This window comes from Calditerricola yamamurae (assembly GCF_054654135.1).
This window is the reverse complement of sequence record NZ_BAAIFH010000006.1, coordinates 1076881-1132748: the sequence shown is the minus strand read 5'-3', so window position 1 is coordinate 1132748 and position 55868 is coordinate 1076881. Positions and strand designations below refer to the sequence as shown.

51 protein-coding genes and 3 pseudogenes (1 of these 54 running past the window's edge) are annotated in these 55868 nt (G+C 63.2%); 40 read left to right on the top strand and 14 right to left on the bottom strand.

From position 1 onward, the window contains the following. Positions 1-449 precede the first annotated feature (449 nt). Positions 450-1646: an ornithine--oxo-acid transaminase gene (locus tag ACYQ0Z_RS11870; RefSeq protein ID WP_459868500.1), complete on the bottom strand. Its 1197-nt coding sequence runs from the start codon at positions 1644-1646 to the stop codon at positions 450-452. 827 nt (positions 1647-2473) lie between these two features. After that, on the bottom strand, positions 2474-3025 hold the full coding sequence (locus ACYQ0Z_RS11865; protein ID WP_459868498.1) for a glutathione peroxidase: 552 nt from the start codon (positions 3023-3025) through the stop codon (positions 2474-2476). A gap of 436 nt (positions 3026-3461) precedes the next feature. On the opposite strand from ACYQ0Z_RS11865, the pseudogene ACYQ0Z_RS11860 reads away from it, so the two are divergent. Beyond that, positions 3462-3657 (top strand): annotated as a pseudogene (locus ACYQ0Z_RS11860) (FAD-dependent monooxygenase); the annotation flags it as partial. A 236-nt stretch (positions 3658-3893) separates the two neighbouring features. Here the strand turns inward: ACYQ0Z_RS11860 and leuD are convergent. Both leuD and leuC read right to left on the bottom strand, forming a co-directional pair. Continuing rightward, the gene (gene leuD, locus ACYQ0Z_RS11855) at positions 3894-4499 is read right to left on the bottom strand and encodes a 3-isopropylmalate dehydratase small subunit (RefSeq protein ID WP_459868496.1); all 606 of its coding nucleotides are present in this window, start codon (positions 4497-4499) and stop codon (positions 3894-3896) included. Between the two features lie 93 nt (positions 4500-4592). Then, a complete protein-coding gene (gene leuC / locus ACYQ0Z_RS11850; RefSeq protein ID WP_459868493.1) occupies positions 4593-5999 on the bottom strand; it encodes a 3-isopropylmalate dehydratase large subunit in 1407 nt (468 codons plus the stop codon). Between the two features lie 325 nt (positions 6000-6324). On the opposite strand from leuC, the gene ACYQ0Z_RS11845 reads away from it, so the two are divergent. Genes ACYQ0Z_RS11845 through ACYQ0Z_RS11830 form a run of 4 tightly spaced genes read left to right on the top strand, consistent with a single transcriptional unit; the run spans position 6325 to position 10654 of the window. Further along, positions 6325-7272: a PfkB family carbohydrate kinase gene (locus ACYQ0Z_RS11845; RefSeq protein WP_459868489.1), complete on the top strand. Its 948-nt coding sequence runs from the start codon at positions 6325-6327 to the stop codon at positions 7270-7272. A 46-nt stretch (positions 7273-7318) separates the two neighbouring features. Further along, a complete protein-coding gene (locus ACYQ0Z_RS11840) occupies positions 7319-8254 on the top strand; it encodes a LysR family transcriptional regulator (protein ID WP_459868486.1) in 936 nt (311 codons plus the stop codon). After that, positions 8208-9740, top strand: a complete 1533-nt coding sequence (locus ACYQ0Z_RS11835) for an MDR family MFS transporter (protein WP_459868483.1) — start codon at positions 8208-8210, stop codon at positions 9738-9740. Before ACYQ0Z_RS11840 ends, ACYQ0Z_RS11835 begins: the two co-directional genes overlap by 47 nt. Then, entirely contained in the window at positions 9737-10654 is a 918-nt protein-coding gene (locus ACYQ0Z_RS11830) for an aldo/keto reductase (RefSeq protein WP_459868480.1), read from the top strand. Before ACYQ0Z_RS11835 ends, ACYQ0Z_RS11830 begins: the two co-directional genes overlap by 4 nt. Before the next feature lie 161 nt (positions 10655-10815). Here the strand turns inward: ACYQ0Z_RS11830 and pckA are convergent, their stop codons facing one another. After that, positions 10816-12396 carry a phosphoenolpyruvate carboxykinase (ATP) gene (pckA, locus tag ACYQ0Z_RS11825; protein ID WP_459868477.1) on the bottom strand — a complete coding sequence of 527 codons (1581 nt, stop codon included), beginning with the start codon at positions 12394-12396 and terminating at the stop codon, positions 10816-10818. 238 nt (positions 12397-12634) lie between these two features. Further along, positions 12635-13825: an MFS transporter gene (locus ACYQ0Z_RS11820; RefSeq protein WP_459868474.1), complete on the bottom strand. Its 1191-nt coding sequence runs from the start codon at positions 13823-13825 to the stop codon at positions 12635-12637. An 809-nt stretch (positions 13826-14634) separates the two neighbouring features. On the opposite strand from ACYQ0Z_RS11820, the gene ACYQ0Z_RS11815 reads away from it, so the two are divergent. From ACYQ0Z_RS11815 to ACYQ0Z_RS11775, 9 genes are all read left to right on the top strand, one after another. Continuing rightward, entirely contained in the window at positions 14635-15426 is a 792-nt protein-coding gene (locus ACYQ0Z_RS11815; protein ID WP_459868471.1) for a hypothetical protein, read from the top strand. Continuing rightward, positions 15419-16258 carry a hypothetical protein gene (locus ACYQ0Z_RS11810; protein ID WP_459868469.1) on the top strand — a complete coding sequence of 280 codons (840 nt, stop codon included), beginning with the start codon at positions 15419-15421 and terminating at the stop codon, positions 16256-16258. Before ACYQ0Z_RS11815 ends, ACYQ0Z_RS11810 begins: the two co-directional genes overlap by 8 nt. Before the next feature lie 19 nt (positions 16259-16277). Further along, entirely contained in the window at positions 16278-17072 is a 795-nt protein-coding gene (locus tag ACYQ0Z_RS11805) for a DUF2705 family protein (protein WP_459868466.1), read from the top strand. 23 nt (positions 17073-17095) lie between these two features. Then, complete coding sequence (locus ACYQ0Z_RS11800) at positions 17096-17794, top strand: ABC transporter ATP-binding protein (protein WP_459868463.1); 699 nt, start codon at positions 17096-17098, stop codon at positions 17792-17794. A gap of 157 nt (positions 17795-17951) precedes the next feature. Next, complete coding sequence (locus ACYQ0Z_RS11795) at positions 17952-18089, top strand: hypothetical protein (RefSeq protein WP_459868460.1); 138 nt, start codon at positions 17952-17954, stop codon at positions 18087-18089. Positions 18090-18499: 410 nt separating this feature from the next. After that, positions 18500-19348, top strand: a complete 849-nt coding sequence (locus ACYQ0Z_RS11790) for a DUF2705 family protein (protein WP_459868457.1) — start codon at positions 18500-18502, stop codon at positions 19346-19348. After that, positions 19341-20003 carry an ABC transporter ATP-binding protein gene (locus tag ACYQ0Z_RS11785; RefSeq protein ID WP_459868454.1) on the top strand — a complete coding sequence of 221 codons (663 nt, stop codon included), beginning with the start codon at positions 19341-19343 and terminating at the stop codon, positions 20001-20003. The genes ACYQ0Z_RS11790 and ACYQ0Z_RS11785 overlap by 8 nt, the downstream gene beginning before the upstream one ends. A 20-nt stretch (positions 20004-20023) precedes the next feature. Further along, on the top strand, positions 20024-20839 hold the full coding sequence (locus tag ACYQ0Z_RS11780; protein ID WP_459868451.1) for a hypothetical protein: 816 nt from the start codon (positions 20024-20026) through the stop codon (positions 20837-20839). After that, positions 20836-21666 carry a hypothetical protein gene (locus tag ACYQ0Z_RS11775; protein ID WP_459868448.1) on the top strand — a complete coding sequence of 277 codons (831 nt, stop codon included), beginning with the start codon at positions 20836-20838 and terminating at the stop codon, positions 21664-21666. Before ACYQ0Z_RS11780 ends, ACYQ0Z_RS11775 begins: the two co-directional genes overlap by 4 nt. Before the next feature lie 195 nt (positions 21667-21861). Here the strand turns inward: ACYQ0Z_RS11775 and wrbA are convergent, their stop codons facing one another. Then, a complete protein-coding gene (gene wrbA, locus ACYQ0Z_RS11770) occupies positions 21862-22491 on the bottom strand; it encodes an NAD(P)H:quinone oxidoreductase (RefSeq protein WP_459868445.1) in 630 nt (209 codons plus the stop codon). Between the two features lie 305 nt (positions 22492-22796). Between wrbA and ACYQ0Z_RS11765 the strand changes: the two genes are divergently transcribed. The 6 genes from ACYQ0Z_RS11765 to ACYQ0Z_RS11740 all read left to right on the top strand — a co-directional run bounded on the left by ACYQ0Z_RS11765 (position 22797) and on the right by ACYQ0Z_RS11740 (position 28284). Beyond that, on the top strand, positions 22797-23270 hold the full coding sequence (locus tag ACYQ0Z_RS11765; RefSeq protein ID WP_459868442.1) for a MarR family winged helix-turn-helix transcriptional regulator: 474 nt from the start codon (positions 22797-22799) through the stop codon (positions 23268-23270). A 9-nt stretch (positions 23271-23279) separates the two neighbouring features. Beyond that, positions 23280-24215: an RluA family pseudouridine synthase gene (locus ACYQ0Z_RS11760; protein ID WP_459868439.1), complete on the top strand. Its 936-nt coding sequence runs from the start codon at positions 23280-23282 to the stop codon at positions 24213-24215. Next, complete coding sequence (gene folB, locus ACYQ0Z_RS11755) at positions 24212-24637, top strand: dihydroneopterin aldolase (RefSeq protein ID WP_459868436.1); 426 nt, start codon at positions 24212-24214, stop codon at positions 24635-24637. Before ACYQ0Z_RS11760 ends, folB begins: the two co-directional genes overlap by 4 nt. After that, the gene (locus tag ACYQ0Z_RS11750) at positions 24634-25476 is read left to right on the top strand and encodes a class I SAM-dependent methyltransferase (RefSeq protein WP_459868433.1); all 843 of its coding nucleotides are present in this window, start codon (positions 24634-24636) and stop codon (positions 25474-25476) included. Before folB ends, ACYQ0Z_RS11750 begins: the two co-directional genes overlap by 4 nt. Then, positions 25473-26147 (top strand): hypothetical protein, encoded by a 675-nt coding sequence (locus ACYQ0Z_RS11745; RefSeq protein WP_459868430.1) that lies wholly within the window; start codon positions 25473-25475, stop codon positions 26145-26147. Before ACYQ0Z_RS11750 ends, ACYQ0Z_RS11745 begins: the two co-directional genes overlap by 4 nt. 97 nt (positions 26148-26244) lie before the next feature. After that, complete coding sequence (locus ACYQ0Z_RS11740; protein ID WP_459868427.1) at positions 26245-28284, top strand: amylo-alpha-1,6-glucosidase; 2040 nt, start codon at positions 26245-26247, stop codon at positions 28282-28284. Here the strand turns inward: ACYQ0Z_RS11740 and ACYQ0Z_RS11735 are convergent. Beyond that, positions 28244-29659: an RsmB/NOP family class I SAM-dependent RNA methyltransferase gene (locus tag ACYQ0Z_RS11735; RefSeq protein WP_459868424.1), complete on the bottom strand. Its 1416-nt coding sequence runs from the start codon at positions 29657-29659 to the stop codon at positions 28244-28246. The two genes, ACYQ0Z_RS11740 and ACYQ0Z_RS11735, sit on opposite strands and share 41 nt — an antisense overlap. Positions 29660-29877: 218 nt before the next feature. Here ACYQ0Z_RS11735 and ACYQ0Z_RS11730 point away from each other — a divergent pair. From ACYQ0Z_RS11730 to ACYQ0Z_RS11715, 4 genes and pseudogenes are all read left to right on the top strand, one after another. Further along, positions 29878-30084: pseudogene (locus tag ACYQ0Z_RS11730) on the top strand (Rdx family protein); the annotation flags it as partial. 137 nt (positions 30085-30221) lie between these two features. Further along, positions 30222-30653: a YugN family protein gene (locus tag ACYQ0Z_RS11725; RefSeq protein WP_459868421.1), complete on the top strand. Its 432-nt coding sequence runs from the start codon at positions 30222-30224 to the stop codon at positions 30651-30653. A gap of 122 nt (positions 30654-30775) precedes the next feature. Next, a complete protein-coding gene (locus ACYQ0Z_RS11720) occupies positions 30776-31369 on the top strand; it encodes a biotin transporter BioY (protein WP_459868418.1) in 594 nt (197 codons plus the stop codon). A gap of 180 nt (positions 31370-31549) precedes the next feature. Continuing rightward, positions 31550-32368 carry an inositol monophosphatase family protein gene (locus ACYQ0Z_RS11715; RefSeq protein WP_459868415.1) on the top strand — a complete coding sequence of 273 codons (819 nt, stop codon included), beginning with the start codon at positions 31550-31552 and terminating at the stop codon, positions 32366-32368. A gap of 38 nt (positions 32369-32406) precedes the next feature. Here ACYQ0Z_RS11715 and ACYQ0Z_RS11710 read toward each other — a convergent pair whose 3' ends face one another. Next, positions 32407-32745 carry a DsrE family protein gene (locus ACYQ0Z_RS11710; RefSeq protein WP_459868412.1) on the bottom strand — a complete coding sequence of 113 codons (339 nt, stop codon included), beginning with the start codon at positions 32743-32745 and terminating at the stop codon, positions 32407-32409. A 142-nt stretch (positions 32746-32887) separates the two neighbouring features. Here ACYQ0Z_RS11710 and ACYQ0Z_RS11705 point away from each other — a divergent pair, with 142 nt between their 5' ends. From ACYQ0Z_RS11705 to ACYQ0Z_RS11690, 4 genes are all read left to right on the top strand, one after another. Then, positions 32888-33961, top strand: a complete 1074-nt coding sequence (locus ACYQ0Z_RS11705; protein ID WP_459868409.1) for a M42 family metallopeptidase — start codon at positions 32888-32890, stop codon at positions 33959-33961. A gap of 150 nt (positions 33962-34111) precedes the next feature. Further along, positions 34112-35185, top strand: coding sequence for a YheC/YheD family endospore coat-associated protein (locus tag ACYQ0Z_RS11700; protein ID WP_459868406.1), 1074 nt, complete (start codon positions 34112-34114; stop codon positions 35183-35185). A 113-nt stretch (positions 35186-35298) separates the two neighbouring features. Then, a complete protein-coding gene (locus ACYQ0Z_RS11695; RefSeq protein ID WP_459868403.1) occupies positions 35299-36411 on the top strand; it encodes an ABC transporter ATP-binding protein in 1113 nt (370 codons plus the stop codon). 15 nt (positions 36412-36426) lie between these two features. Beyond that, the gene (locus ACYQ0Z_RS11690) at positions 36427-37407 is read left to right on the top strand and encodes an ROK family glucokinase (protein WP_459868399.1); all 981 of its coding nucleotides are present in this window, start codon (positions 36427-36429) and stop codon (positions 37405-37407) included. Positions 37408-37709: 302 nt separating this feature from the next. Here ACYQ0Z_RS11690 and ACYQ0Z_RS11685 read toward each other — a convergent pair whose 3' ends face one another. Both ACYQ0Z_RS11685 and ACYQ0Z_RS11680 read right to left on the bottom strand, forming a co-directional pair. Beyond that, positions 37710-37886 carry a hypothetical protein gene (locus tag ACYQ0Z_RS11685; RefSeq protein ID WP_459868396.1) on the bottom strand — a complete coding sequence of 59 codons (177 nt, stop codon included), beginning with the start codon at positions 37884-37886 and terminating at the stop codon, positions 37710-37712. Positions 37887-37953: 67 nt separating this feature from the next. Next, the gene (locus tag ACYQ0Z_RS11680) at positions 37954-39405 is read right to left on the bottom strand and encodes a sigma-54 interaction domain-containing protein (RefSeq protein WP_459868393.1); all 1452 of its coding nucleotides are present in this window, start codon (positions 39403-39405) and stop codon (positions 37954-37956) included. Positions 39406-39735: 330 nt separating this feature from the next. On the opposite strand from ACYQ0Z_RS11680, the pseudogene ACYQ0Z_RS11675 reads away from it, so the two are divergent. From ACYQ0Z_RS11675 to ptsP, 10 genes and pseudogenes are all read left to right on the top strand, one after another. After that, positions 39736-41164 (top strand): annotated as a pseudogene (locus ACYQ0Z_RS11675) (aldehyde dehydrogenase family protein). A 48-nt stretch (positions 41165-41212) separates the two neighbouring features. Continuing rightward, on the top strand, positions 41213-42055 hold the full coding sequence (gene aiiT, locus ACYQ0Z_RS11670) for a quorum-quenching N-acyl-homoserine lactonase AiiT (protein ID WP_459868390.1): 843 nt from the start codon (positions 41213-41215) through the stop codon (positions 42053-42055). Positions 42056-42069: 14 nt separating this feature from the next. Continuing rightward, positions 42070-43206, top strand: coding sequence for a zinc-dependent alcohol dehydrogenase family protein (locus tag ACYQ0Z_RS11665; RefSeq protein ID WP_459868387.1), 1137 nt, complete (start codon positions 42070-42072; stop codon positions 43204-43206). Between the two features lie 133 nt (positions 43207-43339). Further along, entirely contained in the window at positions 43340-44053 is a 714-nt protein-coding gene (locus ACYQ0Z_RS11660) for an SDR family oxidoreductase (protein ID WP_459868384.1), read from the top strand. A 279-nt stretch (positions 44054-44332) separates the two neighbouring features. After that, positions 44333-45118: a DeoR/GlpR family DNA-binding transcription regulator gene (locus tag ACYQ0Z_RS11655; RefSeq protein WP_459868381.1), complete on the top strand. Its 786-nt coding sequence runs from the start codon at positions 44333-44335 to the stop codon at positions 45116-45118. Further along, on the top strand, positions 45115-46062 hold the full coding sequence (gene pfkB / locus ACYQ0Z_RS11650) for a 1-phosphofructokinase (protein WP_459868378.1): 948 nt from the start codon (positions 45115-45117) through the stop codon (positions 46060-46062). Before ACYQ0Z_RS11655 ends, pfkB begins: the two co-directional genes overlap by 4 nt. Before the next feature lie 54 nt (positions 46063-46116). Next, positions 46117-47535 (top strand): PTS fructose transporter subunit IIC, encoded by a 1419-nt coding sequence (locus tag ACYQ0Z_RS11645; RefSeq protein WP_459868376.1) that lies wholly within the window; start codon positions 46117-46119, stop codon positions 47533-47535. Positions 47536-47615: 80 nt separating this feature from the next. Next, entirely contained in the window at positions 47616-48065 is a 450-nt protein-coding gene (locus tag ACYQ0Z_RS11640; RefSeq protein WP_459868373.1) for a PTS sugar transporter subunit IIA, read from the top strand. 64 nt (positions 48066-48129) lie between these two features. Next, on the top strand, positions 48130-48402 hold the full coding sequence (locus ACYQ0Z_RS11635; RefSeq protein WP_459868369.1) for an HPr family phosphocarrier protein: 273 nt from the start codon (positions 48130-48132) through the stop codon (positions 48400-48402). A gap of 5 nt (positions 48403-48407) precedes the next feature. Then, on the top strand, positions 48408-50147 hold the full coding sequence (ptsP, locus tag ACYQ0Z_RS11630; protein WP_459868366.1) for a phosphoenolpyruvate--protein phosphotransferase: 1740 nt from the start codon (positions 48408-48410) through the stop codon (positions 50145-50147). A gap of 275 nt (positions 50148-50422) precedes the next feature. Here the strand turns inward: ptsP and ACYQ0Z_RS11625 are convergent, their stop codons facing one another. The 3 genes from ACYQ0Z_RS11625 to dapD all read right to left on the bottom strand — a co-directional run bounded on the left by ACYQ0Z_RS11625 (position 50423) and on the right by dapD (position 53647). Beyond that, a complete protein-coding gene (locus ACYQ0Z_RS11625) occupies positions 50423-51559 on the bottom strand; it encodes an N-acetyldiaminopimelate deacetylase (protein ID WP_459868363.1) in 1137 nt (378 codons plus the stop codon). Positions 51560-51657: 98 nt separating this feature from the next. Then, positions 51658-52887, bottom strand: a complete 1230-nt coding sequence (locus ACYQ0Z_RS11620) for an aspartate aminotransferase family protein (protein ID WP_459868360.1) — start codon at positions 52885-52887, stop codon at positions 51658-51660. Positions 52888-52936: 49 nt separating this feature from the next. Beyond that, positions 52937-53647, bottom strand: coding sequence for a 2,3,4,5-tetrahydropyridine-2,6-dicarboxylate N-acetyltransferase (dapD, locus tag ACYQ0Z_RS11615; RefSeq protein WP_459868357.1), 711 nt, complete (start codon positions 53645-53647; stop codon positions 52937-52939). 325 nt (positions 53648-53972) lie between these two features. On the opposite strand from dapD, the gene ACYQ0Z_RS11610 reads away from it, so the two are divergent. Next, complete coding sequence (locus ACYQ0Z_RS11610) at positions 53973-55055, top strand: M42 family metallopeptidase (protein ID WP_459868354.1); 1083 nt, start codon at positions 53973-53975, stop codon at positions 55053-55055. A gap of 185 nt (positions 55056-55240) precedes the next feature. Beyond that, a protein-coding gene (locus ACYQ0Z_RS11605; protein ID WP_459868351.1) for a COX15/CtaA family protein crosses the window boundary here: on the top strand, positions 55241-55868 show its 5' portion. It continues 302 nt past the right edge of the window; only the first 628 of its 930 coding nucleotides appear in the window; it begins with the start codon at positions 55241-55243; its stop codon lies beyond the right edge, outside the window.

The following is a 55868-nucleotide window of genomic DNA, read 5'->3' as shown; positions in this document are numbered from 1 at the left end:
CAGGCGCGGGCGTTTTTTTTTTTGCACGCGTGGCCTTGCTTGACGCCACGGGGCCATGCCAAACGGTGTTGCGGGTTGCGGTTCGGTACGCCGCTCCTGGAAAAAGGATCCGGTCAAACGAGGAGGAGCGGTGGGGCTTGTTCCGCGTACCTGAAACGGCCTTTGCCGACGCCTTTATGAACCCCGGGGGCATCCGTGCCGATCTCGACGCCGGTGAGGTGACGTGGGGTGAGCTGTACACACAAGACGTGCATGCTGCAGGTGTCCGGTCTGCGCTACACGTGGGATGCCACGCAGCTGTCGGGCTGTGCGAGGGCATCAACGGCGTGTATCGACCCGAGGACATCGACGCGTTGGTGGCGTACATCGAGCAGCTGCCCCACCCCTTCCAAAGAATAACCAACCCCCGGACGAGCCCGGGGGTGACGTTGCCGAAGGGTCGATCCAACTTACCCCGCAAACACCGCGCGGATGCGCTCCAGCGCCCAGTCGAGCTCGTCCTTGGTGATGACGAGCGGCGGGGCGAAGCGGATCGTGTTTTCGTGGGTCTCCTTGCACAGGAGGCCCTTTTCTTTCAGTTTTTCGCAGTACGGGCGGGCCGGGGTATGCAGTTCCATGCCGACGAGCAGCCCCTTGCCGCGCACTTCCTTGATGTCGGGGTGCTGGATCTTTTTCAGCTCATCCATGAAGTACGCACCCAGTTCGCGTGCCCGGTCGGCCAGCCGCTCCTCCTCGATGACGTCCAGGGCGGCGATGGCCACGGCGCAGGCCAGCGGGTTACCGCCGAAGGTGGAGCCGTGGGAGCCGGGGTTGAACACGCCGAGGATTTCCTCGTCGGCGACCACGGCCGAGACGGGGAAGACGCCGCCACCGAGCGCCTTGCCGAGGATGTAGACGTCGGGCTTGACGCCTTCCCAGTCGCAGGCAAAGAGCTGGCCGGTGCGGCCGAGGCCGGTCTGGATCTCGTCGGCGACGAACAGAACGTTGTGCCGCTTGCACAGCTCGTAAGCCTGGCGCAGGTACCCGTCAGGCGGCACGATGATGCCCGCTTCACCCTGGATCGGCTCAACGAGGAAGGCGACGGTGTTGGGGGTGATGGCCTCCTCCAGCGCGCGGATGTCGCCGTAGGGAATGATCTTGAAACCCGGTGTGAAGGGGCCGAACCCCTCGCGGTACGCCTCCTCCGACGAGAAGGAGATGACGGTGATCGTTCGCCCGTGGAAGTTGTTCTCGCAGACGATGATTTCCGCCTGGTTCTCGGGCACGCCCTTCTTCCAGTACCCCCACCGGCGCACGGCCTTGATGGCCGTTTCCACCGCTTCGGCGCCGGTGTTCATCGGCAATACCATGTCCTTGCCGGTCAGGCGGGAGAGCTTTTCGCAAAACGGGCCGAGCTGGTCGTTGTGGAAGGCCCGCGAGGTGAGGGTGACGCGGTCGGCCTGCTCCTTCAGCGCGCGGATGATTTTCGGATGGCGGTGCCCCTGGTTTACCGCCGAGTAGGCGCTGAGCATGTCCAGGTATCGGTTCCCCTCGACGTCTTCCACCCAGATGCCCTCGGCGCGGGCGATCACAACGGGGAGCGGATGGTAGTTGTGCGCCCCGTAGGTTTCCGTCTGGGTGATCAGTTGCTTGGTTTTGGTGGTCATGGCCATCCTCCTTCGCATGTCCACTCGTTTCTCACCATTATACCGGGAGACGCGGCGCCTTTTGTACCCTCAATCCGTTCTTCCGCGCGACGGGGCCGGGAAGAACAGGCGTGCCGCCGCAAGGCTTCCGGTCCGTTCCGCATCGAGGCGATCATTCTTGCCAGCTTTGTGCTGCTTCTTTTCGTGCAAGAGCAGGCATTGCAACGCATGCACGGCGAGCCCAGTATCAACACGTAGGGGATAAAACGAGCGTGATTCGTTGCGCGCGGGAAATCTTGCAGAGCCGGCCTGAAGGGTTTCCCGTTTTTGATGCGGGTGTTTGGGACGGTGTGGGCAGAGCGGAGACGGCGCAAGGAGGTTGCGAGACCCGGGAGGCGGGTAAAAGCGCGTGCAAATGATGTCGTTTCCGCGAAGCATCGGACCGAATTTCATAAAATGCGCGGGAAAGAGTTCAACGAACAGAATACTGACAATTCAAATTTTATTGATGAAAAATAGTAGTAGTTTCCAAACGTGTATGATAAAATAAAAAACACAGGCAACAAAGGGTGGGGGCTCGCCTACCGCGGTGAACAACCACGGGAGGTGAGACGGATGAAACGCGAAAACCCCCAGGATCTCGCGATCCTGTTGCTGATGCTGCTCTCCCTGGTTGTCGAGATCATTCGATTGGCCCTGCATCAATAAGAAACGGCGCGTTAGTGGCGGCTAACGTGCCTTGGCGACAGGCGAGCGCGCCCTTTGCTGCCTACATTATGTCATTTTACGCACGGTCCGTCAATTCATTCGCGCAACCGTGGCAGCGGGGCCGGGTGCCGGAGCGTGCTTCATTGCAGAACCAGTTGGGCGATGTCTTGTTCAAAATCCAGCGGTTCTTCGTAGGGTTCATAGCGGCGGACGACTTGGCCTTGGCGGTCGATGAGGAATTTGGTGAAATTCCATTTGATCTGATTTCCCATATAATATTCCGGGTATTTGTCCATGATCATTTGTTTCATTAGCTTCGCCACCGGGTTCTCTTCGTCAAATCCCCGGAAGGGCGCTTCGTTTTTCAAGTATTGAAAAAGCGGATGGGCGTTTTCCCCGTTCACGTCCACCTTGGCGAAGACCGGAAAGCGCACGCCGTAGTTCAGCCGGCAAAAACTGGCCACTTCTTCGTTGGTCCCCGGCGCCTGGTTGTCGAATTGGTTGCAGGGGAAACCGAGTATTTCAAAACCGTGGACATGGTATTTCTCATACAGTTTTTGCAGATCTTCCAGCTGAGGGGTAAAGCGGCACGCGCTGGCAATGTTGACAATCATCAATACTTTACCCTTGTATGTATCCAAAGGGACGATTTTTCCGTCAACTGTTTCCGCAGAGAAGGAATAGACCGTCATGATGTCCCCTCCATGATGTAGTATTATTATCATCTGATAATGATTATAAAAATCAACGTCATTTTTTTCAATCCAGTTCCATTCGAAGTCCGTGTGAAGAGGTTAGTAGGCTGTGAAGAGGTTAGTAGGCAAAGACCTCACACGAACCCTTTGCCACAGCCTCTGTTCATATAAACTTGTGTCTCCCCATCCCTCCGTGGCCATTCCCCATTTCCTCTGGCCGCCAACACTCGCGCCAAATGATCCGCGCCTTTCTCGTTCCATCTGGCCCCATGCCGTTTCATCCAGCGCGCCAAGTGGTGAAACACTTGGCCTTCTATCGTAACCAGCCGCCACGCCTCCGGCAGCTGCACGATCCCTTTCCAGATGTTCCTTCCCTTCCCGGTTGTTTTTCAAGCACCTTACGGCGGGGTGGAAGGGGTAGGCCTGGACGTTGGATGTGCATTGCCGCGTTCTCCTCGCCGGTGAAGCTGCCCATCTGTTTGCCCCGTTCGGCGCGCGGGTTGAACTCGGGCGTTCCGGACGCCATTTTGGTCGTTCGGGCGATTCAGAAAGCGCTCCTCGCCAAAGACCGCGTCACGGCAAAGGAAACCATCCGTGCAGCGGCGGAGGAGAGAAGGATGGCAGCCCAACAGCGGGGTGGATTCAGATGGTCATGGTTTCCCAACAGCGGGATGAAAAACGGTACGGACCGAATGGGAAGAACGTGAGGGCGTTGCTCCAACGCCTTGTGCAGATCGAGTGGTTTTCCGCATTGGAAAGGTCGCAGGGACAGAGGGAATCGGAATGGTTTGGCGATCACGTTTATGTAATTTAACGGTTTGGACGCCACACAAAAAGAGGGGGGTTGCCCCCTCTGTTATACATTTTATGGGATGCGGTAATACTCTGGCATTCCTTCTTCATATGCCACAATCTTGTCCGCCTTTTGCAGCGTCAGGCCAATGTCATCGAGGCCGAGAAGGAGGCGTTCACGGCGGTACGGGTCGATGGCGAAGGCCGTCTCCCAACCGTTCTCGTCGCGAACGATGCATCGCTCCAGGTCGACCGTAAGCGTGTAACCCGGCGTGGCTTCGGTGCGGCGGAACAGCTCGTCGACGACGTGTTCGTCCAGCTTCAGCGGCAGGATGCCGTTTTGGAAACAGTTATTGTAGAAGATGTCGGCGAAGGATGGGGCGATGACGACGCGAAAGCCGTAATCCAAGAGGGCCCAGGGAGCGTGCTCACGCGACGATCCGCAGCCGAAGTTGTGCCGTGCCAGGAGAATGCTTGCACCCTGGTAGCGTGGCTGGTTGAGGACAAAGTCGGGGTTGGGCGATCCGTCGTCCCGAAAGCGCCAGTCGTAAAAGAGGAACTGGCCGAAGCCCGTGCGTTCGATGCGCTTTAGAAACTGCTTGGGGATGATGGCGTCGGTGTCGACGTTGACGCGGTCTAACGGGGCAACAAGGCCGGTGTGGACACGAAACGGTTGCATGCGGGTCCCCTCCTCGTCGGCGACATTGGACGGTTCGTGCAATTTGCTGTCGCGGGCGACAAAACGGTGCGCAGCGGTGTGCCTGGGGCGCGCTTAGCCGTCGAGGTCCCATTCGCGGACGTCAACGAAATGGCCGGCGATGGCCGCCGCCGCGGCCATGACCGGGCTGACGAGATGGGTGCGGCCGCCGCGCCCCTGACGTCCCTCAAAGTTGCGGTTGGAAGTGGAGGCGCACCGCTCTCCGGGGGCGAGGATGTCCGGGTTCATTCCCAGACACATGCTGCAGCCCGGCTCGCGCCACTCGAAGCCCGCTTCGCGGAAGATGCGGTCGAGCCCCTCCGCTTCTGCCTGTCGCTTGACGTGCTGCGAACCGGGGACGACCATTGCCCGCACACGGGGATGAACCTTTTTTCCGCGCACGACGCGGGCGGCGGCGCGCAGGTCCTCAATGCGGCTGTTCGTGCAGGAACCGATGAAGACGCGGTCGATGGGGATGTCGGTGATTGGCGTGCCCGGCTCCAGGCCCATGTAGTCCAGTGCTCGCGCTGCCGCCTTGCGCTCCGTTTCGGTGGGGAAGTCGTCCGGATCGGGCACGCGGCCCGTCACCGGTACGCCCATGGCCGGGTTGGTCCCCCAGGTGACCATTGGGGCCAGTTCGGATGCGTTCAGGGTCACGCGGGCGTCGTACGTGGCGCCGGGATCGGTGGGGAGGGCCTGCCAGTCGGCCAAGGCCCGCTCCCAGGCTGCTCCCTTCGGTGTGTAGCGGCGACCTTCCAGGTAGGCGAAGGTGGTGTCGTCGGGGGCGATCATGCCCGCCCGCGCGCCGGCCTCGATCGACATGTTGCATACGGTCATGCGTTCTTCCATCGTCAGGGCGCGGATGGCCTCGCCGGTGTACTCGATCACGTGCCCGGTGGCAAAGTCGGTCCCGTAGGCCGCGATGAGGGCCAGGATCAGGTCCTTGGCCGTCACGCCGCGACTCAGGCAGCCGTCAACGCGCACTTCCATCGTTTTGGGCTTGTACTGCGGCAGGCATTGCGTGGCCAGCACGTGTTCCACTTCGCTCGTGCCGATGCCAAAGGCCAGGGCCCCGAAGGCGCCATGGGTCGAAGTGTGGCTGTCGCCGCACACGATCGTCTTGCCGGGGAGGGTGAGGCCGAGCTCCGGCCCGATTACGTGGACGATGCCCTGGTCGGGGTGGCCCAATCCGGCGAGGCGGATGCCGAACTCCCGGCAGTTCCGCTCCAGCGTCTCGATCTGTTGCTTGGCGATCGGGTCGGTGAGGGTGAACGGGTCGTCCGTGGGGACGTTGTGGTCCATGGTGGCGAAGGTAAGGTCGGGCCGGCGAACGCGGCGTCCGGCCAGGCGCAGTCCTTCAAAGGCCTGTGGCGACGTCACTTCGTGGACGAGGTGCAGGTCGATGTAGAGGAGGGCCGGTTTGCCCGGTTCTTCGTCGATCACGTGGGCGTCCCAGATCTTTTCGAACAGGGTCCGCGGCATTGTTGCTCTCCCTCCTGCGTGAGGATTTGGTTTCAACGTACCATCGCCCGAATCATAGTTCAAATATATGATGTTTATATTTATGATTTGTTTTACCTATGATAGGCGTGTCCGGAACGAACGAGGCGACCGTCGCGTCGCCTTTTCTCCGTGATCGCAGGGGGGAACCGGTACGGCTTGGCGGGCCACATGGTGAACCGGTAGAATGAAAAGGAAAGCGCATTGACGTGCGGGCGGAAGATCCCGGTGCAGGGCGCCGCGGGCCGCCCGGGAAAGCCGATGCCAAAGGACGGAAGACCGCCGATGGACGGGGGAGAGGAACGCAATGCACACCGTGGTCACCCTGGGCGAGCTTCTCATCGACTTTGTGCCCGAGGAAAACGGCCTGCCGCTGGCTGCCGTCCCCGCCTTCCGCAAGGCGCCGGGGGGTGCCCCGGCCAATGTGGCCGCGGCGGTGGCCAAGCTGGGGGGGCGGGCGCGATTTGTGGGCAAGGTGGGCGACGACCCCTTCGGCTGGTTTCTGCGCGCCGTCCTCGAGGAGACGGGTGTCGACACCCGGTCGCTCCTCCTCGCCCCAGATGCGAAGACGACCTTGGCCTTCGTCTCGCTTCGCGCCGATGGGGAGCGCGACTTCCTCTTCTACCGCGATCCGGGCGCCGACACACTGCTTTCCCCGGAGGAGCTGGACGGTTCCTGGCTGGATGACGCGGCGGTCTTTCATTTCGGGTCGGTGTCGCTGTCGGCGGAGCCGGCGCGCAGCGCCACACGGCAGATGGCCAAACGGGCGCGGGAGCAGGGGCTCCTCGTCAGTTACGATCCCAATCTGCGTCCCGCCCTGTGGCCGTCGGATGCGGCAATGCGCGAGGAAGCGGCGTCGGCTGTGGCCCTGGCCGACGTGGTGAAGGTAAGCGAATCGGAACTGGACGCCCTGGCCGGCGACAAGGGACCCGCGTTCTTCTTCGACCGCGGCGTCTCGCTCCTGGTGGTCACCAAGGGAGAAGCGGGGTGTGTGTATCACACCCCGCACGCCTCGGGAATGGTTCCGGGATTTGCGGTGCGGGCCGTGGATACCACTGGAGCTGGCGACGGGTTTGTCGGCGGGCTGCTCGTCCAGCTGGCCCAGTGGGCGAAAGATCGCCCATGGGAGGATGAGACGTGGCTTCGCCGGGCGCTGCGCTTTGCGAACGCCGTCGGGGCCCTCGTGACCACGAAGCGGGGAGCCATTCCTGCATTGCCGACACGCGAGGAGGTCTTGGCCTTCCTGGGTGCATGACCATATCGGGTGCCTTCGACGGGAAACGGGCAAAGGAGAGGGGCCCATGGAATTGCGGCAACTGCGGTACGTCGTCGCCGTGGCCGAAACGCGGCATATCTCCCGCGCGGCGGAGCAGCTGCACATCGCCCAACCTTCCTTGAGCCAACAGATCGCCAAGCTGGAACGGGAGCTGGGAGTGCCGCTCTTTTCCCGCCGCTCCAGCGGCGTGGAGCTGACCGATGCGGGGGTGCGCTTCGTGGAGCGGGCCCGGCGCATCCTTGAACTGGTGGCTGATTTGCAGCGCGAAATGGCCGATGTGGCGGAGCTGAAGAAAGGGCGGCTGGTGATCGGCAGCCTGCCCGTGACGGGCGCCCATGTGCTGCCGCGCGTGCTGCCTGCTTTCCGCGCGCGCTACCCGGGGATCGAGGTGCAGCTGGTGGAGGAGACGACGGCCCAGCTGATCGAGCGCACCGCGCGTGGCCACGTCGACCTGGCCTTGCTTACCCTGCCCCTTGACCCCGAGGTTCTGGCGTGGGAGGTGTTGGGCGAAGAAGAGATCCTTCTCGCCATTCCGCCGGACCATCCGCTGCGCCGGCAGGGCGAGGTGCCGATCGGCTCCCTGGCCGACGAGGCGTTCATCTTCCTCAAGGAAGGCCAGGGCTTTCGCCAGATTGCCCTCGAGTTGTGCCGCCGGGCGGGGTTTGAGCCGCGCATCGTCTTCGAGTCGAGCCACATCGAAACGGTGCAGTCCCTCGTTGCAGCCGGAATGGGCGTGGCCTTCGTGCCGCGCATGGTGGCGCGCAGCGGATGGGAAGCGTTTCCTCCGGCCTATGTGCACCTGGCCGAGCGCCCACACCGCACCCTGGTGCTGGCGTGGCGCAAGGCGGGGTACCGTAGCCGGGCAGCCGAAACCTTTGTCCGCCTGAGTCGAGCGTTGTGGGGGGGAGAGGGTCATGCGGCGGGGGAGCCCGGCAACGGAGCCGCAGGTGGCGGAACGTAAACGGCCGGGGCGGCGGACAACGAATCGGCGTCTGGTTTTCTCCGCCGTGCTGTTGGCCATGTTCATGGCTGCGGTCGAGGTGACCATCGTCGGAACGGCCATGCCGCGCATCGTCGCCGACTTGGGCGGTTTTGCCCTGCTCGGGTGGGTATTTTCGGCCTATTTGCTCACGCAGGCCGTCACCATGCCCCTGTGGGGGAAGCTGGCCGACCTCTACGGCCGCAAGCCGGCATTTGTGGTCGGTACCGGGCTCTTTTTGGTCGGTTCGCTCCTGTGCGGCATGGCCACCAGCATGCCGACGCTGATCGCCTTCCGGGCGCTGCAGGGCCTGGGTGCCGGCGCCGTTCAGCCGATCGCCACGACGATCGTCGGCGATCTCTACACCCTGGAGGAGCGGGCCAAGGTTCAGGGCTACCTGTCCGGCGTGTGGGGCGTGTCGGCCATCATTGGGCCGGCGTTGGGGGCGCTGTTCGTCGAGGTCCTGCATTGGTCGTGGGTGTTCTGGGTAAACGTCCCGATCGGGCTGTTGGCCATCGCGGGGGTGGCCCTCTTCCTCCACGAGGACGTGGCGAAGAAATCCCCTGCACTCGATTGGCCCGGTGCGGCGCTCCTCCTCGTCTCCATCGCCGCGCTGATGTTGGCCCTCATCCAGGGGGGCGTGGCCTGGACGTGGATCTCGCTGCCGAGCCTCTCCCTGCTGGCCGTCTTTTTCCTGGGCGTCGTCGCATTCCTGCTGTGGGAACGGCGGGCCGCGGATCCGATTATGCCCCTTGCCGTATGGCGACACCGCGTCATTGCCTTGTCCAACGCGGCGTCGCTCACCACCGGGGCGCTGCTCATCGCCGTATCGTCATACCTGCCGACCTATGTGCAGGGCGTGCTCGAGCGGTCTGCGCTGGTGGCCGGGTTTACCCTCACGGCGATGTCTGTCGGTTGGCCGCTGGCGGCGACGCTGTCGGGCAAGGCCATGGTGCGCTTCGGCTTTCGCCCCGTGGCGGTGGTTGGCGGCGTCTTTCTGCTCGTCGGTGCGGCCTTCTTTGTCACGCTCATTCCGCAGCACGGTCCGGTATGGGCCGCCCTGGGATCCTTTTTCACCGGTGTCGGCATGGGCTTTGCCACCACCACCTTCGTCGTGGCGGTACAGAGCAGTGTCGACTGGCACATGCGCGGCGTGGCCACGGCGGCCAATCTCTTCATGCGCGTGCTTGGGGGCACGTTGGGCGCGGCGCTGCTCGGGAGCGTCCTCAACACGCGGCTGCGCGTTCACCTCGAAGCGGCGGGCTTGGCCGGCGCGGACCCGCTTCGCGACGTCGACCGCTTGCTCGACCCGGTGCAGCGCCTGCATCTGGCCCCTGAGGCAGTGGCGCGCCTGCAGGAGGGGCTGGCGGCGTCCCTTAAAGCCGTTTACTGGGGGACGGCGGCACTGGCGGTGGTCAGCTTCGCCGTGATTCTCTTGCTACCGCGAAAAGGGAGGGAAAACGCATGAAGTATCGCCGGTTGGGACGGACAGGTCTGAAGGTGTCGGTCATCGGCCTGGGAACGTGGCAGTTCGGAGGTGAATGGGGGAAAACCTTCACGCAGGAGGAAGTGAACGTCATCCTCGGGCGGGCGAAGGAGCTCGGCATCAACTTCATCGACACCGCCGAGTGCTACGGCGACCACCTATCGGAAGCCCTCATTGGCCAAGCAATCCGCGGCGAACGCGACCGGTGGGTCGTGGCCACCAAGTTCGGGCACAAGTTTCACGGCTTTCGCGACCGCACCGAGCACTGGTCGGCCGCCGAAGTGCGCCAGCAGCTGGAAGAATCCTTGAAGGCGCTCCAGACGGACTACATCGACCTGTACCAGTTCCATTCCGGGACCAACGAGGTCTTTGACAACGACGAACTGTGGACGATGCTGGACAAAGAAAAACAGGCCGGCAAGATCCGCTTCCTGGGCATTTCCTTGAACAAGAAAAACAGCATGCACCAGGTGGAAGCGGCCACGCGCGTGGGTGCCGACGTGATCCAGATCGTTTACAACCGCCTCGATCGCCGGCCGGAGGAGGACGTTTTCCCGTCCTGCCAGCGCCAGGATCTCGGCGTGTTGGCCCGCGTGCCGCTGGCAAGCGGCTACCTGAGCGGCAAATACCGCCCCGATGCCGTGTTCGGTGAGCGGGATGTGCGCCGCTATGACGAGGAACGGGAGAAAAAGCTGCGCCTGGTGGAGGAGATTCGCCGCACGGAGGTCCCGGAGGGCGTCGACATGGCCCAGTGGGCCCTCGCCTGGTGCCTGCAGCACCCGGCTGTTACCTGCGTCATCCCCGGCGTCAAGAACGTCGAGCAGGTGGAGGCCAACGCCAAGGCGGCGGAGCTCGACCTTGTGCGCGACGACCATCCCCAGGCATGGCGGGAGTAAGGGAACAGGATGGCTGCCGGTACAACCGACCGGCAGCCTTTGTTGTTGCACCATCGGGGCGAAGCAGCACAAAAAGCCGCGTGCGATGGGCGCACGCGGCGTGAGTAGCCTAAAGTATGGAAAGGGGTGATGGTGAAGGGCGACGTGTTTGTGAACCTGTTTTACGCCCGCGGCCCGGCGGCGCGGATGGCGTCGTCGACATCCGTGAATTTGGTAAAGTTCTCGGCGAAGCGGCGGGCCAGTTCCCGCGCGTGCCGGTCGTAGGCGTCCTTATCGGTCCACGTGTTGCGCGGGTCGAGGACCTCGCTCGGTACGCCCGGGCAGCGGTCGGGCACGAGCACGCCGAAGACGGGGTGGGGCGTGAACGACGCCTCCTCCAGCGCGCCGGTAATGGCCGCCGTGACCATCGCCCGCGTGTAGGCGAGGTTCATCCGCTTGCCCACGCCGTAGGGGCCGCCCGACCATCCCGTGTTGACGAGGTAGACGCGCGTGTTGTGGCGTTCGATCTTCTCCCCGAGCATCCGCGCGTACACCTTTGCAGGCAGGGGCAGGAACGGCGCGCCGAAGCAGGTCGAGAAGGTCGCCTGCGGTTCGGTGACGCCCCGCTCCGTGCCGGCTAGCTTGCTGGTGTAGCCCGACAGGAAGTGGTACATGGCCTGCTCGCGCGTCAGCTTGGCGATGGGTGGCAGCACGCCAAAGGCATCGGCGGTGAGAAAGAGGATGACATTCGGATGGCCGGCACGCCCCGGAATCACCGCGCCGGGGATGTAGTCGACGGGGTAGGCGGCGCGGGTGTTCTCCGTCCGCGACGCGTTGTCGTAGTCCGGGCGGCGCGTCACCGGGTCGATCACCACGTTTTCCAGCACCGCACCGAAGCGGATTGCCTGGTAGATTTGCGGTTCCTTTTCGGCGGACAACCCGATGCACTTGGCGTAGCATCCGCCCTCAAGGTTAAAGACGCCGACGTCCGACCAGCCGTGTTCGTCGTCGCCGATCAGGAAGCGGTTCGGGTCGGCCGAAAGGGTGGTCTTGCCCGTACCGGACAGGCCGAAAAAGAGGGCCACGTCGCCGTCTTTCCCCACGTTGGCCGAGCAGTGCATGGGGAAGACGCCTTGTTCGGGCAGCAGCGCGTTCATCACGCTGAAAATGGACTTCTTGATTTCCCCGGCGTACTGCGTGCCAACGATAAGCACGAGGCGCTTTTCAAAGCTGATGCCGACAAACACTTCCGAGTTCGTGCCGTGAACGGCGGGGTCGGCCTGGAAGCTCGGCGCGGAGATGACGGTAAAGGCCGGGCGATGGGCGGCCAGCTCTTCCGGTGTGGGGCGGAGAAACAACTGGCGGGCGAACAGGTTGTGCCAGGCCGTTTCCGTCACCACCCGCAGGGGGAGCCGGTAAGCCGGGTCTGCGCCGGCGAAGCCGTCGAACACAAACAGGTCGCGCCCTTTCAGGTACGCAAGGACGTCGGCCAGGAGCCGGTCAAAGGCTTCCGGGGGGAAGGGCTGGTTGACGGGACCCCAGGCGATCCGGTCGCGCATTGACGGCTCGTCGACGATGAACTTGTCCTTGGGGGAACGCCCGGTATATTTCCCCGTGGTGACGGCGAGCGCGCCGTCCGCGGTGAGCGTGCCCTCTCCGCGCTTGACGGCCAGTTCCACGAGGGCCGCGGCAGGGAGGTTGGCGTAAACGGCGCTTTCGGCAAGCACCTCGTCGAGGGAATGCTGAACGGTCTTGGTGTCCATACGATCGTTCCTTTCCCTGAAAATGTTCGCGTTGAAGCCGAAGAACCGGAAGTCCGTTTGAAACCCTGTCAAACTGCCATCACAACGTGACGAATCCGCTAAATAGTATAACACATTGTGCAGAATCGTCTATACTCGCTCTGGTGGCATCCGTCGGGTGTGCTGGGGGGCTCCATACCAAGGGAACAAAAAATGAAAAACGCCGCCGATTTTCAATCGTCCTCCTGTTCATCGGCAATCACGTACGCAGCTTTTTGAGAGATCGTGACGGCAGATTTTTTGCTGCCGCATACCCTAGGTAGACCAGAAGGAAGACCACAAAACACAGCGCGGTGAGGCGATACATCACGGCAAAGCTGGTGAGGCCGGCGATGGGGCCCAGGAGCATCGCCCCGCTGCCAATGCCCAGGTCAAAAGCGGAAAAGAACGTAGCGGTGGCCGATCCGCGCTTTTGCGGGGGCACGCGCTGGATGAGCCACGCCTGCAGGGTGGGTTGGATGGCGCCGAACGCGATCCCGTACAGCATGGCGGCCAGCACCAGGCCGCCGAGGGTGGAGGCGTAGGAGAGCACCAGCAGGCCCGCCATTCCGAACCACGCCCCCGGCATCAGCACCCAAAATGGGCCTTTCCGGTCAAACAGGATCCCGGCCACCGGCCGGACGACGAGCAAAAACAGGGCATTCACGGTGAAAAACCATCCGATGTTGGCGATCCCGATTTCGTTCCCGAACAGGGGAAGGAAGCTGACAAGGCCCCCATAGGTGAAGGTCACGAACATTACCAGAAAAGAGGGAAACAGCGCTTTTCTTTCGAACAGGCCCGCCCAAAAGGGTTTCGTGCCCACGGTTGCGCCGTTTTCCGGCAACGCGGGGATCCGCACCAGCTGCGTCAGGGCCAGCGAGAGGAGGGTGCTCGCGGCAGCAATCGGGAACAGGAGGCCAAAGCCGAACCGGTTGAGGATCCCGATGCCCATCAACGGCGCGACGGCCATCGCCAGCGTGGAGGAAAACCCGAAGTATCCCATCCCTTCCCCCCGCCGGGAGGGCGGAATGAGGTCGGACGCGATCGTCCCGTAGGCGGTGGTCGAAATCCCCCAGCCGACGCCGTGCAGGATTCGCGTCAACAAGATGGAAAGGACGGAAGGGGCAATGCCATAGCTGACAATGGCACACAAGTTGAGGAGCAAGCCGACAACCAAGATCCGTTTGCGTCCGGTCCAATCCAGCGCAGCGCCGGTAAACGGGCGGATCAGCAGCGCAAAAATGGTGAAGATGCCGGTGATGAGGCCGACGTCAGTCTGGTTTCCGCCGTGTTGTGTGACATAAACCGGAAGAGTGGGCACGAGCATCTGAAATCCGAAAAATTGAAACAGATTGGCCAGGGAAAGCAACACAAAGTCTTTCGTCCACAGCTTTTCTTTCAATTTCACACCTCTTTCTACAGGGGATTCACATGCGCGGTCTGCGTGGGCGTGTTCTTGCCTATTGTATTCCCTTTTTCTCGGCTTCATCAACAAGATGTCCCGCCCGCAATCACCACCCGTTGCGGTTTCTGAACGGTTGACAACGAGGAAGTTGCGTCGCGCAAATGACCGAAGGCCACCTGCGCGGAAGGCAGGTGGCCTATTCGTTTTCCCGATTCTCGGGAGGTGGTGACAATGATGGCCACGTCGATGACTCGGGCACAGCAGCCAACACCTAAATATGATCAACTCGTGTGCTAGAAACATCTAATAGAGCCTTATATACCCTAACAAACATGGTAAATCAATATCAATAGCTTCGAACTTCTCCTTCTAGTAAGAATCCTACCAAAAATGCTTGACAGATCCAGTGATCCAAACTACAATGATGGTGGAAAATATTCTATCAATTATGGATGAGTTGTAAAATGAAGAAACGTTTACTTGCAACCTGCGCTGGCATTGCACTGGGGGCTGTGCTGGCTGGAAATGCGTTGGCCAGCGGTTATAGTGAATGGGCGCAATTGAAGAGTTCCGTCGTGGGCGGCAACTATGTAAATTATACGATAATACCGCCGTCTCGGATTGGTACTCGATTGGCGACGGCACATCCCTATACAAACCCATCAACGCCTATCCTGGTCAGTATGTACATGTACGATTGATGTCCGCGCGACAGGAAACTGGAGTCCTGATGCTCCAAACTATTAATAAAAATAACACTTTTCTTACGGGGGCTTCCGACAGCCCCCGTCTGTCGTGAGGAGGGACTGGTAATGTGGAAAGCCGAATTCCAACGAGCATTCCTGGGGATTCCGTTTTGGCTTGCCGTTGTAATCGGCACACTGTTATGCATGATCGGGCTTTCCAGTTATTTTGAAGGCCCGAACGTAATTCCCGGTGCACATCCGTTTCATCGAAATGCCTATGAAGCGTGGCTATTTGCGTATGCGGAAGGTCCTACAGCGCTGTTTGTTGTCCTGGCACCTTTGCTGGCTGTTTTGCCGCACGCCGATGCATATGTCATGGATCGTACGACCGGCTACCTGCGGTTTGTTCTTCTTCGGGTGCCGCGTTGGCGCTATTTCCTGATGCGGTTGGCGGTTGTGGCCTTGTCTGGTGGAATTGCCACTGCATTACCGCTAATCATCATCTTCGGTATCACGAACCTGATGTTGCCCCGTGGGCTTCCGCCTAGGAGTCCGGGTGAACTTGAGCCGATAAGCTTTTTGAATGTAGTTTACTGGAGCAATCCAGATGTATTTGTGTTCATCGCCACGGGATTAGCCTTTTTGTTTGGCGCGGTTTACGCAACCTTTGGGTTTGCTGTATCCGCTTATGTGGACAAGCGCTACCTGGCGCTGGTCACTCCTTTTGTGTTCTATCATGTGACCAATTTTGTCCTGGCCGCACTGGGACTTGAGGAATGGACGCCACTGGGGATGTGGGTACCGTTTGGGATCACCACATCAACCGCTTTTTCCGTGTTCGCCCAACTTATGCTGATGTTGACCGCCACATTGCTTGCCTTTGCCCTACGGGAAACGAGGCGATCAGTGCATGCGTGAACGGAAAGGACAACCGCAACGTTTGGTCCATTTGGTGAGAGTCGAACTGATTCAACGACTGACATCATGGCGCTGGGCGGTATGTGCCTTTCTATTCATCCTTGTGACATACCTGCAAGGGGGAAGAGTGCTGGTTAATGCCGCGAACCAAAACGAATATGTCAACATATGGGACGCCCTGTTTTCGATTTTCGCCAATCGTTACACTTTGATGTTTGTGCTCATCCCTTTGTACTTGTATGGAATCAGCGATCTCGTGGTCGAACGAGGTTGGGGAGAAATCTATGCGTTACGGTGCGGGTCGCGCAAGTGGTGGTGGTACGGAAAAGCCGCGGCATTAGCTGTGGTAACAGCGACCTATGTGGCGCTCGGAATGGCACTGGTGGGCGGGACCTCAACCTTCGCGTTTCCGGCGGAAGGGAACTGGAGCACATACGCACGGCAAACCCTGGCTGATTTGTATCTGTCCCCGATGTTGTTGGCCTTTCCACCTGGATTAAGCTTGCTGATTTTAGGTGTTTGGCTGTTTCTCAGCCTATACGGGTTCGGGATGATAACGATCGCCCTTTCATTGCAGTTGAACGCACCGGTCTATGGATTTACCGGAGGTATGGCACTCTTGTTTTTCGGTTTTCTGCTAATCGATCTCCCTATATTCTCTTGGGTACACATGGTTTCACCGACCTATCACCTACTCATCCTGAGCGCGATGGATCGTTACTCCGTGCTGGCCTTGTCATTTGGCTATTGGCTGGTCTGGATCGTCCTGATTGGGTTTTGGGGGCTTCGACTCAGCCAAACACGCCATTTTTTAACGAAAGGTCGCACGTGAACGTGGGGAGGGACGCGGCATGTCATTTCGCTTGTTTCATTGGATGTTCCTAACCACGTTTCGTGGCTGGCATCTAGGGGTCAGCGGGGTGGTGTTTGCATTTCTCGCGTGGCGCAGTGTTCAAAAGGCGGTAATCGTATCCGGGGAATCAGCCACGATGCTCGATGCCGTTTTTTTCGCCTTTTGTGGTCCAACAAAAGAAAACCTCTATTTTCTCGATGGCCTTGCCTGGATGTTGCCGCTGTTTCTCCTGTTTTACTTTTTTGGGGACTCGACTCGCCGAGAGTTAGATATAAACGGTGTGTTCATCTTGCTTCGCGTGCAATCGCGCTTGCGTTGGTGGACAGCAAAGGCGATCGCACTACTAGTAGCCGTGTTGGCGGTGTATGCGTGGGCGGTTTTAATAGTGGGGTTGGTCGCTTGGGGGATGTTGGGAAGCGGAAAGAGCGGGCTCTCCTTGACGGTGGACAACACCACAATAAGAGTATCAGATTTGATCTGGACCTTTGGTCTTCATGCGTTGACCGGATTTGCCCTAGTGTTGGCCCAAAACGTGCTGGCACTGGTGATGCGCCCCGTCTTCGCTTTTTTCGTTGTGGTGACGGTGGTGGTAAGCTCCTGGATGAGCGGCGCACTACCTGTCGAGGCGCTGCGCTGGATGCCGGGTAACCAGGGAATTGTAATGCGCCATACTTTGTTTGATCCGGAAGTCTTCGATTTTTCCTTAATCTGGTCCCTTGGGTATAACAGTTTGCTGATAGGCTTGCTTGCTTGGGTTGGCGCATGGCGCTTGCATCGGATGAACATTTCCTAGAACCGAAGAAGAGGGGGGAGACGATGACTGCGGCAGGGCGAGTGAACGAAACGGTTGTGCACGTGAAAAACGTGACCGTACGCATTAAGAACCAAGTGGTGCTAGAGCGGATCAACTTGCAGTTGGATAAAGGGAAAATTTACGGCATCATTGGACGAAACGGTTCGGGGAAGACCATGTTGCTCCGCGTATTGTGCGGGCTGGTTCGGCCCAGCGAAGGGGAGGTGTGGGTGCTCGGGCGCGAAATCGGCCGGGCCGGAGCCTTTCCTGATGAGGTGGGAGCCGTCATCGAGACACCGGGTTTCTTACCGCAATACAGCGGTTTGAAAAACCTGAAATTGCTGGCTTCCCTTCGCAACCGCATCGATGAGGACGACATCAGAGAGGCTATCCGGCTGGTAGGGCTTGATCCGGAGAACAAAAAACCGGTGCGTACCTATTCTCTCGGTATGCGCCAGCGTCTGGGCCTGGCACAGACGATCATGGAAAAACCTCGGCTCCTGCTCTTGGATGAACCGTCTAACGGCTTGGATCAGGAGGGTGTGCGCGACCTACACATCCTGTTGCGCAACCTGCGTAGCAAAGGGGTCACGATTTTGCTGACCAGCCACAGCCGGGAGGAAATTGAGACACTTTGTGATGCCGTGTATTACATGGAACGGGGACGGCTCGAAGCCTTGCCAGAAGTCCAGGGATCACTTCCAATAGAAAAACATCTGTAGAGCTTTAAAGCCCTCTTTTTTTACATCGGAGGTGATCACATGAAAACCGTCATCAGCACCAAATCTTCCGAGCAGATCTTGGCCAGCCGCGCGGCTTGTTGTGAAGACGGGCGCTTTCGTCTGCAGGCCGTCAAGGACGGACCGCCGCGGTGACCCTGTGACCAAGGGATTGCTGGCCAAGTGCGCCCGCCATCAGCAGCCCGTACAAGCGCGCACGCCGAAAAAGAAGATGGCCGGCGTAACCGCAGCCGTTGCCCTGGAACGGTCGGAATGGCCATGCCGGCCGCAGCATTGAAGGGACAGGAGCACACTGGAAAAGCGTGTCTCTCGTAAACGTACGAACATGTCTAATGGTTTTCTTTTATTACAATTCATGGTGAATAGGTAACAACCAGAATTTTCGTCGTATCTTCCCTTTCTTTTCGTCTGCGACCAGTTTTTCATGCTGCTGACCGGGGGAGATATCCCTGGTTCTGGGCAAACTGCCCGGGGATAGATTTATAGATTGATACACAGCCAGGGAATGGAATACTGAAAGGGGGCTTCGAAAAAACATTAGACGGAAAAAGTTAACGAAATCCACAGACTGCCTCTGGTAACCGGCAATCTACTACAACAGCTCGGCATCAGAAGGACAGAAAATTACGTATTTCCTCAAACGGAACACATAGAATCATGACTCTGGCATAGAAAGGATAATGCTGTATGTTCAGTATTCTCTCTGCAGAAGCTCATCGTTTGCGACATCGTTGGCAAACCGCCTTGGCTTTCTTGCTCATTATCGGGTTTATGGTTCAAGGTTACATTGCCTATCAGAATAACGGATATCTATCCAATCAGTTCAGTGCGTATATTGCATATCTCTACGCATTAGGGGCCGGCGGAAGTGCTTTTTGGATCGGCATCTTGCCCTTGGCCGCTTGCCTCATCACAGGGGATAGTTTGGCTTGGGACCGGAAAACAGGAGCCGTTCGCTTCCTGCTCGTTCGCGTTCCGCGCCGGCGTTACATTGTCCAGAAAATCCTGGCCACCAGCCTCTTCACCGGGCTGTTGTTCTTTGCCGGGTTTCTTGTTTCGTTTCTCATTGCCATCGTGTGGTTTCCGATGACGCTGCCGCCGTGGCATGTGGTCAACGGTGTTCCTACACTGAGCCACATTGCTCCGAATGGGGAGGTCTATCCGTTTCCTACATTTTTCCACAATCTTTTTTTTGAGCATCCGTTCGTGCACGTGCTCTTGGTTACGCTGGTGGTGATCCTCTCCGCAGTCGCCTGGGCAAACCTGTCGCTGCTTCTTTCGCTCTGGACGACAAATATTTATCTGGTCTTGGGGATCCCCTGGCTCGCTTACATTGTGGTGATGTTCATTATGGCCATTCCAGTCGTTGGTCTGCCCCACATCTCGCCGCTGGCCCTTTCCGGTCCGTTCATCGCCATGCGGTCGGGCTCTCTCGGATTGTGGATTCCGTTCATTTGGCTCGTGATTATTGTAGGCCTGACAGCCGCTACCTACACGATCTTTGTTTTGAGGAAAGGGAGGGACATCCTTGAATAACAATACTTCGATGGCCATCGAAGCACACAACGTCGAAAAACACTTGGGCGGCGTGGCCATCCTCCGGGGTGTCAATCTTCGGGTGGAATATGGAGAAATCGTGGCCATTGTGGGCGCAAACGGGTCCGGGAAATCCTTGTTCCTTCGCACCCTTTGCGGCCTGGTCTATCCGGACAAGGGCCAGATTGTGATCGGAGGGCAGCTCCTCAAACCCGGAATGACAGGGGCGCTTGCCGACGTTGGCGTGCTGATCGAGACGCCGGGATTTCTGCCGTATCTGTCGGGAATGGACAACTTGCGGCTTTTGGCCATGCTGCGCCGCCGGATTACCGATGATGAAGTTGCGATGGCCATGCGCCAGGTCGGGCTCGATCCGGCCAACAAGCGTCCTGTCCGGACGTATTCGATGGGCATGCGGCAGCGCCTGGGCATCGCCCAGGCCTTGATGGAACGGCCACGTGTTCTGTTATTGGACGAGCCCACGAACGCGCTGGATCCGGAGTTCACGGAAACCTTCCTCCAGATGCTCAAAACGTTGCGTACGCAGGGTGTCGCCATTGTCCTGACGTCCCATGAATTACACGAGGTTGCGGAGCTGGCGGACCGCATTCTCGTCATGCGGGACGGGATATTGTCGGATTACCGTCCCGCTTAAAGGGAGGGAACCCCGATCCCGTGTCTTTCCGCATGGTCTGGTTTCACGCACTGGTTTTATTGAGCCGCAAACGATGGAAGGTGGTTCCGCTCTTCGCCCTTGGGATCACAGTCCTTGCGGTGGCGGATCTCGCCAAGGGTTACGGGAAGCTCGGCGATGCGAACCAGTGGGACGTCTTGCTGAATGTGTTCAACGATCCGTTTAAGGTCGTTGTTCTTCTGCCGGCATTCTTTTTCATCCTGGTTGCGGATGTCGTGACGCAAGACCTCGAAGGATGGGGGTATCTACACTGGAACCGCGGTCCGTCTCGGGCTCTGTGGTGGTGGAGCAAGGTAGGCACCGTGGGAATTGCGGCCTTCCTGTACAGCAGCATGATGTGGCTAATTGCCGTGCTGGTCAGCGTCTTTACGGTGCAATGGCAGCTACCCTGGAGCCGGTTGGTGATGCTATCGCAGTGGAGTTACCCGGGCGGTCTTGGGCCGCAACACCTCCATGTGCCACCACCTGTGATTTTGTTTCAAGCGTGGGTATTGATCACCTGGGGCCTTTTCGTCTGGGGCACGATCATTGCCCTCCTGGCCTTTGTGCTGCGCCATACCGGCATAGCCTGGATGACAGGTGCCGCAAGTTGTTTGATTTCGTACGGCATCTGGATAATTGCTACGGAAAAAGCTCCCTGGGCACCCACCTTGCACTTGCTGTTGAAGGTACACGTAGAATTCGAGAGCCGGGTGCCTGCGTTCTTCACGATCGGATGGTCGTTCCTCGCAGAAACCCTTTTGCTCTTGGCCGCCGGCGTGGTGGGTCATCTTTTGTCGGTGAGGCGTGATCTTTGACCATGGAAAATGCAGGGCTGCATCAACATGGGCGACTTTGCAGCGTGGAGTTTCGCGTATTGGCAAAGCGACGAATATGGCTGATTCTCTTGCCGGTTGTGGGGCTCTATGGGATCCTGAGCGCCCTGAATGTCAAGAATGTAATTTCCGATCACCTTTTGAATCCTTGGCAAATTGGGGTTATGGTTCTAGGAGGACCATCATTTCAGACGTCCGTGCTGAAAATCCTTGAGTGGCTGATCATCCCTGGCGCGTTCGTCCTCGGCGTGGGCGAGCCGTATTCCCTGTTGGCGACCCCTTGGAACCAACTCGTCCTCGTTCGCGTGCCGAGCCGCTGGCGCTTTTGGTGGAGACGAACCGTCACCTGGTACGGGTGGGCCTTGCTGTACGGACTTGTGGTTTTGGGAATTGGCGTCGTAGCCGGGAAAATGGCGCATCCATCGGCTACGTGGGGCATACCCCAAACGTTGAGCCTGGACAATTTGCAAATCGAAAACGGGTTCTTGCTGATCGCTTGGGTTGGCCTCTGTCTCATCGCCACTCTTTGGGGCTACACTACCCTGCTGCTCCTTTTTTCGCTGTTTTTCTCACGTCCTGGCGTGGCGACGATTTTCACATTGGTCGTGGGGTACGGGTTAACCGCTCTGGGCGTATACGTCCCCAGCGTCATCTCCTACCTTCGCCCGTTGTTGGGAGCAAGACTGAATCTGTTTCCAGATACTAACCTGAACGGGAACGACTTCTTGTCACTTGGCTTTAGCACAGGTGTTTGGGTATTCGTCGGTGTGTTAGCTGGATATTCACTTTTCTATCGCAGATCAATATGATGTTAAAAAATAGGCCCGCAAAAACGGGCCCTTTCTTGTGTGATCGATGATCACCGTGTTGCCATAGCCATTCATAAGCCAAACCTTGGCGAAATGCCATGGGCCGATGGTACCGGCCAAGCCAATACGGTGGCACGGCGACCGGCAAAAAACGAGCGGGCTGCCGACAGGGGTTGGTCGACAGCCCTCTGTCTGTTACCGGTTGGCTTTGAGGGCGGCGGCGATGCGGGCCACGCGCTCGCCGAGACGGGCAGCCATCGTCTTCTCCCGCTCGTCCGGCATGCGCGAACCGTCCGGACCGGCCACCGTCGAGGCGCCGTAGGGCGTACCGCCGATACCTTCGGCGGTGAGCTGTTCTTGGTTTTCGCCGTACGGCAGGCCCACATAGATCATGCCGAAGTGGAGCATCGGGACGATGGAGGTGAGGAGCGTGGCTTCCTGCCCTCCGTGGATGGAGCCGGTGCTGGTGAACACGGAGGTTACCTTGCCTTCCAGCGCGCCGGACGCCCACAGGCCGCCGGCGGTGTCGATGAACTGCTTCATTTGCGCCGGCATCATCCCGAAGCGGGTGGGTACGCCCCAGATGATCCCATCGGCCCACTTCAGATCATCGTGGGTAGCCTCGGGGATGTCTTTCTGGGCCTCTTGCGCCTTCACATAGGCTTCTTGTGTCGACATGGCCTGACGTGCTGCCTCGAATTCCGGCACCTTGGCGATCTTTACGTTGGCGCCGGCGCGCTTGGCTCCCTCGGCGACAGCCTTGGCCATTTCAAAGGTGTGGCCGTAAGCGCTGTAGTAGACGACGAGGATGTTGGGACTGGTCATTTGTGCTTCACTCCTTTTGCCAAAGATTCGTTGCCACCAGCTGGGCATTGCGCGTTCCTCCTGGGGGTAGGTTCGGGAGGGAGCGATGCGCAAATATCTCGATGTTAAATATCTTGAGTTCGAAATGATTATATCCCCGACCGCATCGGTCCGTCAAGGGCGCGGCTCGGCATTTGACCGAACCCCTTCCATCGACTAGAATGTTCCCACAGCGAGGTTTTCTATACGGCGCAAGCTTGCCGCAAAGCGCACGCTTCGGAGGGAACGTGGTGTTCTTGCGAGGCGTGACGTAAGGAGTGGGCACGATGACCCGGAGAACGGAAGAAACGGAGCGCGCGCTGCACTTGTTCCGTGTGCTGGTGCGCGCCCACCGCAGCGTGGTGGAGCATTCGGTTCGCGACATCAAATCCCACGGGTTGCACCCGACGGAATTTGCCGTGCTGGAGCTCTTGTACCACAAAGGGCCGCAGCCGCTCCAGCGCATTGCCACCAGCATCTTGCTGGCCAGCGGTAGTGTTACCTATGTGGTGGATAAGTTGGAGAAAAACGGAATGCTGCGGCGGGAAGCCTGCCCGACGGACCGCCGCGTGGTGTACGCCGTGCTGACCGATCAAGGCCGGGCGCTCTTGGAGCGCATCTTTCCCGACCATGCCGAGACCATTCGCCGCGCGGTGGGCGGCCTTTCGGCACACGAACAGGAGACGCTGATCGCGCTGTTGAAACGCATGGGGCTGCACGCCCAGCGCCTGCTTGACGAGACGGGCGTGCGGAAAGGTTGAGGTGCCGATATGGTGACGTATGTCGTGAGCAAGGCGGAGAGCGGCAAAAAGCTGCACCGCTTGCTGCGCCACTTGTTGCCCAACATGCCTCTTGGTCGGCTGTACAAGATGATCGACCAGGGGCACGTCCGGGTGAACGGCAAGCGTAAAAAGAAGGAATACGCGGTGGCGGAAGGCGATGTGCTCTCCTTCCAGATGACGGAGGAGGAGTATCGCCAGGCGGCGGCCGGCCCGCGCAAGCGAAAATTCGCCGGCGTGCCGGCGGACCTTGACGTGGTGTACGAGGACGACGAGCTCCTCGTGGTCAACAAGCCTCCGGGTCTGCTGGTCCACCCGGACCGGACGGAGTACAAGAATACCCTGATCGCCCGCGTACACGCCTACTTGTACCGAAAGGGCGAGCTGGACAGCCGCTTCTTCTTGCCGGCGGCGGCGGGGCGCCTGGACCGCAACACGAGCGGGCTAGTCCTGGTCGGGAAGACGGCAGGGATGCTCCACCAGCTCAACCGGTGGCACCAGGAGCGGGCCATCGGCAAGTTCTACCTGACCGTGGTGGAGGGAACGCCGCCGGCGGAAGGAGAGATCCGCCGTGCCCTCATGCGCGACCCGTCGGCCAACCGGACGCGCGTCGCATCCGGCGGCAAGGACGCGGTCACGCGCTACCGCGTGCTGGACGCGCAAGGCGGATATGCCCTGGTGGAGGTGGAGCTCGTCAGCGGGCGCACGCACCAGATCCGTGCCCACTTGCAGAGCATCGGCCATCCGCTGCTCGGGGACGTCAAGTATGGCGGGCGGCCGGCCTTTGGGGTGAACCACCAGCTGTTGCACGCCTGGCGCGTGGGCTTGCCCGACGGCCGCGTGTTTGTGGCCCCGCTTCCCGACGTGTTTGCCCGCGTGGTGAAGGCCATCGGCTTGCGCGTGCCGGAGTGGAGGGAAAGCCGATGACAGACAGCATTGCCCTGGAAGGGATGGTCTTTTACGGGTACCACGGGGTGTACGAGGAAGAGCGGCGCCTCGGCCAGCGCTTTGTCGTCGACCTGCGCCTGGACGTCGACTTGCGTGAGGCCGGGCGATCCGACCGCCTCGAGGCCAGCGTCGACTACGTCCAGGTGTACCGCGACGTGCGTGCCGTGGTGGAGGGCGAGCCCCTGCGGCTCATCGAAGCGGTGGCCGAGCGGATTGCCCAGGTGGTTCTCGACCGTCACCCGCGGGTGGTGCGGGTGACGGTGACGGTGAAGAAACCGGCGGTGTCCCTGCCCGGCGCGCTGGCCCACGCGGCGGTGACCCTGTCGCGCGGCCGGGAAGACGTGCGGAGGGGAGAAGGCGCGGCGGGCGGGGATAAACGCGGAACGGAGGCGATGGGATGAGGGCAGAAAGCGGATGTCACGCGGCCGCGAGTACCCGTGACAATTGGTACGAAACCAGTTTTCGCGAGGATTATCTCCTGGTCTACCGCCACCGCGATGAGGCGGCGGCGGAACGCGAGCTGGGGGCGCTGCTCGACTTCTTGGGCCTGCCGCCCGGATCGCGGGTGTTGGATGCCTGCTGCGGCACCGGACGGCACAGCGTGGTCCTCGCGCGGCGGGGCTATTGCGTGGTGGGGGTGGACCTTTCGGAGGTGTTGCTGACGCGCGCGCGGGCGAAAACCTCGGGGCTGCCGGTGCGGTTTGTGCGACAGGACGTGCGCAAGTTGGACGTTGGCGGCGATTACGATGCCGTCTTCAACCTGTTTACCAGTTTCGGGTATTTTTCCGACGCCGACAACCAGCGAGCCCTTTGCCGCATGGCGCGGGCACTTCGCCCCGGGGGGATCTTCGTTCTCGATTACTTGAACCCCGCCTACGTACGGAATACCCTCGTCCCCCATTCCGTGCGCACGGTGGACGGCGCGCGCATTGAAGAGACGCGGACGATTGTCGATGCGCCGGTGCCGCGCGTGGAGAAAGCCATTGTCGTCACCGACTCCCGCGGCACGCGCACCTATCGGGAGTCGGTCCGCCTCTACACGCCGGAGGAGATGGCCCGGCTGTTCCAGAACGCCGATTTGCGCATCCGGCACTGGTTTGGCGACTACACCCTCGCGCCTTACGAGGAGGCCGCCTCGCCGCGCATGATCGTGCTGGCGGAACGGATGGGATCGGGTGCGCCGGCGGGCGGAAGCGGCGCCGGAAGGGACGAGGGCGACCGGGGAGGGGACGGCTCGTGATCCCCGCGCTGCTATGGACGATCAGCGCGCTGATCGGTGCTGCCTTTTCGGTGCGCGTTGGAATCCGGTTTTGGCGCACCCGCAGGCTGCACCATGCCGCCTGGTTCGTGGGATTTGCGCTCTACACCTTCACCGCGCTGGCCAGCGCGCTTGCCTACGCGGTGGGGTGGAACCCGTGGATGTACAAGTTGTGGTACGTGGCCGCGGCGGCCTTGGTGGCCTTCCTCGGGGCCGGGGAGCTGTACTTCGTGGCCCGGCCCCGCTGGGCACACGCCTTTTTGGGCGCGATGGTTCTTGTGGCGCTGGCCATGCTGGTAAAGGCGCTGAATGCTCCCGTTGACCTGGCGCGCCTCGGGGCGGGCGGTGAGATCGGCGGCGAGGCCCTTCCCGGAAGTGTGCGCCTCTTTTCTCCCCTTCTCACGATCCCGGGCAGCCTGGCGCTGATCGGGGGGGCGCTGTGGTCGGGCCTGCGCCGTCGGTCGGTAGCCGGTCTGTGGGTGGCTACGGGTTCCCTCATCATGGCCAGCGGCGGCACGTTGACCCGTTTCGGGATGGCCGAGCTGTTGCCGGTGGCCAATTCCGTCGGCGTTGTCCTGTTGTATGCCGGCTACGTCATCGCGGGCGTCCGTCAGATGGAAAGCGGGATCGTATCGGAGAAGACGGCAGGATGACGCCCCGAGGGGTGGAAACGAAAACACGGTACCCGTAAACGGGCGGGGGCATGGCCCCCGCGTTTTTGTCCCGGCAGACGACGATCGGAAGGAGGCGATGGCGTTGTTCCTCGTTCTCGGCCCGGACGCGTTCGCCGACGTGGCGGAAGCGACGCGACGGGAGTGGCTGGAGACGAACGGTCTGGGCGGCTACGCCATGGGCACGGTTGGGCAGCTGCCGACGCGAAAGTACCACGGTTACCTGACGGCGTCGCTTGCGCCGCCGACGGACCGGGTGAACCTCGTGCCGCATCTGGAGGAGACGTTGTGGGTGGACGGGGGGCCGTACCGGCTTTCTGGTGTCTATGTCCCCGACGGGCTGGAAGTGCCGGAGCTGGCGGTCTTTCGCCAGTTCGTGCCGGATCCCTTTCCCACGTGGACCTTTGCCGTGGGCGATGTAACGTTGGTGAAGCGCGTGGCCATGGTGCACGGAGAAAATGCCACGGTGGTGTCCTATCGTGTGATTGGCGGAGGGGAGCGCTCCGTGGACCTGACCGTCCGTCCGCATGTGGCCGGGCGCGACCACCACGCGACCCTCGGACCGAAGCACGGGGGGTTTTCCCTGCACCGGCACCCGGTAGGGGACGGGTTGGTGCTGCGTGTGGACCTTGAGGCGTTGGGACGAGCGGTGATCCTTTTCGCCACCCGCGGAACCGTTGACGTGCATCCCGAGCGGCGCATGCTGCGTTATCCCGAGGAGGAGCGCCGCGGAGAGGGGGGCCATGTCGAGGCGTGCTGGGTCCCGGGAACGTGGCGTGTCCGCCTGCGCGATGGGGATGAGGTGTACCTGGTGCTGGCCCTTGGCGGGGAGGCGGCGGATCCGGTGCGCGCGGCGGTGGAGGCCTACGGCGATCCGGCGAAGCTGGTGGAAACGGAAGCGGAGCGGCGCGCGCGCTTGGCCGATGCGGCGGGCTTTTCCCATCCGTTGTGGCGTCGCCTGGTAGTGGCCGCCGACCAGTTCCTCGTGCACCGCGCCACGACCGGTACGACGAGTGTCATTGCCGGGTACCCCTGGTTCAACGATTGGGGGCGCGACGCCCTGATCGCCCTGCCCGGGCTGACGCTGGCCGTGGGGCGACCCGATGTGGCGCGGGAGATCCTCCTCACCTACGCCCGGCACGTTCGCGACGGGCTCATCCCCAACATGTTCGCCGACCGCGGCGGGGAGCCGCTGTACAACGCCGTGGACGCCCCGCTGTGGTTCTTCGAGGCGGCAGCCAAGTACTGGCAGCATACCGGCGACGGCGCGTTTCTGCGTGAGCATTTGCTCGACGCGATGAGCCGGATCGTGCACGGCTATCTCGAGGGCACACGCCACGGGATTCGGGTTGACGCCGATGGGCTGGTACGGGCCGGGGAGCCGGGCGTGCAGCTGACGTGGATGGATGCGAAGGTGGGTGACTGGGTGGTGACACCGCGAAGCGGCAAGCCGGTGGAAGTGCAGGCCCTGTGGTACAACGCCCTGCGAATCATGGGGGCCGTCTCCCGCGCCTGCAGCCAGGAGGATCCCTTTACGCCCCTGGCCGAAAAAGCGAAGACCTCCTTTGTGGAGGCCTTCTGGAACGAGGAGAGAGGATATTTGTACGACGTCGTCGGTGACGACGGCGAGAAGGACCCCGCGCTTCGCCCCAACCAGATCTTTGCTGTCTCCCTGACCTACCCGATCTTGCCGTCCGACAAGCAGCGGCGCGTGGTCGATGCGGTGTGGCGCCACCTGCTCACGCCGTACGGGCTGCGTACCCTGGCCCCGCAAGATCCGCAGTACCGCGGGACGTACGGCGGTGACCGCTGGGCGCGCGACGCGGCGTATCACCAGGGAACGGTGTGGCCGTGGCTACTGGGGCCCTTCATCCGCGCCTTTCTGCGCGTCTACGGCGACGATCCGGCCAAGGTGGCGCTGGCCCGCTCCTGGCTGGAGGGCTTTGCCGCCCACCTTGCCGATGCCGGGGTGGGCACCGTCTCCGAGGTGTTTGACGGAGACGCCCCCCATCGCCCCGGCGGCTGCATTGCCCAGGCGTGGAGCGTGGCCGAACTCTTGCGGGCGTGGGTGGAGGACGTCAGTCCGGCCAGCGCCACCCTTTCGGATAATGGTTTTTGAGCTGGCCGCCGACCTGCTTGCCCCACCCCAGCGGATAACCGTCGACGGTGACCACCGTCCAGCCGGCTTCGCCGGCGCGGGGGAGCACCTCGCCGCGCAGGTAGGCCCGCACGGCCGGATCGTCGGCGGCAAAGTCGGCTCGCCGGCGGAAGGCGTCACCTGGCAGGCCGAGGGCGAGCACGTGTCCCGGCTCGAAGCGGTCCTTCTTCACCGCGCCGAGGGGCCAGCCAAAACGGACGATGCGCAGGCCGCTGAGGTCGGGCAGCTCGCCGTGGCCGTCGGGCAGGCGGTACAGGAAAGCGCCCACCAGGGCGAAGTCTCCCTCGACGGTCCGCGTCAGGGCCTCGCCTTCAAAGCGCCGGAACAGGGACACGGCCTCGGCCACTGCGCCGGCTGGGTGCATTCGCGTGCGGCGTTGGCCTTGTTCGGCATGGGCAGCGGACGATTGCGCATCCGCGTCGGCACGCTTTTCGAGCAGGGCGAGGAAATGCCCCTCGCCGCGCACGCGGTGGGGCCACAGGCGTACGGCGCGGGTGAGCGATTCCCGGCCGTCCGCCCATTCCGGGCGGCCCGGCGCGAAATGGGGCGCCGGGGGCGGGGCCACCAGATCAAAGAACGGGTGTTCGTCGAGGAACCGGGCGATGACCCGCTCGTTCTCCTCGGGAGCGAAGGTGCAAGTGGAATAGACGAGCCGCCCCCCGGGGCGCAGCATGGCCGCTGCACTGCGCAGGATGGCCAGCTGCCGCCGGGCATGGGGCTCCAGCTGCCCTTCGTCCCACTCCCGGATCGTGTCCGGGTCTTTGCGGAACATGCCTTCCCCCGAGCAGGGGGCGTCGACGAGGATGCGGTCGAAATAGCCGGCGAACCGCGCGGCGAGTCGGTCGGGCGATTCGTTCAGCACGAGGGCGTTTTTCACCCCGAACCGTTCCAGGTTGACCACCAGGGCTTTGACGCGCGCCGGATGGATTTCATTCGCCACCAGGAGACCCCGGTCGTCCATGCGCTGGGCCAGGTGCGTCGTCTTGCCGCCGGGGGCGGCGCACAAGTCGAGCACGCGCTCCCCCGGCTGCGGGTCGAGGAGGGTCGCCGCGGCCATGGCGCTGGGCTCCTGCAGGTAATAGAGCCCGGCGGCGTGGTAGGGATGCTTGCCCGGCTGGGCGGTCTCGTCGCAGTAGAAACCTTCCGGACACCACGGCACCGGGTCCGGCGCCAGGCTGAGGCGGCGCGTCAGCTCCATGGGGGTGATCTTCAGCGTGTTGACCCGGAGGCCGTGGGTGCGCCCTTCGCGGTAGCTGGCCACAAAAGCGGCGAATTCTGCCGGGCCCAAGAGCGTGCGCATGCGGCGAAGAAAGGCTTCGGGCAACTTCGTGTTCACCAATACCGCTCCTTTCGCGTCGGAAGGGGAAAGGAAAGGCGCAAAGCAAAGCGTCAGGGGTCCGCGCGGCGGGAGAGCCTGCCGGCGGAGAACGGGTTTTGGTATACTAGTTTGTACTCCGCGCAGACGCGGGAGGCGACGACGGGAGAAGGAGGGGTTGTTCCATGACCAAACATCGGATTACGCTGGAGTACTGCACCCTGTGAAGCTACGAGCCCCACGCCGTCCGGGTGACGGCGGAGCTGCTTACCGGGCTGAAGGGGCGTCTGGAGACGGTGACGCTCGTTCCCTCATCGGGCGGACGCTTTGAGGTGACCGTCGACGGCCAGCTTGTCTATTCCAAGCTGGAGACGGGCCGCTTCCCCGAAGACGGGGAGGTGCTGCGCCGGATCCGCGCGCATCTCGGTGAACCGGACGCGTCCTGACCCATTGTACCATAGCTTCGGAAGGGCGAAACGAAGCGCTGCGTGCATAACGGTGCCGGACGTGGGACAGACTAGCGGCGACACGCCTTCCCAAACCACGCCGGCGCCTTTTTGTGCGCCAGAGGAGGAAGACCATGGTGGAACTGGAATGGGCCCTGGCCGGACGCAGCGGGGGATACGGGGCGATTCGCGCCGTGCTTGAGGGCGAGGGATTTGTCTTGGGCGGCGGGTGGGAATACGATCACGCCTATTTTGACCGGGAACTGGCGCGCACGGAAAATGAGACGGTGTATCTGCGCATTCCGGTTACCGCCGAACAGGGGGCCATTGGGCGGGATGACGCCCGCGTGCGCCTGGGCAACCCCTTTGTGCTCAACCACGTGGTGCACCTGGACACCCATGTTGACCGGGCGGAGGCCATTTCCAGTGCGTTCCTCAACCAGTTTTCTCCCCCGCGTGAGCGCGACGGCAACGTGACGCCGGAGTGGGTGGAAGCGGGACGCACGGTGCTCGCGCGCGTCTCGCCGGCTCTCGACGCGGCGCTTTCCGAGCGCGGCGCGGAAAAGTAAACTTTGAAATAGAAACTGGTTGACAAAATCCCCGTTGCCTCCTTATGTTGGAAGTGAGACCGTGCGCGCGGTGCGGAGACCGACGCGTCGGATCGCCATCAAGCAAAGGGGGCGATGTTGGGATGCGACCTTCGACGCGACGTCTGGTTCGCCTGGTGGTTGCCGCCCTGTTCCCTGCCATCGTCACCGTGCTGGGGCAGGTGGCCGTTCCCTTGCCGTTTACCCCGGTGCCCATCACGGGACAGACCCTCGGGGTGATGCTGGCCGGAGCGCTGCTGGGGTCGCGTCTGGGATTTCTCTCTATGGCCTTGTTTGTAGCCCTGGTGGCTGCCGGGTTGCCGCTGCTTTCGGCCGGCAAGGGCGGGATCGGCGCGCTCCTGGGCCCCACCGGGGGGTACGTGGTGGGCTTTCCCCTCGCCGCGGGGGTGACGGGCTGGCTGGTGGAGCGGTTTGAAAGGGGCGGACGCCCCGTGGGTACGGTCAAGCTTTTTGTGGCCATCGCTGCCGGCGGCCTTGTGGTGGAATACGCCCTGGGAGCGTCATGGCTGGCCGTGGTTGCCGATTTGTCCCCGGCGCAGGCACTGGTCAGCGGGGTACTCCCGTTCATTCCCGGCGACGTCGCCAAGGCGGTGCTGGCCGCTGTCTTGGCCGCTGCCGTTCGCCGCGCCTATCCCGTCCGCCAGCGGCTCGACGGCTTGCCGATGGGCCGGAGCTGAGTCCCGGGTTGCCGGACGCCGCGGCGGGGTCGGACTGCGCGAGGGGCTGCGCCTTTTGGTGTGGCGAGGCTCGTCTGCCTTCCCGACTTGGGGGAGACGCGGACGAGCCTTTATTGTTTTCGTTGCGTCGCTACGCGGAAGGGGTATACTGTAAGAGGTAGGATACGGAAAGGGTGTTGGATGACGATGGATCTTGCAGCCATTGCGACCGTTGCGCAAGAAGCGGTGCGCGAAGCCGCCGAGTACGTGCGCCGGCGCCTGGACGACCCCATCGAGGCGATGCGCAAGTCCGAGCGCGGGGAATTGGTAACCGAAGTGGACCGGACCGTGGAGCGCATGGTTGTCGACCGGATCCTCCGGACGTTTCCCGATCACGGCATCCTCGGCGAGGAAGGGGTTTTTACCCGGGCCGATGCGCCGGCTCCCGAGGTGCCGCTGTGGGTGATCGACCCCATCGACGGGACGACCAACTTCGTTCATCAACGGATCAATTTTGTCCTTTCCCTGGCGGTGTACCACGGCGGCGAGGGCCTCATCGGCATTGTGTACGACCCCTTGCGCGACGAGTGGTTTGAGGCCCGCCGCGGCGAGGGGGCCACGTTGAACGGCCGGCCCATCCGCGTGCGTCCCGACGCCAGCCGCCTCGAGGAGGCGCTGATCGTCACCTCGCTCTTCTGGTCGCGCTATGCCGAACGGTTTGGCCTCACCGACAAGATCCGCGAGCTCGGCCGTCGCGTGCGCGGCATGCGCTTGTATGGCGCGGCGGCGCTGGAGCTGGCGTATGTGGCGTGCGGGCGCCTCGACGGGTTCTTCTCGCCGTCGCTGTCGCCGTGGGATTTTGCCGCCGGTGCATTGCTCGTGAAGGAGGCCGGAGGGATGGTTACCACCGTGGACGGAACGCCCCTGTCCCTCGAGGGCCGGACCACGGTGCTCGCCGGCGCCCCGGCGATCTACCGCGCGCTGCGCACCTACCTGGAACCGGAGCCGCAGGACAAGTAAAACGCCCGCCAGGTCTCTTCTGGCGGGCGAAGCGCCGTTTACCCGATGGTGAGCACCGGGTGACGGGCGGCCAGCTCGAGGAAGTGCTTCATCGAGGAGATCTCGCCGGCGACCAGCTTTCCTTCCAAGCCGTAATAGTCGACGCAGGTCTTGCACGCCAGCACGGGCACGCCCTTGGCTTCGAGCTCCTTCAGGTGCACCGAGGCCAACGACTGTTCCGTGAGGGCGAAGACGCCGCGGTTAACGCAAAATACCGCCGCCGGGAGCTCCTCCTGTTGCTTGAGCAGGGCGAAGAAGGTTTCCAGCACCGTTTCGCCGAGCTCGGCGTCGCCCTTGCCGAACTGATCCGACGTGACGAGAATGACCTTGTCCTTCACGGATTTCCCCTCCTTCCTTGCCCAGTATACCCCGGGGCACGCCCGTTGCCTAGAGCTGGGCTCCGCCGGCGTACCGGCAACCGCCAGAAAAGTCAACCGGATTGGCCGTGGAAATGATGCCAGCGTGAAAGGAGTGCAGCCCGTGGAAAAGATCTGGGTCGAGTTGTACCGCGAATTGACGGAGGCGCCCGGCGCGCCCGGCTTTGAGGGCGAGGTGCGGGCCATTCTGCGGCGTCATCTGACCGCTTATGCCGACGATGTGGTCACCGATCATCTGGGGAGCCTCTTTGGCGTGCGGCGCGGGCCGGAGGGGGGCCCGACGGTTATGGTGGCGGGCCACATGGACGAGGTGGCCTTTTTGGTCACCCGCGTAACGGAACAGGGGTTCGTGAAGTTTCAGCCTCTCGGCGGCTGGTGGAGCCAGGTGCTCCTGGCCCAGCGGGTGGAAATCCTCACCGAAAAGGGTCGCGTGCCCGGCGTCATCGGCTCCGTGCCGCCCCACCTCTTGTCGGCGGAACGGCGCAAGCGGCCGGTGGAGATCAAGGAGATGTTTATTGATATCGGGGCCGTCAGCGCCGCCGAGGCCGAAGCGCTCGGCGTGCGGCCGGGCCAGCCGATCGTCCCGGTGTGTCCGTTTACCGAGCTGGCCGGCGGTAAGCGGCTGATGGCCAAGGCGTGGGATAACCGGTTCGGTTGCGGCCTGGCCGTCGAGCTGCTCAAGGAAGTGGCCGGCGAGGCGCTCCCCCACACCCTGTACGCCGGGGCAACGGTCCAGGAGGAGGTGGGCCTGCGCGGGGCGGCCACGGCGGCCCATCTCATCCAGCCGGACGTGTTTCTTGCCCTGGAGTGCAGCCCGGCCGGCGACATACCCGGCGTGGACGACGGTTTCGGCAAGTTGGGCGGCGGGGTGCTCATCCGGCTCTATGATCGCACGATGATTGCCCACCCGGCGCTGCGCGATGTGTTGCTCGATATCGCCGAGGCGGAAAACATCCCCTACCAGTTCTTCATTTCCCAAGGCGGCACCGATGGCGGCCGCGTCCACCTGTCGGGGACAGGCGTGCCCTCGGCGGTGATCGGGGTTTGCGCGCGCTACATCCATAGCCACGCCGCCATCGTCGATACGGACGACCTCGTTGCCGCCAAGCGCCTTCTGCTTGCCGTCATTCGCCGTTTGGACCGCGACACGGTGGAGGCGATCCGGCGTTACGCATAGGCAGCGGACGATTAGGTGGGCCTTGGCCCGGCTCGGCATGGGTGCTGCGGGCGCCGGTCCGGTTCTGGAGCGCGGCAGATGGCCCGCCTTGTCCCGTTCTCGCCGGTCATAAAATGGGATCGAAGGATGAACGGCGAGGGGAGAGAGGCCATGCCGAGCTTGGGCATTCTGTCGTGTTACAGCGTTCGCCGCGGCAATCCGCTGTCGCAGGCGGACCTCTTCCGCCAGTATTGCGAGGTGGGGCGGCGTGTCGGCCTGGACGTGTTCGTCTTTTCGCCCCGCGACATCGACTGGCACCGGCGCCGCATCGCGGGGTACGTGTGGGAGGGCGGGCGATGGCGGCAAACGCCCGTTCCGTTCCCCGATCTGGTCATGGACCGCTGCCGCTGCCTGGGCACGGAAGAGATGCGCCGCACGCGGGTGGCCCTGCGCACGCTGCGGCGACACGGCGTGCGCCTTCTCGGCGTCGCCTTGCCGGGAAAGTGGCCGGTCTACCGACGGCTTGTGGGCACGCCCGCGGTGCGGTGGCTGCCCGAGACGGTCCTGTATACCGGATGGGCGTCGGTTGAATCTCTTCTGGCGCGGCACGGATGCGTGGTGATCAAGCCCTCGGTGGGCACGGCCGGTGCGGGCCTCCTGCTCATCGACCGCGACGGCGGCCGCTTGCGCATTCGCGGCCGGACGATGCGCAACGGCGTTTTTTACCGGCTCTTTTCCCGCGCGCGCGATGCGGCGGTGTTTCTCGACCGGTGGACGGAGGGCCGCCGGTTTGTGGTGCAGCAGGGCATTGACCTGCTGATGGAAGGTGGACGGGTCGCCGACGTGCGGGCCTTTGTGCAAAAGAACGCCTCCGGTGCGTGGGAACTGGTGGCCGCGGGGGGACGGGTCGGGCCGCGGGGCAGCGCGACCTCCAACCTGCACGGCGGTGGCCGCGGCGTGCCCCTGGCTGTCCTCCTCGAGCCGCTGGATGCGCCGGTTCGTGCACGCGTGCGCGCCGAGCTGCGGGAGTTGGCCTTGACGGTGGCCCGGACGGTGGAGGCGGCGTTCGGTCCGCTGTTTGAGCTGGGGCTGGACGTGGGCATTGACCGCGCCGGCCGGCTGTGGCTACTGGAGGTCAACTCCAAGCCCGGGCGCGCCCTGTTTGCCCGCATCGGGGACCGGGCGGGGGCGCGGGCTGTGGTGGAAAACCCCATTCGCTACGCGGCCCGCCTCTGCCGTCAATGACGAAACATTCAGACGAATGGGGTGGCAAACAGGTTTGTCGTTCAGGGGAGGGCGAAGAAATTGTGCTATGATGAAAAGAAGAGACAATCTTGGCGCAAAAGGAGCGTAGGGGTATGGCAAGTGTCAAGCTGGTTCACGTCTGGAAGCGGTATGGCGACGTCGTTGCGGTAAAGGATTTTAACCTTGAGATCAAGGACAAGGAATTTATCGTCTTTGTCGGTCCTTCCGGTTGCGGCAAGTCGACCACCCTGCGCATGATCGCCGGGCTGGAGGAGATCTCTGAGGGAGAACTGTACATCGGGGATCGCCTGGTCAACGATGTGCCCCCGAAGGACCGCGACATCGCCATGGTGTTCCAGAACTATGCCCTGTACCCGCACATGAGCGTGTATGAGAACATGGCCTTCGGGCTGAAACTGCGCAAGGTGCCGAAGGATGAAATCGATCGCCGCGTGCGCGAGGCGGCGCGCATCCTGGGCATCGAGCAGTACCTAGATCGCAAACCGAAAGCGCTTTCCGGCGGCCAGCGGCAGCGCGTTGCCCTTGGGCGGGCCATCGTGCGCGAGCCGCAGGTGTTCCTGATGGACGAGCCGCTGTCCAACCTCGATGCCAAGCTGCGCGTGCAGATGCGTGCGGAAATTCTCAAGCTGCATGAACGCTTGCAGACAACGTTCATCTACGTCACCCACGACCAGACGGAAGCGATGACCATGGCCTCGCGCATCGTGGTCATGAAGGACGGTGTCATCCAGCAGGTGGGCACGCCGCAGGAGGTGTACGACCAGCCGGCCAACGTCTTTGTCGGCGGGTTCATCGGGTCGCCGCCGATGAACTTTGTCAAGGGCGGCTTGGTCGAAGACGGCGACCGGGTGCGCTTCAAGGCCGGTGCGCTGGAGATTGTCGTGCCCGATGGCAAGGCGAAGGGCCTCAGGGCCAAGGGGTATGTCGGCAAGGAGATCTACCTCGGCATCCGGCCGGAAGACATCCACGACGAGCCGGTGTTCCTCGAGTCGGCGCCGGAAAGCCAGTTCAACGCGCGGGTGGAGGTGACCGAGCTGACCGGTTCGGAGCGCTTCCTGCACCTCGACGTCGGTTGCGAGCAAACCATCACCGCCCGTGTCGATGCCCGCACGGCGGTCAAGGTTGGGGACAACTTGCGCTTGGCCTTTGACCCCAACAAGCTGCACTTCTTCGACGTGCAGACGGAAGAGCGAATCGCGGTGTAAGGTGGCGGTCGCGCAATGACAGGCAAGCGGCTGTGGATCGGTGTGGACATTGGGGGAACGGCGATCAAGGCCGGTGTCGTCGACGAAGCGGGGCACATTGTGGAAAAGCGCGAGGTGCCCACGGCGACCCACGAGGGTCCCGACCGTGTGCTTGAGCGGCTGGTGGAGCTTATTACGCAGCTGAAGGCTGTGGCCGAAGCGTCCGGCGCGGCGGTGGGCGGCGTCGGCGTCGGCGTTCCGGGGCCGGATCTCGACGTGGAACGGGGCGTGGTCATCCGCGCGGTCAACCTGGGGTGGAAGAATGTTCCGTTGCGCGACCGGCTGATCGCGGGGCTCCCCGGCCTTCCGGTGAGCGTCAACAACGACGCCAACCTGGCCGCCCTCGGCGAGGCGTGGGTCGGCAGCGGCAAGGGGGCCCAACACCTGTTGCTCATCACCGTGGGCACCGGCGTCGGCGGTGGTGTGGTCATCGGGGGGCGCGTCTATCCCGGCGCCGACAGTCTGGCCGGGGAAATCGGCCACGTAACCGTGCGGCCGGAGGGCGGCCATCGGTGCAATTGCGGCAAAACCGGCTGTCTGGAGACCGAGGCCTCGGCCACGGCGATCATCCGGGAGGCGAGGGAAGCGGCGCGCAGCGGCCGTTCGCCGCATCTGGCCGGCATCCTTGCCCGAAACGGCGTGTTGACCGCCCGTGATGTGGTCGAGGCCGCCCAAGCCGGTGACGAGGTGGCACAGGCCCTTTTTGCTTACGCCGGGCGCGTGCTGGGCCTGGCCTTGGCCAATGCGGCCAATCTGCTCAACCCCGAGCGTATCGTTGTGGGCGGGGGCGTTTCGCACGCCGGCGAGCTCCTCTTCGTCCCGCTGCAAGAGGCATACCGTGCCCATGCCCTGCCCGCTGTGGCCAAGCGACCCGTGGTGCCGGCCGAACTGGGCAACGATGCCGGGCTCATCGGCGCGGCCCGGCTGGCCATGCAGCAAGCGTCGCCTGACGCATAAATAGACGCATTCGCCATAAGATCCATAATGGAGGCAGACAAGGGCCCTCTCGCCTGCCTAGTAGAGCCGAGGTTCGTGGCCGCGAACCACGGCTGGTAGGCGAGACGCCATCCCTTGTGGCCTCCATTTTCAAGTGGAACAGGTTACGGTTTCCTTATCAATCCTCACCCCGTTTTTCACGGGGATTTTTTTGTGCATGCGCCAGGACGGGCAGCGCAACGGGAGGCACAATATCGCGCGGCGGTGGTCCCACCGGACTCCGCTTCCGGCGGAGTCCGGTGGGAATGGACTTGGCTGCGAGCCTAGGACTGTTCCCGGGCGGGCCGGTCGGTGTCGCGATCGGGAATGACGCGGTCCGGTTGTTCCGGCGGGCTCACTTCAATCCGCCCGGGCGGCTGGATTTCGGGGGCTCCGGCCGGGCTGCCGATGTTCGGCACGCGCATGCGTGCCGGAACGCCGAAGGGATGGCGAATGACCATCGCTGTGCCTCCTTTCCGCGTTACGGGATGCGCTCCTCTGTTGTTACCGTGTCCCAAACGGGCGCAACTATGCACCCGAACACCGCGCGTCAGATGGGCGGTCTTCCCCTCCGGTTTTCGAGACGTTGGATCGGGCCGTGGTCAAGCCGTAGCGCTTGATTTTCTTGATCAGCGTGGAGTGGTCGATGCCGAGCCGTTTGGCCGCCTGGCGCAGGGAGGGGCTGCGGGCAAGGGCGTCGGCGATGAGTTGTTTTTCGAACTGTTCGACGCGTTCCTTGAGCGTCGGCGAGGCATTGGTACATCCGAAGTCTTCGTCTCCTGAGGCCGCCCTGCGGATGTGCGGCGGCAGGTGGTGTTCGTCGATCACGGGATCGGGCAGGGAGACGACCAAGTTCTCGATCAGGTTGCGCAACTCGCGCACGTTTCCCGGCCAGTGGTATGCCCGCAGTGCGCGTCGGGCCGCGGCGGACAGGGTTTTGTTCAAGCGATATTGCCGGCCGAACGTATTTAGGAAGTGCGCAATGAGGGCGTCGATGTCTTCCGGCCGCTCACGCAGGGGCGGGATGGTCAGTTCGATGACGTTGAGCCGGTAGTACAGGTCTTCCCGGAACCGTCCCTCCCGAACCAGCTGGGACAATTTCTGATTGGTTGCCGACAGAATTCGTACGTTAACCGTGCGCGGGCGGGTGGCGCCGATCCGCCAGACTTCTCGGCTTTCCAGGACGCGGAGGAGCTTGACCTGCAGGGAGAGGGGCATGTCGCCGATCTCGTCGAGCAGGAGGGTGCCGCCGTCGGCCAGCTCAAAGAGGCCGATCTTGCCCTCCCGCCGGGCACCGGTGAAGGCACCGGGCTCGTATCCGAACAGCTCCGATTCCAGCAGCGCTTCCGGAATCGCCCCGCAGTTGACCTTGATGAAAGGCTTATCTTTCCGGTCGCTGAGCTGGTGGATGAGATGGGCCAGCACCTCCTTGCCCACGCCCGACGGACCCGTGAGGAGGACGGAGGTGGGATACGGGGCGATCTGCCGGATGGTTTCCACCAACTGGCGCATGCGCGGACTTTGGCACACCAGGGTGTGTGCGGTCCCGTCCGCATTCAAGGCATAACGGTGGTGCTGCAACGCCTGGAAGGAACGGGCCTTTTCCAGCTCGCGGCGCAGGTCGTTGAGCTGCGAAACGTCGCGCACGCTGGTGACGACCAGGACAATGGCGCCGGATTCGTCGAACACGGGGGTGCCGGTTACGAGCACCTCCTTCGCTTTCCCGATACGCTGGATCAGCGATTGGGGCGAGCGGGTTTCCAATACGTGCAGGGAGACCGAACGGTCGAAATATCCCTGGTTCACCAGCTCGGCCATATGCCGCCCGATGAGCTCCTCACGCTTGTAGCCGGTAATCTCTTCGTACGCCCGGTTGACATAGCGGGTGACGCCGCTTCCGTCGACAACGTAAATGCCGTCTTGGGCCGCTTCGAGGATGGCGGATAGCTGCTTCACGGTGAGCCGCTGGATCGGCTCCATACGCGTTTCCTCCTTTCCCAAAACGGTGATCATCGGAACCAATATGGTGAAAAAAATAACCAGAAACCGAATTCGCAATGTTCGGTATTATTGACGGAAACGTGATACGGGTGGCGGATGAAAGCGGTGAAAATCGTCACCAAATTCCACTGCCGTCGGTTTCGTCGAAGCGCTTCTGCACAGTACGGGCGTGACGGGTTTCGTGCAGGGAGGCGTAGGCAATGCTGCAATGAAGGATTTCTCCGGCGGGTTGTCTCGTTCCTCCCCTGTTCCGGTGGCACGGTTTTTGCTTGCATTGAGAGGGTGACAGCCAACAGGGGGGTGTGCGGGTTGGAAACCAAAGGACTCGTTCTCAACGGCCAATCCCTGATCAAGAGCCGGACATATCCGCTTCATGCGCCCTATGACGGGCGTCTGCTGGCGCACATCAGCATGGCCGACCCGTCCGACGTGACGGCGGCCATTGCCGGTGCCGAGGCGGCGTTTCGGCACATGCGCCGGCTCCCTGCGCATCGGCGAGCCGAGATCCTCTTGCGGGTGGCCGACGGACTGGCGCGACGCAAAGAGGAGCTGGCCCGGTTGGTCGCCCCTCGAGGCGGGCAAGCCGATCCGAACGGCACGGGCGGAGATCGATCGCGCCATTCAGACCTATCGCTTTTCGGCGGAGGAAGCCAAGCGGATTGGCGGCGAGACTCTCCCGATGGACGCCGCTCCGGGGGGCGAAGGGCGCATCGGGTTCACCTGGCGCGAACCCCTCGGCGTGGTGGTGGCCATTACGCCATTCAATTTTCCGGTCAACCTGGTGGCACACAAGCTTGGGCCGGCGTTTGCCGCGGGGAACACCGTGGTGCTGAAGCCGGCGGAGCAAACGCCCCTTTCGGCGCTGGTGGTGGCCGAGTTGTTCCAGGAGGCCGGGCTACCCGACGGGGCGCTGCAGGTGGTGACCGGATCGGGAAGCGAGCTGAGCGACGCCCTGATCACCGATCCGCGCGTGAAAAAGGTAACCTTCACCGGCAGCTCCGCGGTGGGGAAGGCCATCAAGGCGAAGGTGGGCCTGCGCAAGTGCACGTTGGAGCTGGGTTCCAATTCGGCGGTGATCGTCGAGCCGGATGTGCCGCTGGAGGCGGTGGTGCCGCGGTGCGTCGAAGGGGCTTTCTCTTATGCGGGACAAGTGTGCATTTCCGTGCAGCGCATCTACGTCCACGAGGCGGTGTATGAGCCCTTCTGCGCGGCCTTCGTCGAGCGCACGCGCCGGCTGGTGGTGGGCGACCCGTTGGATGAGGCGACCGATGTGGGTCCGATGATCCGGGAGGCGGAAGCGGAGCGGATTGCGGCGTGGATTGAAGAGGCCGTGAAACAGGGGGCACGTGTGCTGTGCGGAGGCGGGCGCCGGGGCGCTTTGGTGGAGCCCACGGTCCTGGTGGACGTGACGCCGGAGATGAAGGTGCAGTGCCAGGAAGCCTTTGCGCCGGTGGTGTCGATTGTGCCGTACCATGAGCTGGACGAAGCGATTGCGTTGGTCAACCGCTCTGCCTACGGACTGAATGTTGGGCTTTATACGCAGAACCTCTCCAAGGCGTTTGCCGCTGCTCGGGTCCTAGAGGCCGGCGCGGTGATTCTCAACGACATTCCCACGTTTCGTGCGGACCACATGCCCTACGGTGGCGTGAAAGAAAGTGGTTACGGGCGCGAGGGGGTGAAATACGCGATTCAGGAGATGACAGAGCTGAAGCTGGTGGTGGTGAAGCCGATTGCGTGAGGATGAAGAAGAGATACATCGAAATTTTCCAAAAAAGGAGAGGAGAAAATGGCCGGAACCACGCGCATGAAGCTGTATGTGTTGGATTGCGGGCGTATGCAGATGGACAAATCCCTCATGCTGGCCGGTGCGACCTTGGCGAGCTGCGACAATCCAAACCGACCTGCAGAATGGATTGAGTTTCCCATTTACGCGGTGTACGTCGATCATCCCGATGGCAAGATTGTTTTTGACACCGGATGCAATCCCAACGCCATGGGTCCCAACGGGCGGTGGCCGGAGCCAACGCAAAATACTTTCCCCTTTATCGGTGGCGAGGAGTGCTATCTTCCGCACCGGCTGGAACAGCTGAATGTGGGCCCGGATGATATTCGCTACGTGGTGGTCTCGCATCTTCATCTCGACCATGCCGGGTGTCTGGAATACTTCCGGAAGTCCCAGATCATCGTGCATGACGACGAATTGTCCGGAGCGCTGAAGCTGTACGCGATGCACCAGCGATTGGGGGCCTACATTTGGGAGGACATCGATGCGTGGATTCGCAACGAGCTACACTGGCGGCCGGTGCAGCGGGAGGAGGGGGATCTTCCTCTTGTCGACGGGGTGACCATTCTCAATTTTGGTAGCGGCCATGCCTTTGGGATGTTGGGGCTGCACGTGCAGCTGCCGGAAACGGGTGGGGTGATCTTGGCTTCGGACGCCATTTATTGCAGCCAAAACTACGGGCCTCCCGTCAAACCGCCGGGGATTCTCTATGATTCGTTGGGCTATGTGCGCACGGTGGAGCGCATTCGCCGCCTGGCCGAGGCAACGAAGTCACAAGTGTGGTTTGGCCACGATGCCGAGCAGTTTGCCACCTTAATCAAGTCTACTGAGGGGTATTACGAGTAAAGGGAGGGATTTCCATGCGCACACGTGCAGCGGTCTTGCTGGAGATGGGCCGTCCCGCCCCATACCGAGAGTCGCGTCCCCTCGTGGTGGAGGAGATCGACCTCGAGGCCCCCGGCGTGGGCGAGGTGTTGGTCGAGGTTCGCGCGGCCGGACTGTGCCATTCCGATCTCTCGGTGATCGACGGCAGCCGTCCCCGTCCCACACCCATGGTGCTTGGACACGAGGCGTCCGGCGTGGTCCGCGAGGTGGGGCCGGGGGTGATGGGCTTGAAGCCGGGCGATCATGTGGTCTTTTCCTACGTTCCCATGTGCGGCCGTTGCCTCCCCTGTTCGACGGGAAGGCCGGCCCTGTGTGAACCGGGGAACGCCGCCAACGCCAAGGGGACGCTGCTCCACGGTGAGCGGCGCTTCCGCCGCCATGGGCAGCCGGTGCACCATCATCTGGGGGTTTCCGCCTTCTCCCAGTACACCGTCGTTTCCGAAGCGTCGCTGGTCAAAATTGACGAGGACATTCCCCTCGACATCGCCGCCGTGTTTGGCTGTGCCGTTCTGACGGGCGTCGGTGCGGTGGTGAACACGGCGCGGGTGGAGCCGGGCAGCGCTGTGGCCGTCTTTGGTCTGGGTGGCGTGGGCCTGGCGGCGGTGATGGGTGCCCAGCTGGCCGGCGCCGAGCCGATCATCGCCGTCGACGTCCGACCCGAGAAACTGAAGATGGCCCAAGCGCTGGGGGCCAGCCATGTGGTGAACGCCAAGGAAGAAGATGCCGCACTCGCGGTACAGGAACTTACCAAAGGCGGTGCCGACTACGCCATTGAAGCCGCCGGGCGCGCCGAGGTGCTGGAGCAGGCGTACCGAGCCGTACGGCGCGGGGGCACGGTGGTAGCGGTTGGCCTGCCCCATCCGGAGGCCAAGCTTACCTTTCCGGCGGTTAGCTTGGCGGCCGAGGAGCGCATCCTCCGCGGGTCGTACATGGGCTCGGCGGTGCCGCGGCGCGACTTGCCGCGCTTCCTGCGCCTTTACCGGGCGGGCAAGTTGCCGGTTGACCGGCTGATCACCCATCGCATCGGCCTGGACGAGGTGAACGAGGGGTTTGACCGCCTGGCGCAAGGCGAAGCCGTGCGGCAAATCCTCCTCCCGCATACCGGCAGGTGAGGGACGTATGGTGGACGAGCTTTCATGTCCCGGACAAACGCGGTATGCTGAATAGGGCCTGGTGTTTTCGCCAGCGCGAGGGTCGACACGGAAATGACCGGGCACGGTATGGCAAGGGGAGGAGGGATTGCCGATGAACGGGTACCGGACGGCGCTGGTAACGGGAGCCAGCCGCGGCATCGGCGAGGCGGTGGCCGTAGCATTGGCGGAAGCGGGACTGGACGTGGCGCTGTTTGCGCGTAGCGAAGGCGATCTGGCCCGCGTGGCCGAGCGGGTGCGCGCAACGGGACGCGACGTTCTGGTGCTGGCGGGCGACGTGACGCGTGAGGAGGACGTGGAAGGCGCGGTGCGGGAGGTGGAGGCGCGCTGGGGAGCGGTGGATGTGCTTGTGAACAATGCCGGCATCGGCGTCTTTAAGCCGACATGGGAGATTGCGGCCGACGAGTGGCGGCGCGTCCTTGACGTTAACCTGACCGGCCCTTTTCTGTTCTGTAAGGCCGTCGTGCCCGGCATGATCGCGCGGGGACGCGGGCAGATCGTCATGATCTCGTCGGACGTGGGGCGGCGAACCATTCCCGACGGTGCGGCCTATTGTGCCAGCAAGTTCGGGCTCCAGGCGCTCACCGAGGTGCTGCGCAAGGAGGTGCGCGCCAAAGGCGTCAAGGTGGGGGCCGTTCTGCCGGGGATGACGGACACCTATTTTGCCGGATCGGTGCAGGGTGACCCGCGCAAGGCCGATTGGCTCAAGGCAGACGATGTGGCCCGCGCCGTTCTGGCCATGGTTGCTGCGCCGCCCCATGCGCAGATCGACGAGATCACGCTGCATCCCATGATCCAGGAGTATTGAGGGGAAGGCGTCGGCACAGCCGTTTTTGGCGCCCGGTTCCCGAACCGCTCTGCGGAACCTCCAGAGGGTGCGGCCCTCCTGAGAGGTTCCGCGATTTTTTTCCGGTTGAAAGCGATTCCGCCTTGAAGTGTTCGAAAACATCGAATACAATTAGAAACGAGCACAATCAATCACAAATAATCATCTTTCGTTCAAATATGAGCAACCCGGCGCGCTAAACTGCCGGCGGTGCGAGATGCGGCCGGGTGGCACGGCGCACGAAGGGAAAGGACGGATGGGATGCTCTACGGGGAAGAGCGGAAAGCGCACATCCTGGCCTACGTGCAGCGGCACCACCGCGCGTCGGTGCAGGAGCTGAGCCAGCGCTTCGGCGTGTCGGAGTCTACCATTCGCCGCGACCTGAAGGAACTGGAGGAGGCCAACCTGCTGCGCCGCACCCACGGTGGGGCCATCGCCCTGCGCGGCGTGGCTTTTGAGCCGACCTTCGGCGAAAAGGAGGACCAGTTTCGCCGGGAAAAGGAGGCCATCGCCGCCGCGGCGGCGACCCTCATCGAGGATGGCGACACGATTCTCCTCGATTCGGGGACAACCGTCTACCACATGGTTCGCCATCTGGTACGGTTTTCCCGGCTGACGGTGGTGACCAATTCCCTCGTCTTCGCGCGAGAGCTGTTGGACCACCCGGGCATCGAACTGGTGGTGGTGGGCGGCATCCTGCGCCACAACACGCTGGCCCTTGTGGGGCCCCTGGCCGAGCAGGCCCTCGACGGGCTCCGCGTGGACAAGGCGTTCATGGCCACCAACGGCCTCGACATCCGTGAGGGGTTAACCACGCCCAACCTCCTCGAGGCGGCGACCAAACGCAAGATGATCCGGTCGGCCAAACAGGTGTACCTGCTGGCAGACCACAGCAAGATCGGCAACGTGGCCTTCGCCAAATTTGCCGACATAACGGAACTCGACACGTGCATCCTCGACAACGGTGCGCCGGAGGGGTTTGTGGCCGAGCTGAGAGAACGCGGCGTGGACGTGATCCTCGCGCCGGTACGGGAGGAGCGGGAATGAAGGCAAAAGTCGTAACCGTTACTCTCAATCCAGCATTGGACAAAACGGTAACCGTGGAACGCTTTCAGTATGGCGAAGTCAACCGCGTCTGCCAGCTGCGCGTCGACGCGGGCGGCAAGGGAATCAACGTGGCCAAGGTGCTGCATCGGTTTGGCGTTCCCGTGCTGGCCACCGGCCTCATTGCCGGTACACAAGGGGATCAGCTCGTCAAGCGCTTGGCGGAAGACGGCGTCCCCTTTGATTTTGTGGAGGTCCCCGGCGAGACGCGCGTCAACCTGAAGATCGTGGACGCCGCGCACAAGGTGACGACGGAAATCAACGAGCCCGGCTTTTCTGTGGCCCCGCAGGACCTGGCGCGCTTTACGGAGAAGCTGGCGGCGCTTCTGGACGAGGCGGCGGTTCTCGTGTTGAGCGGAAGCCTGCCGCGCGGCGTGGCTCCCAGCGTCTATGCCGATTTCATCCGATTGGCCCACGAGAAAGGGGTAAAAGCGATCCTTGACGCCGACGGTCCAGCCCTAGGCGAGGGGTTGCGTGCGCGGCCCTTTGCGGTGAAGCCGAACGCTGCCGAGCTCGAGCGGTTGGTCGGCCGCCCGCTTGCAGGCGAGGCGGATGTCGTGGCCGCTGCCCGGACGCTCCGGGAGGCCGGTGTCTCCCTGGTTGTGGTTTCCCTGGGCAAGGATGGGGCCGTGGTGCTGGATCGCCAGGCGGGCTTTCGCGTGTGGCCCTTTACCGTTGAACCGCAAAGCACGGTCGGCGCCGGCGACGCCATGGTTGCGGCTATGGCGTACGCCCTCCTGGAGGGGTTGTCGCTGGAGGAGCTGGCGCGCTGGGCCACGGCGGCCGGAACGGTGACGGCGGCCAAGTCGGGCACCCAAGTGTGCACGCTGGCCGAGGTGCGCGCCGCCCTCGACCGGGTGCGCGTCGCGGCGCTGGAGGCGGTCTGAAGGCGCCGGTAGGCGTTGCTGCATGCGTGCAAGATGGAGGAAGGGGGAAACACAATGAAGAAGCTGCTTGCCGTCACGGCATGCCCCACGGGCATTGCCCACACCTACATGGCGGCGGAGGCGCTGCTGAAGGCGGCGCGGGAGAAAGCGGTCGACCTTAAGGTGGAGACGCGCGGGGCGGTCGGCGTGGAGAACGCCCTGACGCCGGAGGAGATCCGCGCGGCCCACGCCATCATCATCGCCGCGGACACCGACGTAGACGAAGGGCGGTTTGCCGGCAAGCCGGTGATCAAGGTAGGGGTGAGCGAGGCGATCAGAGATCCGGGCCGGCTCATTGACGAGGCCTTGGCCGCCCGGCCGCTGGATGCCCAGGCGGTGGTGGCGCGCATCGAAGCGGAAAAGGCTCGCCGCAGCGCCGAGCGCCGGGGGCTGTACAAGCACTTGATGACCGGCGTGTCGCACATGATCCCCCTTGTCGTGGCCGGCGGACTGATCATCGCCCTGTCCTTTGCTTTCGGCATTGAAGCCTTCAAGGAGCAGGGCACGCTGGCCGCCGCGCTGATGGACATCGGGGGCGGTGCCGCCTTCGCGCTGATGGTACCGGTGTTGGCGGGGTTCATCGCCTATTCGGTGGCCGAAAAGCCGGGGCTCGCTCCCGGACTGGTGGGCGGGATGCTGGCCGCGAAGGTGGGTGCCGGCTTTCTCGGCGGGATTGTGGCCGGTCTTCTCGCCGGCTACCTGACCCGGTGGCTCAAGGCAGCCATTCGCCTGCCGAAAAACCTGGAAGGCCTCAAGCCGGTGCTGATCCTTCCGTTTTTGTCCACGCTGGCCGTCGGCCTCTTGATGGTGTACGTCATCGGCGCGCCGGTAAAGGCGGTTATGGACGCGCTGACCGGCTGGTTGCAGGGGCTTAGCGGCACCAACGCCGTTCTCCTTGGCCTGATCCTCGGAGCGATGATGGCCTTTGACATGGGCGGACCGGTTAATAAAGCGGCGTACACCTTTGCCGTGGGCCTCTTGGGGAGCAATGTCTACGAGCCGATGGCCGCAGTGATGGCGGCCGGCATGACGCCGCCCCTCGGGCTGTGGCTGGCCACGGTCCTGGCGCCGAAGCGGTACACGCCCGAAGAGCGGGAGGCGGGCAAGGCGGCGGGCGTACTGGGCCTGTCCTTCATCACCGAAGGGGCCATTCCCTTTGCCGCCGCCGATCCGCTGCGCGTCATCCCGTCGATCATGGCGGGATCGGCGGTGGCCGGTGCGCTGTCGATGGCCTTTGGCGCCACGCTGCGCGCGCCCCACGGCGGGATCTTCGTGCTGCCGATCCCCCATGCCGTCGGGAACGTGCTCGGGTATGTGGTGGCCATTGCCGCCGGAATGGTGGTAACGGCGCTGTTGGTGAACCTGCTCAAGCGCACGGCCGCGAACGGAACGTCGCAGGAGACGGATGAGGAAAAGACCCCGGCCAGTGCCTAAGCCGGGAGACCGGACAGGTGTGGCCCGCCCCCCGACAGTTGGACCGGACGGGCCCGCCGTTGGAAAAGGGGGATGAACAAATGGACGTGACGAACCTGCTCCAAGACGAAGCGATCCTGCTTGATTGGGCGGTCGACAGCAAAGAAGGATGCCTGAACGCGTTGGCCGACCGTCTGGTGGAAACGGGTGCGGTGGCGGATAAAGGGGCATTTCTCGATGCGGTCCTCCGCCGCGAGGCTCACGGCTCGACGGGGGTAGGCTTCGGGCTGGCCATTCCCCACGGCAAGTCGTCCGGTGTGGTGCGCCCCGGCGTGGCCTTCGCCCGCCTGAAGACGCCCCTCGATTGGGGTTCCCTTGACGGTGCGCCGGTCACCCTCGTCTTTTTGTTGGCCGTTCCGGAGGCGGAAGCGGGCAACACCCATCTGCAGCTCCTCGCCCAGCTGGCGCGCAAGGTGATGGATGAGGGCGTCCGGCAGCGGCTGCAGCAGGCAAAAGAGCCCGCCGATGTGCGGCAGGCCTTGGCGGGATAACTGCAAGGGCAAACGCAACCGCTTTCACGCAACCGATGACCCAGCGAAAGCAGGAGGGAACACGATGATCACCAAAACGCTGACCATTACCAACGGCGCCGGATTGCACGCCCGGCCGGCGCAGCTATTCGTGCAGACGGCCAACCGCTTCCAGGCGCGCATCACCGTGCGCAAGGCCGACGGCCGGGCGGTGGACGGCAAGAGCATCCTCGGGCTGATGAGTCTGGCTGTTGGCCCGGGTGAGGCGATCACCGTCGAGGCGGACGGGCCGGATGCGGCGGCCGCCGTGGACGCCCTGGCGGATCTGGTGGCCAAGAAGTTTGGGGAGGACCAGTGACGGACATGGTTCAGGGAACGGAAACGCGTCTTACCGGCATTGGCGTGTCGGACGGCGTCGCCTTGGCCCGGGCGCGGGTGCGCGCGCCGGAGCGGGCGGACGGGGCGCATTCGGCGCCTGCGGAGCCGTCGGTGGAACGGGCGCGGCTGGAGGCGGCGCGCGAGGCGGTACGGCGTGAGTTGCGGGCCGAGGCCGAGCGGGCGGCCCAAACCGTCGGGGAGGAAAACGCGCGCATCCTCCTGGTGCAGGAGGCCATGCTGGACGATCCGCTCTTCTTTCCGGAAGTGCTGCGCCGCGTGGAGGCGGACCGGCTGTCGGCGGAAGCGGCGGTGCAGGCGGTGGCCGAGGAGCTGGCCGCGCAACTGGCCGCCCTGGACAATGCCTATCTCCGCGAACGGGCGGCCGACGTTCGCGACATTGCTCGGCGCCTGGTTCGCATCCTTCGGGGCGAGACGGACGAGGTGCTGGGGGACGCCGGCGAGCCGGTTGTGCTCGTTGTCGACGACCTCCTGCCTTCCGACGCGACGCGCCTTGACCCGAACCGCGTGCATGGGGTGGTGGCCCGGGTCGGCGGGAAAACGTCCCACGCTGCGATTCTCCTTCGTGCGCTGGGCATTCCGGCCGTCTTCGGCGTGGCGGAGGCGTTGGAGGCCATCCGGGACGGTGATCTCGTCGTCCTCGACGGCACGCGGGGCCGGTGCGTGGTCAACCCCGAACCGGAGACGCTGAAGGCTTTTGAGGCGAAGGTGGCGGAAGAACGGCGGCTGGAGGCGGAATGGGAGGCGATGCGCGATCGCCCGGCCCAGTCGCGGGATGGGCAACGGGTGACGCTGGAAGCCAACATCGGCACGCCGGCCGAGGTGGCCGCCGCGCTCGCCAGTGGGGCCGAGGGCGTCGGTCTGTTCCGCACCGAGTTTCTCTTTCTTGAGTCGCCCGACCTGCCCGGTGAAGAGGCCCAATACCGCGCCTACCGCGAAGTCGTGGAGCGGATGGGTGGCCGGCCGGTCACCATCCGGACCCTCGACGTGGGCGGCGACAAGGAGCTGCCGGCGCTGGCGCTGCCGAAGGAATCCAACCCGTTCCTTGGCTACCGGGCCATCCGGCTGTGCCTGGAGCGACGGGAGCTGTTCGAGACCCAGTTGCGGGCCATCCTGCGCGCCAGCGCCCACGGGCCGGTGCGCATTCTCTTCCCCATGATTTCCAGTTTTGACGAGTGGCGGGCGGCCAAGGCGGTGTACGAAGACGTTCGGCGGCGCTGTGAAGCGGAGGGGATTCCGGTTGCCGCTGACATTCCGCTCGGCATCATGGTGGAGGTGCCGGCAGCGGCGCTTCTGGCCGACCGGTTTGCCGAAGAGGTGGACTTTTTCAGCATCGGCACCAACGATCTGGTGCAATACACCGTGGCCGTGGACCGGACCAATGAGAAGGTGGCCGCGCTGTACGACCCGTTCCATCCGGCGGTGGTGCGCCTTATCGCGCAAGTGATCGAGGCGGCCCATCGCCGGGGCAAGCCGGTGGGGATGTGCGGGGGCATGGCCGGTGAACCGCTGGCGGCGCCGCTGCTTCTGGGGCTAGGCCTTGACGAGTGGAGCATGGAGGCGGGGGCGCTGCGGCGCATCAAGCTGCTTCTTCATCGGTTGGACGCAAGCGAATGCCGCGCGCTGGCCGCGCGCGTGCTCGCCCTCGGCACGGCGGCGGAAGTACGCGCGGCCCTCGAGGAATTTTTGCAGGCGGCGGAAGGGTGAAGGCACAAAAAAACCCTGCGGCACCGGCAGGGAAACAGCAGGTGAGGAAAGCAGGTATCCCGGTTTGGAGGGAGCATCCTGTTCTCATCGTATCTGCAGACCGTGAGCGGTGTGTTGCCAAACGGTTAACGTTTTGCAAACAATCCAAACGGCATTGTGCCGACCGCCTGTGTTCCGGGTGAAAGGCGATCGGAGCACGGCGAGCCCTTCGAACAACCGGCACGGGGTGAAATCCCCGTGCCGGTTTTTGCTGAAGCGGTTCGGAATGCGCCGTATCAGGCGGAGGCCTTCCATGCCAGGTACGCCGTCACCAGGCGGATGGCCACGTCGATGGCCCGCTCGTCGGGACGGAGGCGGGAGGAGTGCAGGCCGTGGGGCGAGCCCACGCCGAGCCAGAAGAGGAAGCCGGGAATCTCCTCGAGAAAGTAACCGAAATCCTCGCCGGTCATCGCCGGCGGACACTCCACCACGCGCACGTCGCTCCGGGCGCGGGCCCAGTCGAGAAATTCCCGGGTGAGAACCGGATCGTTGTCCACCTGGCAATAGTTGGCCCCGTAGTCGATGGCGGCCCGGCAGCCGAACCCCGTCTCGATGCCGGCGACGATGGCCTCGATGCGCGCCTTGATCTGCCGCATGGCGTCGATCGACAGCGTGCGGATCGTCCCTTCCAGGCGCGCCCGCTCGGCGATGACGTTCTGCTTGGTTCCCGCCTCGATCTTGCCCACGGTGATCACCGCCGCCTCGAGGGGATCGACGTTGCGGGCAACCACCGTCTGCAGCTGGGTGACGAGGTGGCAGGCCGCCACCACCATGTCATTGGCGCGGTGGGGGAAGGCGGCGTGGCCGCCCTGGCCGATGAGATCGATGAACAGTTCCGACGTGTTGGCGAAGAGGACGCCCGGACGGGTGGCGATGGTGCCCACCGGGTACTCCGGGGCGATGTGCAGGGCGAAGATTGCCTCCGGACGCCAGCGGCGGAACGGTTCGCTTTCCCGCATCGGCCGGGCGCCGCCGGGCCCCTCCTCGGCCGGCTGGAAGACGAACAGGAGATCGTCGCGCACCGGATGGTGAACAAAGTGGGTCAGCACGCCCAGAGCGATGGCCATGTGCATGTCGTGGCCGCAGGCGTGCATGTAACCGTCATGCTGGGAGCGATAGGGGAGGCCCGTCTCCTCGATGACGGGAAGGCCGTCCATGTCTGCTCGCCAGGCCAGGATGCGCCGCGGAGCGGTACCCTTCACCTTGGCCAGCACGCCGGTGCGCCAGGTGGCGATCTCCAGGCGCTCGGCGGGCAGTGTGGCCAAATAGTCGAGCAGGAAGCGTTGCGTCTTGACCTCGGCAAAGCCCGGTTCGGGAATCTGGTGCAATTTGCGTCGGATCTCCACAAACGGCGACAGGGTGGTGTCGGCCATGCGGGTCTTCCTTTCGTGCGGATTTTTCCTCATTGTAGCACGAATCGGCGGGGAGAAAGGCCAAAGCGGGCGCCCCCACGGGGTCGGCCCGCTTCGCCTCATTCTGTCTGCCCGTCGTCCGGCGCGCCTTGCCGCACGTGCGCGTCGAGGGCGGCGACAAAGGCGTCTACCTCGTCCGGGGTGAGGGTGAGCGGCGGCAGCAGGCGGATGATGGTCCGCTGGGTGACGTCGAAGAGAAAGCCCTGTCGAAGCAGCGCCCGTTGCAGGGCGCGGACGGCTCCGGGGGGCCATTTCATCGGCAGGCCGAGCATCATTCCCTTGCCGCGCACGGCATCGAAGGCGTCGGGGTGGGCGCGGCAGAGCGCTTCGAGCCGTTCGCGCAGGTAGGCCGCCACCCGACGCCCCTCTTCCATCAGCCCGTCGTCCAGCAGCACTTTCAGGACCGCGTTGCCGCAGGCCGCGCTCAGGGGGGACGGGGCGAAGGTGCTGCCATGGTCGCCGGGCGCAAAGACGTCGGCCAGCTGCGCGCCGGCGATGACGCCGCCGAGGGGCAGCCCACCGCCCACGCCCTTCGCGAAGAGGAGGAAGTCCGGTGTGACGCCGGCCTGCTGGTAGGCAAAGAGGGTTCCGGTGCGGCCCATGCCCGTTTGGATTTCGTCGACGCCGAAGAGCGCGCCGTGCGCCCGGCACAGCCGCTCGAGGGCTTGGAGATAACCCTCCGACAGCGGGACGACGCCGCCGGAACCCAGCACGGGCTCGACGAGGACGGCGGCCGGGCGATGTGCCCGCAACACTGCTTCCACCTGGGCGATGTCTTCGGGTTCCACCTCATACACGGGGACGGGCGACGTCGGGAAATCCTGCTGCACGGCTTTCTGGCGCGTCAGGCGCAGGGCGCCGAGGGTGCGGCCGTGGAAGCTGTTTTTCAGCACGACAAAGCCGGTCCGGCCGCCACCGCGCCTGCGGGACCACTTGTGCACCAGCTTGATCGCCGCCTCCGTGGCCTCGGCCCCCGAGTTGGTGAAAAACACCTTGCCGGGGAAGGTGTGGGCCACGAGGCGTTGGGCCAGGCGGATGGCCGGAGGATTCAAAAACACGTTGGAAATGTGCAGGAACGCTTCGGCCTGCTCGCGAAGCGCCGCGAGCACCGTGGGGTGGCCGTGACCGAGGACGTTAACGGCCAGCCCGGTGAACAGGTCGAGGTAGGCGTTGCCCTCCGTGTCATACACGTAGTTGCCCTGCGCGCGGGCAATGGCGATGGGAAGGCGGTTGTAGGTGGGAAGGAGGTAGGTCTGATCGAGGGTTAGCCAATCGGTTCGCTCGGCCATGGCGGTTCTCCTGTCTGTGGCGATTGTGTCGGTTTGGTGTGGGAAACCCTTACAATTGACGCAGTTCTTCGCGAATCTGCGTTTTGGCACGCGTCTTCTCGTCAATTTTCTTGATTACCTTCGCCGGCACGCCAGCCACCACCGTGTACGGAGGGACGTCATCGGTCACCACGGCCCCGGCGGCGACGACGGCGCCCTTGCCCACGCGCACGCCTTCGAGGATGACGGCGTTGGCCCCGATCATCACGTCGTCCTCAATCACCACCGGCTGGGCCGACGGCGGCTCGATCACCCCGGCGATAACCGCTCCCGCGCCGATGTGGCAGTTCTTCCCGATGATGCCGCGCCCGCCGACGACAGCGTTCATGTCGACCATCGTTCCTTCGCCGATAACGGCGCCGATGTTGATCACCGCGCCCATCATGATGACGGCGTTTTTGCCGATGGTCACGTGCTCACGGATGATCGCCCCCGGCTCGATGCGTGCGGGGATATCCTTCAGGTCGAGGAGCGGGATGGCCGAGTTGCGGCGGTCATTTTCCACCACGTAGTCTTCAATCTTGTCCTTGTGCGCCTCCAGCAGGGGCTGGATCTCCTTCCAGTCTCCGAACAGGATCGCGGCTTGTCCGAACCCAAACGCTTTCACGTTCGGCCCGAAGTCGATCTCCTCCAGCTTCCCTTTCAGGTATACCTTCACCGGTGTTTTCTTTTCACTGTTTTTGATAAACGCGATGATCTCCTCGGCGTTTTGCAGCTGCATGGTTCTTCCTCCCCAACGGTGGTATATGGGCATTATACCATGTCATCGGATGTGGACGCCGGATCGGGAGGTATTGCCGGTGGACGACAAGCGGCAGTCGCGAGGCGGCGTGATGTGGTACGAAGCGGTGCTGGCCGCCTATCGCGAGCGGCTGGCGGGCGGGCTTGCGGCCTCCTGAGCATTCCGGGGCAAGATGCCGCCATACACGTGTGAAGATTGGACGAATTTGGTATACTAGCATTGGCCAGGATGGTGCTGTGCATCGTGCGCCGGCCATGAACCGCGCGATGCGGGTAAGGGAACATGACAAAGGGGAGACGGATCGATGGTGTGGGATGAAACGCTCCAACTGTTCAAAGAGCTGACCGAAGCGCCGGGGGCGCCGGGGTTTGAAGGGCCGGTGCGGGAAATTCTCGCCCGCCACATGGCCCCGCTGGCCGATCGGGTGTACACGGACAACCTGGGCAGCCTGGTGGCCGAAAAGCGGGGCACAGCCGCTTCGCCCAAGGTGATGATCGCCGGGCACATGGACGAGGTCGGCTTCCTGGTGACGCGCATCACCGATGAGGGCTTCCTCCGGTTCCAACCCCTTGGCGGGTGGTGGAGCCAGGTGCTTTTGGCCCAGCGCGTGCACGTGATCACGCGTAACGGCCCGATCGAGGGCGTGATCGGCTCCGTCCCGCCGCACATCCTGCCGGAGAAGAAGCGGAAGAAGCCGGTGGAGATCAAGGACATGTTCATTGACGTCGGGGCGACGAGCCGGGAAGAGGCCGAGTCCTTCGGCATCCGCCCGGGCGATCCGGTGGTGCCCATCTGCCCGTTCACGGTGATGAAAAACGAGAAGTTGCTGATGGCCAAGGCCTGGGACAACCGCATCGGCTGCGCCGTCGCGGCGCTCGTGCTGCGGGAGCTCAAAGGCGAGGAGCACCCGAACACGGTGTATGCCGTGGGGACGGTGCAGGAAGAGGTGGGCCTGCGCGGCGCCCAGACGAGCGCCAACCTGATCGCGCCCGACGTGGCCTTTGCCGTGGATGTGGGCATCGCCGGCGACACGCCGGGGGTGAGCAAGGACGAGGCGTTGGCCAAGCTGGGCGGCGGCCCGCAGGTGCTCATCTACGACGCGACCCTGATTCCGCACACGGGCCTGCGCGACCTGGTGATGGACACGGCAAAGGAGCTGGACATTCCCATCCAATACGATGCCATGCCGGGCGGCGGTACCGACGCCGGACGCTTCCACCTGCAGGGGAAAGGCGTGCCGTCCATCGCCATCTCCATTCCGACGCGGTACATTCACAGCCATGCGGCAATCCTCCACCGCGACGACGTCGAGCGTACCGTGCGCCTGCTGGTGGCGCTGGTCAAGCGGCTGGATGCCGACACCGTGGCCAAGCTGAAGGCGTATTGATCGGTTGCCCCGGTCGGTTGGGCGCGCGATTTTGCCAAATTGGTGAACAATCCGGTCATCTCCTAACGACGCACTCCGTCCGTTGTGATATTGTTGTGTTGTGATATTTTTGTATTACGGAAGTGCATGTTTGCACACAACGGGATGGGGTGTTGCCTGCCATGATTTCACGTGGATTAAAGCTATTGGCTGTTGCGACGACCCTTGGCATGCTGCTCTTGTTGCTCGGCGGTGCGTTGGTGACGAAGACCGGTTCCGGCGACGGGTGCGGAGACTCGTGGCCCCTGTGCAACGGACGCCTCTTGCCCCCGCTGGAGCTGGAAGCGATCATTGAGTGGAGCCACCGCCTTGTCACGGCCCTGATCACGCCGATGCTGCTGGCCACGGTGGTCTGGTCGTGGCGGAGGGCGGGGCACATCCCCTGGGTTCGGTTCTTCGGCTTTTTCGCCCTGTTGACCACGTTCGTCCAGGCATTGCTCGGGGCGGCGGCAGTGGTCTGGGACCAGTCGGACCTCATTATGGCGCTGCATTTCGGCATTTCCCTCACCGCCTTTGCCAGCGTGTTGCTCATCGCCATTCAGCTGTATGTGGGCGAAAACGCCCGCCGGGCGAAGACGGCGGTGCCGCGGCGCTTCTTGTGGCTGGTTGCCGGGACGACGGTCTACACCTATGTTGTAGTTTACCTGGGGGCCTTGGTGCGCCATTCCGGCGCGAGCATGGCCATTCCAGACTGGCCCCTCAACTTTGGCCGGCTGGTTCCGCCGCTCACCGGGCAGGTCGCCATCCAGTTCCTGCATCGGGCGGCGGCGCTTG

Coding starts and splice junctions, on each gene's coding strand:
- ACYQ0Z_RS11870 (WP_459868500.1), bottom strand. CDS start 1,646: ATGACCACCAAAACCAAGCAACTGATCACCCAGACGGAAACCTACGGG.
- ACYQ0Z_RS11865 (WP_459868498.1), bottom strand. CDS start 3,025: ATGACGGTCTATTCCTTCTCTGCGGAAACAGTTGACGGAAAAATCGTC.
- leuD (WP_459868496.1), bottom strand. CDS start 4,499: ATGCAACCGTTTCGTGTCCACACCGGCCTTGTTGCCCCGTTAGACCGC.
- leuC (WP_459868493.1), bottom strand. CDS start 5,999: ATGCCGCGGACCCTGTTCGAAAAGATCTGGGACGCCCACGTGATCGAC.
- ACYQ0Z_RS11845 (WP_459868489.1), top strand. CDS start 6,325: ATGCACACCGTGGTCACCCTGGGCGAGCTTCTCATCGACTTTGTGCCC.
- ACYQ0Z_RS11840 (WP_459868486.1), top strand. CDS start 7,319: ATGGAATTGCGGCAACTGCGGTACGTCGTCGCCGTGGCCGAAACGCGG.
- ACYQ0Z_RS11835 (WP_459868483.1), top strand. CDS start 8,208: ATGCGGCGGGGGAGCCCGGCAACGGAGCCGCAGGTGGCGGAACGTAAA.
- ACYQ0Z_RS11830 (WP_459868480.1), top strand. CDS start 9,737: ATGAAGTATCGCCGGTTGGGACGGACAGGTCTGAAGGTGTCGGTCATC.
- pckA (WP_459868477.1), bottom strand. CDS start 12,396: ATGGACACCAAGACCGTTCAGCATTCCCTCGACGAGGTGCTTGCCGAA.
- ACYQ0Z_RS11815 (WP_459868471.1), top strand. CDS start 14,635: ATGTGGAAAGCCGAATTCCAACGAGCATTCCTGGGGATTCCGTTTTGG.
- ACYQ0Z_RS11810 (WP_459868469.1), top strand. CDS start 15,419: ATGCGTGAACGGAAAGGACAACCGCAACGTTTGGTCCATTTGGTGAGA.
- ACYQ0Z_RS11805 (WP_459868466.1), top strand. CDS start 16,278: ATGTCATTTCGCTTGTTTCATTGGATGTTCCTAACCACGTTTCGTGGC.
- ACYQ0Z_RS11800 (WP_459868463.1), top strand. CDS start 17,096: ATGACTGCGGCAGGGCGAGTGAACGAAACGGTTGTGCACGTGAAAAAC.
- ACYQ0Z_RS11790 (WP_459868457.1), top strand. CDS start 18,500: ATGTTCAGTATTCTCTCTGCAGAAGCTCATCGTTTGCGACATCGTTGG.
- wrbA (WP_459868445.1), bottom strand. CDS start 22,491: ATGACCAGTCCCAACATCCTCGTCGTCTACTACAGCGCTTACGGCCAC.
- ACYQ0Z_RS11765 (WP_459868442.1), top strand. CDS start 22,797: ATGACCCGGAGAACGGAAGAAACGGAGCGCGCGCTGCACTTGTTCCGT.
- ACYQ0Z_RS11760 (WP_459868439.1), top strand. CDS start 23,280: ATGGTGACGTATGTCGTGAGCAAGGCGGAGAGCGGCAAAAAGCTGCAC.
- folB (WP_459868436.1), top strand. CDS start 24,212: ATGACAGACAGCATTGCCCTGGAAGGGATGGTCTTTTACGGGTACCAC.
- ACYQ0Z_RS11750 (WP_459868433.1), top strand. CDS start 24,634: ATGAGGGCAGAAAGCGGATGTCACGCGGCCGCGAGTACCCGTGACAAT.
- ACYQ0Z_RS11740 (WP_459868427.1), top strand. CDS start 26,245: ATGGCGTTGTTCCTCGTTCTCGGCCCGGACGCGTTCGCCGACGTGGCG.
- ACYQ0Z_RS11720 (WP_459868418.1), top strand. CDS start 30,776: ATGCGACCTTCGACGCGACGTCTGGTTCGCCTGGTGGTTGCCGCCCTG.
- ACYQ0Z_RS11715 (WP_459868415.1), top strand. CDS start 31,550: ATGACGATGGATCTTGCAGCCATTGCGACCGTTGCGCAAGAAGCGGTG.
- ACYQ0Z_RS11700 (WP_459868406.1), top strand. CDS start 34,112: ATGCCGAGCTTGGGCATTCTGTCGTGTTACAGCGTTCGCCGCGGCAAT.
- ACYQ0Z_RS11695 (WP_459868403.1), top strand. CDS start 35,299: ATGGCAAGTGTCAAGCTGGTTCACGTCTGGAAGCGGTATGGCGACGTC.
- ACYQ0Z_RS11690 (WP_459868399.1), top strand. CDS start 36,427: ATGACAGGCAAGCGGCTGTGGATCGGTGTGGACATTGGGGGAACGGCG.
- ACYQ0Z_RS11685 (WP_459868396.1), bottom strand. CDS start 37,886: ATGGTCATTCGCCATCCCTTCGGCGTTCCGGCACGCATGCGCGTGCCG.
- ACYQ0Z_RS11680 (WP_459868393.1), bottom strand. CDS start 39,405: ATGGAGCCGATCCAGCGGCTCACCGTGAAGCAGCTATCCGCCATCCTC.
- aiiT (WP_459868390.1), top strand. CDS start 41,213: ATGGCCGGAACCACGCGCATGAAGCTGTATGTGTTGGATTGCGGGCGT.
- ACYQ0Z_RS11665 (WP_459868387.1), top strand. CDS start 42,070: ATGCGCACACGTGCAGCGGTCTTGCTGGAGATGGGCCGTCCCGCCCCA.
- ACYQ0Z_RS11660 (WP_459868384.1), top strand. CDS start 43,340: ATGAACGGGTACCGGACGGCGCTGGTAACGGGAGCCAGCCGCGGCATC.
- ACYQ0Z_RS11655 (WP_459868381.1), top strand. CDS start 44,333: ATGCTCTACGGGGAAGAGCGGAAAGCGCACATCCTGGCCTACGTGCAG.
- pfkB (WP_459868378.1), top strand. CDS start 45,115: ATGAAGGCAAAAGTCGTAACCGTTACTCTCAATCCAGCATTGGACAAA.
- ACYQ0Z_RS11645 (WP_459868376.1), top strand. CDS start 46,117: ATGAAGAAGCTGCTTGCCGTCACGGCATGCCCCACGGGCATTGCCCAC.
- ACYQ0Z_RS11640 (WP_459868373.1), top strand. CDS start 47,616: ATGGACGTGACGAACCTGCTCCAAGACGAAGCGATCCTGCTTGATTGG.
- ACYQ0Z_RS11635 (WP_459868369.1), top strand. CDS start 48,130: ATGATCACCAAAACGCTGACCATTACCAACGGCGCCGGATTGCACGCC.
- ptsP (WP_459868366.1), top strand. CDS start 48,408: ATGGTTCAGGGAACGGAAACGCGTCTTACCGGCATTGGCGTGTCGGAC.
- ACYQ0Z_RS11625 (WP_459868363.1), bottom strand. CDS start 51,559: ATGGCCGACACCACCCTGTCGCCGTTTGTGGAGATCCGACGCAAATTG.
- ACYQ0Z_RS11620 (WP_459868360.1), bottom strand. CDS start 52,887: ATGGCCGAGCGAACCGATTGGCTAACCCTCGATCAGACCTACCTCCTT.
- dapD (WP_459868357.1), bottom strand. CDS start 53,647: ATGCAGCTGCAAAACGCCGAGGAGATCATCGCGTTTATCAAAAACAGT.
- ACYQ0Z_RS11610 (WP_459868354.1), top strand. CDS start 53,973: ATGGTGTGGGATGAAACGCTCCAACTGTTCAAAGAGCTGACCGAAGCG.